General features: G+C 52.8%; 49 protein-coding genes, 4 tRNA genes, 2 rRNA genes and 1 other annotated feature (2 of these 56 running past the window's edge). Of the genes, 9 read left to right on the top strand and 46 right to left on the bottom strand.

Going from position 1 to position 57,671, the window contains the following annotated elements:
- The 6 genes from C6362_RS08275 to C6362_RS08250 all read right to left on the bottom strand — a co-directional run.
- Positions 1-1,942 carry the 5' portion of an endonuclease MutS2 gene (locus tag C6362_RS08275; RefSeq protein WP_014017115.1) on the bottom strand. Its footprint begins 422 nt before the window's first position, so the window shows 1,942 of its 2,364 coding nt (coding positions 1-1,942); the start codon lies at positions 1,940-1,942; its stop codon lies beyond the left edge, outside the window.
- Between the two features lie 20 nt (positions 1,943-1,962).
- Complete coding sequence (locus tag C6362_RS08270; protein ID WP_014017116.1) at positions 1,963-4,155, bottom strand: DUF3656 domain-containing U32 family peptidase; 2,193 nt, start codon at positions 4,153-4,155, stop codon at positions 1,963-1,965.
- A 187-nt stretch (positions 4,156-4,342) separates the two neighbouring features.
- The gene (locus tag C6362_RS08265; RefSeq protein WP_014017117.1) at positions 4,343-5,440 is read right to left on the bottom strand and encodes an iron-containing alcohol dehydrogenase family protein; all 1,098 of its coding nucleotides are present in this window, start codon (positions 5,438-5,440) and stop codon (positions 4,343-4,345) included.
- Positions 5,441-5,689: 249 nt separating this feature from the next.
- Complete coding sequence (gene rpsI, locus C6362_RS08260; RefSeq protein WP_014017119.1) at positions 5,690-6,082, bottom strand: 30S ribosomal protein S9; 393 nt, start codon at positions 6,080-6,082, stop codon at positions 5,690-5,692.
- A gap of 22 nt (positions 6,083-6,104) precedes the next feature.
- Positions 6,105-6,545, bottom strand: a complete 441-nt coding sequence (gene rplM / locus C6362_RS08255) for a 50S ribosomal protein L13 (protein ID WP_014017120.1) — start codon at positions 6,543-6,545, stop codon at positions 6,105-6,107.
- Positions 6,546-6,699: 154 nt separating this feature from the next.
- Positions 6,700-7,584: a LysR family transcriptional regulator gene (locus tag C6362_RS08250; protein ID WP_041647629.1), complete on the bottom strand. Its 885-nt coding sequence runs from the start codon at positions 7,582-7,584 to the stop codon at positions 6,700-6,702.
- Between the two features lie 117 nt (positions 7,585-7,701).
- Here C6362_RS08250 and C6362_RS08245 point away from each other — a divergent pair, with 117 nt between their 5' ends.
- Positions 7,702-8,751: a threonine aldolase family protein gene (locus C6362_RS08245; RefSeq protein ID WP_014017122.1), complete on the top strand. Its 1,050-nt coding sequence runs from the start codon at positions 7,702-7,704 to the stop codon at positions 8,749-8,751.
- A 293-nt stretch (positions 8,752-9,044) separates the two neighbouring features.
- Here the strand turns inward: C6362_RS08245 and C6362_RS08240 are convergent, their stop codons facing one another.
- Positions 9,045-9,860 carry a CRISPR-associated endonuclease Cas3'' gene (locus C6362_RS08240; protein WP_041647335.1) on the bottom strand — a complete coding sequence of 272 codons (816 nt, stop codon included), beginning with the start codon at positions 9,858-9,860 and terminating at the stop codon, positions 9,045-9,047.
- A gap of 261 nt (positions 9,861-10,121) precedes the next feature.
- Positions 10,122-10,366 (top strand) — a binding site (T-box leader).
- Positions 10,367-10,450: 84 nt separating this feature from the next.
- Here C6362_RS08240 and C6362_RS08235 point away from each other — a divergent pair.
- Together C6362_RS08235 and C6362_RS08230 are read left to right on the top strand one after the other, a co-directional pair.
- A complete protein-coding gene (locus tag C6362_RS08235; RefSeq protein ID WP_014017124.1) occupies positions 10,451-11,737 on the top strand; it encodes an O-acetylhomoserine aminocarboxypropyltransferase/cysteine synthase family protein in 1,287 nt (428 codons plus the stop codon).
- Positions 11,738-11,762: 25 nt separating this feature from the next.
- Complete coding sequence (locus C6362_RS08230) at positions 11,763-12,698, top strand: homoserine O-succinyltransferase (RefSeq protein WP_014017125.1); 936 nt, start codon at positions 11,763-11,765, stop codon at positions 12,696-12,698.
- Positions 12,699-12,804: 106 nt separating this feature from the next.
- Here the strand turns inward: C6362_RS08230 and upp are convergent, their stop codons facing one another.
- The 19 genes from upp to C6362_RS08140 all read right to left on the bottom strand — a co-directional run bounded on the left by upp (position 12,805) and on the right by C6362_RS08140 (position 31,187).
- On the bottom strand, positions 12,805-13,428 hold the full coding sequence (gene upp, locus C6362_RS08225; RefSeq protein WP_014017126.1) for a uracil phosphoribosyltransferase: 624 nt from the start codon (positions 13,426-13,428) through the stop codon (positions 12,805-12,807).
- Positions 13,429-13,445: 17 nt separating this feature from the next.
- Complete coding sequence (gene rpiB, locus C6362_RS08220; RefSeq protein ID WP_014017127.1) at positions 13,446-13,883, bottom strand: ribose 5-phosphate isomerase B; 438 nt, start codon at positions 13,881-13,883, stop codon at positions 13,446-13,448.
- A 70-nt stretch (positions 13,884-13,953) separates the two neighbouring features.
- Positions 13,954-15,006, bottom strand: a complete 1,053-nt coding sequence (locus C6362_RS08215; protein WP_014017128.1) for an L-threonylcarbamoyladenylate synthase — start codon at positions 15,004-15,006, stop codon at positions 13,954-13,956.
- A gap of 5 nt (positions 15,007-15,011) precedes the next feature.
- Entirely contained in the window at positions 15,012-15,869 is an 858-nt protein-coding gene (prmC, locus tag C6362_RS08210) for a peptide chain release factor N(5)-glutamine methyltransferase (protein ID WP_014017129.1), read from the bottom strand.
- On the bottom strand, positions 15,862-16,950 hold the full coding sequence (gene prfA, locus C6362_RS08205) for a peptide chain release factor 1 (protein WP_014017130.1): 1,089 nt from the start codon (positions 16,948-16,950) through the stop codon (positions 15,862-15,864). The genes prmC and prfA overlap by 8 nt, the downstream gene beginning before the upstream one ends.
- Before the next feature lie 10 nt (positions 16,951-16,960).
- On the bottom strand, positions 16,961-17,878 hold the full coding sequence (locus C6362_RS08200) for a DUF1385 domain-containing protein (RefSeq protein WP_173364617.1): 918 nt from the start codon (positions 17,876-17,878) through the stop codon (positions 16,961-16,963).
- Positions 17,879-17,926: 48 nt separating this feature from the next.
- Positions 17,927-18,136, bottom strand: a complete 210-nt coding sequence (gene rpmE, locus C6362_RS08195) for a 50S ribosomal protein L31 (RefSeq protein ID WP_014017132.1) — start codon at positions 18,134-18,136, stop codon at positions 17,927-17,929.
- 24 nt (positions 18,137-18,160) lie between these two features.
- Entirely contained in the window at positions 18,161-19,525 is a 1,365-nt protein-coding gene (locus C6362_RS08190; RefSeq protein WP_080596506.1) for an AAA family ATPase, read from the bottom strand.
- 148 nt (positions 19,526-19,673) lie between these two features.
- The gene (gene thiF / locus C6362_RS08185; RefSeq protein ID WP_014017134.1) at positions 19,674-20,471 is read right to left on the bottom strand and encodes a sulfur carrier protein ThiS adenylyltransferase ThiF; all 798 of its coding nucleotides are present in this window, start codon (positions 20,469-20,471) and stop codon (positions 19,674-19,676) included.
- A gap of 113 nt (positions 20,472-20,584) precedes the next feature.
- Positions 20,585-20,749, bottom strand: a complete 165-nt coding sequence (locus C6362_RS11915) for a hypothetical protein (RefSeq protein WP_014017135.1) — start codon at positions 20,747-20,749, stop codon at positions 20,585-20,587.
- A 331-nt stretch (positions 20,750-21,080) separates the two neighbouring features.
- Complete coding sequence (gene nrdG / locus C6362_RS08180) at positions 21,081-21,587, bottom strand: anaerobic ribonucleoside-triphosphate reductase activating protein (protein WP_014017136.1); 507 nt, start codon at positions 21,585-21,587, stop codon at positions 21,081-21,083.
- Positions 21,588-21,600: 13 nt separating this feature from the next.
- On the bottom strand, positions 21,601-23,751 hold the full coding sequence (gene nrdD / locus C6362_RS08175; protein ID WP_014017137.1) for an anaerobic ribonucleoside-triphosphate reductase: 2,151 nt from the start codon (positions 23,749-23,751) through the stop codon (positions 21,601-21,603).
- Positions 23,752-24,009: 258 nt separating this feature from the next.
- The gene (locus tag C6362_RS08170; protein WP_014017138.1) at positions 24,010-24,720 is read right to left on the bottom strand and encodes a tRNA threonylcarbamoyladenosine dehydratase; all 711 of its coding nucleotides are present in this window, start codon (positions 24,718-24,720) and stop codon (positions 24,010-24,012) included.
- A 2-nt stretch (positions 24,721-24,722) separates the two neighbouring features.
- Positions 24,723-25,085, bottom strand: a complete 363-nt coding sequence (locus C6362_RS08165) for a VOC family protein (protein WP_014017139.1) — start codon at positions 25,083-25,085, stop codon at positions 24,723-24,725.
- 15 nt (positions 25,086-25,100) lie between these two features.
- Positions 25,101-25,583, bottom strand: a complete 483-nt coding sequence (locus C6362_RS08160) for a YbaK/EbsC family protein (protein ID WP_014017140.1) — start codon at positions 25,581-25,583, stop codon at positions 25,101-25,103.
- A 52-nt stretch (positions 25,584-25,635) separates the two neighbouring features.
- Complete coding sequence (locus C6362_RS08155) at positions 25,636-28,680, bottom strand: AAA family ATPase (protein WP_014017141.1); 3,045 nt, start codon at positions 28,678-28,680, stop codon at positions 25,636-25,638.
- Positions 28,677-29,822: an exonuclease SbcCD subunit D gene (locus C6362_RS08150; RefSeq protein WP_014017142.1), complete on the bottom strand. Its 1,146-nt coding sequence runs from the start codon at positions 29,820-29,822 to the stop codon at positions 28,677-28,679. Before C6362_RS08150 ends, C6362_RS08155 begins: the two co-directional genes overlap by 4 nt.
- 20 nt (positions 29,823-29,842) lie before the next feature.
- Entirely contained in the window at positions 29,843-30,673 is an 831-nt protein-coding gene (locus tag C6362_RS08145; protein ID WP_014017143.1) for a deoxyribonuclease IV, read from the bottom strand.
- 103 nt (positions 30,674-30,776) lie between these two features.
- Positions 30,777-31,187: a Fur family transcriptional regulator gene (locus C6362_RS08140; protein ID WP_014017144.1), complete on the bottom strand. Its 411-nt coding sequence runs from the start codon at positions 31,185-31,187 to the stop codon at positions 30,777-30,779.
- 194 nt (positions 31,188-31,381) lie between these two features.
- Here C6362_RS08140 and C6362_RS08135 point away from each other — a divergent pair, with 194 nt between their 5' ends.
- Positions 31,382-33,547 (top strand): Tex family protein, encoded by a 2,166-nt coding sequence (locus tag C6362_RS08135; RefSeq protein ID WP_051014204.1) that lies wholly within the window; start codon positions 31,382-31,384, stop codon positions 33,545-33,547.
- Between the two features lie 331 nt (positions 33,548-33,878).
- Here the strand turns inward: C6362_RS08135 and C6362_RS08130 are convergent, their stop codons facing one another.
- The 6 genes from C6362_RS08130 to C6362_RS08105 form a co-directional block, all read right to left on the bottom strand.
- On the bottom strand, positions 33,879-35,192 hold the full coding sequence (locus tag C6362_RS08130; RefSeq protein WP_014017146.1) for a zinc ribbon domain-containing protein: 1,314 nt from the start codon (positions 35,190-35,192) through the stop codon (positions 33,879-33,881).
- A gap of 56 nt (positions 35,193-35,248) precedes the next feature.
- Positions 35,249-36,169 (bottom strand): alpha/beta hydrolase, encoded by a 921-nt coding sequence (locus C6362_RS08125; protein WP_014017147.1) that lies wholly within the window; start codon positions 36,167-36,169, stop codon positions 35,249-35,251.
- 137 nt (positions 36,170-36,306) lie between these two features.
- Positions 36,307-36,398, bottom strand: a tRNA-Ser gene (locus C6362_RS08120).
- Between the two features lie 54 nt (positions 36,399-36,452).
- Positions 36,453-36,529 (bottom strand) — tRNA-Pro (locus C6362_RS08115).
- 60 nt (positions 36,530-36,589) lie between these two features.
- Entirely contained in the window at positions 36,590-37,006 is a 417-nt protein-coding gene (locus tag C6362_RS08110) for a C-GCAxxG-C-C family protein (protein WP_014017148.1), read from the bottom strand.
- Positions 37,007-37,229: 223 nt separating this feature from the next.
- Positions 37,230-37,748 carry a P-type ATPase gene (locus tag C6362_RS08105; RefSeq protein WP_014017149.1) on the bottom strand — a complete coding sequence of 173 codons (519 nt, stop codon included), beginning with the start codon at positions 37,746-37,748 and terminating at the stop codon, positions 37,230-37,232.
- Positions 37,749-37,843: 95 nt separating this feature from the next.
- Between C6362_RS08105 and C6362_RS12315 the strand changes: the two genes are divergently transcribed.
- On the top strand, positions 37,844-38,071 hold the full coding sequence (locus C6362_RS12315; RefSeq protein ID WP_198407971.1) for a helix-turn-helix transcriptional regulator: 228 nt from the start codon (positions 37,844-37,846) through the stop codon (positions 38,069-38,071).
- Here C6362_RS12315 and C6362_RS08095 read toward each other — a convergent pair.
- Positions 38,068-38,862, bottom strand: coding sequence for an MBL fold metallo-hydrolase (locus C6362_RS08095; protein ID WP_014017150.1), 795 nt, complete (start codon positions 38,860-38,862; stop codon positions 38,068-38,070). The genes C6362_RS12315 and C6362_RS08095 overlap by 4 nt on opposite strands.
- Before the next feature lie 160 nt (positions 38,863-39,022).
- On the opposite strand from C6362_RS08095, the gene C6362_RS08090 reads away from it, so the two are divergent.
- Positions 39,023-39,628, top strand: a complete 606-nt coding sequence (locus tag C6362_RS08090; RefSeq protein ID WP_014017151.1) for a TetR/AcrR family transcriptional regulator — start codon at positions 39,023-39,025, stop codon at positions 39,626-39,628.
- Between the two features lie 55 nt (positions 39,629-39,683).
- Here the strand turns inward: C6362_RS08090 and C6362_RS08085 are convergent.
- The 11 genes from C6362_RS08085 to C6362_RS08035 form a co-directional block, all read right to left on the bottom strand.
- Positions 39,684-39,775, bottom strand: a tRNA-Ser gene (locus tag C6362_RS08085).
- A 70-nt stretch (positions 39,776-39,845) separates the two neighbouring features.
- Positions 39,846-39,922 (bottom strand) — tRNA-Pro (locus C6362_RS08080).
- 58 nt (positions 39,923-39,980) lie between these two features.
- A complete protein-coding gene (locus tag C6362_RS08075) occupies positions 39,981-40,679 on the bottom strand; it encodes a TerC family protein (protein ID WP_014017152.1) in 699 nt (232 codons plus the stop codon).
- Positions 40,680-40,966: 287 nt separating this feature from the next.
- Positions 40,967-41,863 carry an RNA-guided endonuclease TnpB family protein gene (locus tag C6362_RS11815; RefSeq protein ID WP_014017153.1) on the bottom strand — a complete coding sequence of 299 codons (897 nt, stop codon included), beginning with the start codon at positions 41,861-41,863 and terminating at the stop codon, positions 40,967-40,969.
- A complete protein-coding gene (locus C6362_RS12200) occupies positions 41,817-42,029 on the bottom strand; it encodes a helix-turn-helix domain-containing protein (protein WP_232501470.1) in 213 nt (70 codons plus the stop codon). The genes C6362_RS11815 and C6362_RS12200 overlap by 47 nt, the downstream gene beginning before the upstream one ends.
- Positions 42,030-42,286: 257 nt before the next feature.
- The gene (gene larA / locus C6362_RS08060) at positions 42,287-43,570 is read right to left on the bottom strand and encodes a nickel-dependent lactate racemase (protein ID WP_014017155.1); all 1,284 of its coding nucleotides are present in this window, start codon (positions 43,568-43,570) and stop codon (positions 42,287-42,289) included.
- A 147-nt stretch (positions 43,571-43,717) separates the two neighbouring features.
- On the bottom strand, positions 43,718-45,139 hold the full coding sequence (locus C6362_RS08055) for an FAD-binding oxidoreductase (protein ID WP_014017156.1): 1,422 nt from the start codon (positions 45,137-45,139) through the stop codon (positions 43,718-43,720).
- A gap of 477 nt (positions 45,140-45,616) precedes the next feature.
- Positions 45,617-47,164 carry an L-lactate permease gene (locus C6362_RS08050; protein WP_014017157.1) on the bottom strand — a complete coding sequence of 516 codons (1,548 nt, stop codon included), beginning with the start codon at positions 47,162-47,164 and terminating at the stop codon, positions 45,617-45,619.
- 495 nt (positions 47,165-47,659) lie between these two features.
- Positions 47,660-49,051 (bottom strand): group II intron reverse transcriptase/maturase, encoded by a 1,392-nt coding sequence (ltrA, locus tag C6362_RS08045; protein ID WP_198407942.1) that lies wholly within the window; start codon positions 49,049-49,051, stop codon positions 47,660-47,662.
- A 477-nt stretch (positions 49,052-49,528) separates the two neighbouring features.
- Complete coding sequence (proC, locus tag C6362_RS08040; protein WP_014017158.1) at positions 49,529-50,329, bottom strand: pyrroline-5-carboxylate reductase; 801 nt, start codon at positions 50,327-50,329, stop codon at positions 49,529-49,531.
- Positions 50,330-50,355: 26 nt separating this feature from the next.
- Positions 50,356-51,609: a pyridoxal phosphate-dependent aminotransferase gene (locus C6362_RS08035; RefSeq protein ID WP_014017159.1), complete on the bottom strand. Its 1,254-nt coding sequence runs from the start codon at positions 51,607-51,609 to the stop codon at positions 50,356-50,358.
- 259 nt (positions 51,610-51,868) lie between these two features.
- On the opposite strand from C6362_RS08035, the gene C6362_RS08030 reads away from it, so the two are divergent.
- Genes C6362_RS08030 through C6362_RS08020 form a run of 3 tightly spaced genes read left to right on the top strand, consistent with a single transcriptional unit; the run spans position 51,869 to position 54,249 of the window.
- On the top strand, positions 51,869-52,834 hold the full coding sequence (locus C6362_RS08030; protein WP_014017160.1) for an ABC transporter substrate-binding protein: 966 nt from the start codon (positions 51,869-51,871) through the stop codon (positions 52,832-52,834).
- Positions 52,824-53,510, top strand: coding sequence for an ABC transporter ATP-binding protein (locus tag C6362_RS08025; protein WP_106699293.1), 687 nt, complete (start codon positions 52,824-52,826; stop codon positions 53,508-53,510). Before C6362_RS08030 ends, C6362_RS08025 begins: the two co-directional genes overlap by 11 nt.
- Positions 53,491-54,249 carry an ABC transporter permease gene (locus C6362_RS08020; protein WP_014017162.1) on the top strand — a complete coding sequence of 253 codons (759 nt, stop codon included), beginning with the start codon at positions 53,491-53,493 and terminating at the stop codon, positions 54,247-54,249. Before C6362_RS08025 ends, C6362_RS08020 begins: the two co-directional genes overlap by 20 nt.
- A gap of 662 nt (positions 54,250-54,911) precedes the next feature.
- Here the strand turns inward: C6362_RS08020 and rrf are convergent.
- Both rrf and C6362_RS08010 read right to left on the bottom strand, forming a co-directional pair.
- A 5S ribosomal RNA gene (gene rrf / locus C6362_RS08015) occupies positions 54,912-55,028 on the bottom strand.
- A gap of 192 nt (positions 55,029-55,220) precedes the next feature.
- Positions 55,221-57,671: ribosomal RNA gene (locus C6362_RS08010) — 23S ribosomal RNA — on the bottom strand (it continues 458 nt past the right edge of the window).

Below are 57,671 nucleotides of genomic sequence, written 5' to 3'. Positions count from 1 at the left end.
CCAGGTTATTGACGAAGACCTGCTGGCCGACTTTCAGCTTCGACAGGTCGATGGGGTCGCGCTGAGGCTTTTCGGCTTCGGGCAGGGAAATCTGCTGGATCGCCCGGCGGGCCTTGTCGATAGCCTTGGCCTTTTCCCGGTCCGTCCCCTCTTTGGACTGGGCCTTCAGTTCACGGATAATCTTTTCCGCTTCGACGCGGAGGTTGCGCTTGAGGTCGACGGCATCGCGGCGGCTGGCATCGATGATATCCTGCCGCTTGGACGTGACCTTATCCTTTTCTTTGCGCAGATCGTCTTCCAGTTTCCGCGCTTCACGCAGGCGGTATTCTAGTTCAGCCTGTTCTTCATCCATCTTTTTGGCCTGTGCATTGAGCTGGGTCAGGACTTTTTCCATATCCATGTCCTGCGCCTTGCTGCGCAGGTCTTTTGCTTTTTCCAGGATGTCCTTGGGCATACCCAGGCGTTCGCTGATGCTGAAAGCATGAGAACTGCCGGCCGAACCGATGCGCAATTTATACGTCGGTTTCAGTGTTTCCATATCGAATTCGACGTGGCCGTTTTCGATGCCCGGCGTATTATAGGCATAGTTCTTGAGGTCGTTGTAATGAGTGGTGACCATGACATACGACCCTTTCTGATAAAAGGCATCGAGGATGGCAATGGCGATGGCACTGCCTTCGGCTGGATCCGTGCCGGAACCGAGTTCGTCCGCCAGGATGAGGTCGTCCGGGCCGCAGTGCTTGAGGATGTAGATGAGCTGCTTCATATGGCTGGAAAAAGTACTCAAGTTCTGGGAAATATCCTGTTCGTCGCCGATATCGGAAAATACGTCGCGGAAGACGGGCAGTTCCGACGATTCGCCGACGGGGATGAACAGGCCGGCTTGATGCATGAGGACCAAAAGGCCCAAGGTCTTCATGGAAACGGTTTTACCACCGGTGTTGGAGCCCGTAATGAGGAGGATGCGATAATCGCCGCCGATGACAATGGTATTCGGCACGACGTGTTTGGCGTCGATAAGAGGATGGCGGGCCTGGATGAGCTTGATTTCCCGCGTCTTAGAAACAGCCGGACGGCAGGCTTTCATCTTCAAGGCTAACTGGGCCTTGGCAAAGGCAAATTCCAGCTGGCCTACACATTTCGTGCTGTCATACAAATCGTTGTACTGCTGCTGTACTTTCGCTGTCAGACGGCGGAAAATGCGTTCGATTTCCTTCGTTTCGCCAATGCGTGCAGCTTGCAAGTCGTTGTTGGCATTGACGATGGCCAACGGTTCGACATAGAGCGTCGAGCCACTGGCCGACGTATCATGGACGATACCCGGAAAAGCATGGCGGTATTCCTGCTTGATAGGAATGACATAACGGTTATTGCGCACGGTGACCAGGGCATCTTGGAAATACTTCTGGTATTCCTTATTCTGCAAGACATTATTGACGTAGCGCTTGGTCTGCCGTTCCAGTTCGACGATGCGGCTGCGCAGGCGCATCAATTCCGGCGACGCATTGTCCCGTATTTGGCGATTGTTGTCGAAGACCGTCGCGAAAGAATGGGACAACTGGGAAAAATCGCCGATAACGTCTGCCTGTTCGGCCAGCTGAGGATATTCGGCGCCGCGGTCGGCAAAGAAAGACCGGATTTCCCCATAATGCTGAAGATTATTCCAGATATCGATACATTCATGCGAATCAAGGGTCACTTCGCGCTTAGCCTTTTCCAGAGACGGCCGGATATCGACGATGCCGCCGAAGGGCGTACTCGTTTCCGTCTGCATACAGCGGACGGCTTCTTCTGTATCAGTCAGATTCCGTTCAATGACTTCGCTGTCGTTCACCGGTCTCAGGCGGCGGGCGATTTCCTTGGACAAACGGGACGGTGCCAGGCGGACCAGCATGTTCTGGACCTGATAGAATCCCAAAATCCGCATACTTCTTTTATTCATAAATAGCATTACTCCTATTATTATAAAATTCCGTGGAAGAAATGGCCCCGCGTCACCGTCTGGTCTTCCTTCCCTAAGAGCATCGTTTCCGTCCCATCGCAGAGGCGGCGGTAACGGCTGACTTGCTGGCCGATCCACTGGGGATTGCGGCCGCGGCCTTCGATGCGGATGGCGGCGATGCCAGCGCGGCGAAGGTCTTTATAATACGGCGCCATATCCAGGTCACGGCTGTTGAGGATATGGTTACGGCAATACTGGTCAGTAACGACAGGGAACGTTTCATCCCGCCGGTCCCGTAAGGCATAGGCACCGCGGGCACAGACTCCAGGGCATCCTTTCTTCTGGCCCTTGCCAGCAAAGGAAGAAATGACGCACGATTCGGTGACCATCATTTCTGCCCGCCCCTGGACGACGGCTTCGATGGGACAGCCGCTCTGGCGGACCATGTCCTTCATCTGGCGCAGCGTCGCTTCGACAGACGCCGTCACGGCAGTACAGCCCAAAGCCGTATAGACCTGGGCCGCCTGGCTGTTGAAAATATTGAGGGACCAGTCCGCCCGGACCGGCAGGGTGACGTTCAAGTCTTCCAACATCGTAAAGACGGCCATGGCCCCAACATAGATACCATCGATGCCAGCGGCAATAGCCCGTTCCAGTTCATTCTGGACAGCTGCCCGGTGTTCTTCGCGGACGATGCGCGGCGTAGCCGCCCACAGGGCAGCCCCTTGTTCATGCGCTGCCTGGACAGCGGCCTGCCAAGCCTTGGTGCCAAAGGGATGGTGATGATACGATTCGCCGCCGAAGAGGATGATATCAGCGCCATGAGCTACCGCCGCGGCGACGCCGTCGACACTGTCACAGCGGACGATGAGCTCCATGGCCTGAACAGGTTCATCCGGCAAAGTCGAAGACTGCCAATCCGGAGCCGTACCAGCTGCGGGCCGCGGGTAATCCGCCAGAATACTGTCGATCAAAGCCTGTACAGCCTGACGGCGAAGGCCGTTGAGGACGCTGGCCGGAATCATCTTCGTTTCATCCCAGACGGTCACACTGGCCAGGACAAAAGGCGTGTCGCCCAAGCGGCCGACCTGTCCCTGGACATAATCGGCCGTCGCTGGCCGTTGACGGGCCGGTTCAGGCTGGAAATCGGCCACAGTCGATGCAGTATGGCCATTTTCATCCCACAAAGTCAATCGCAAATTCCCATCTTCTGCCACATCGACGTGGCCGTAGATGGAAAGCTTTCGAGTCAAGCCGCCGACTACGTCGTCGGCCGTCTGCCGGCCCGATGGATTCCGCTCAGCCAGTGTATGGCGGCTGACGCAATTTCCGAGGAAATCGGCTTGATAACTGCGATTAAAAGCGCTTTCCAAAAGGGCTGCCGCTTCCCGATGAGCTGCCTTTCGCTGCTGCGGACTCTGGTAATGGGCATCGATGACCTTTCGGTACGCTGAAACGACAGTCCGCACATAGGTGTCGCCCTTCATGCGGCCTTCGATTTTAAAAGACGTAACACCGGCATCGAGCAATTCATCAATATAATCGAGGGACTTCAAATCTTTTAAGCTGAGGACATATGCTTCGTGTTTCATGACAGGTTCGCCATCACAGAGCAGGGTATACAGCTGGCGGCAGGGCTGGGCACAGGCGCCTCGGTTGCCGCTGCGGCCACCGAGGAAACTGCTCATCAGGCACTGGCCAGAATAAGCCATGCACGACGCACCGTGGATGAAAACTTCAATGGGAATAGACGATTGCGAACAGATGAAGCGGATTTCCTGAGCCGACAACTCACGCGACAAGACAGCCTGTGTGAATCCATTGGCTTCCAAGAAACGGACGCCGTCCAAATCGGCTACCGTCATCTGCGTACTGCCGTGAAGTGGCAGGTTGGGAGCGACTTTCCGGGCCAGGGCCGCTACGGCCAGGTCCTGGACGATGATGCCATCGACGCCGAACGAGTCGAGGCGTTGCAAATACGCAGACAAAGCCTCTAATTCCGTGTCAGCCATAAGGATGTTGACGGTGACATAGACTTTGACGCCAAATAAATGAGCCGTCCGGACAGCCTGGCCGATTTCGGCATCGTCGAGATTATGAGCAAATTTGCGGGCATTGAAGCCTTTCCCGCCAAAATAAACAGCATCGGCACCGGCGTCAATGGCGGTGAGTACATTTTCTAAAGAGCCTGCCGGGGCTAATAATTCTGCCATGAAATTCCTCCTGTGATAATAATAGTGGTTCGTGGTTCGTAGGGACTGTCACATGAATGCAATATACCATCATGGCGTTCCCCTTCTCTTTTATGTTTGAGGTTTGATGTTTGACGTTTGAGGCAATGGATTGAAATTTAACCTCCTCCACATCAAACATCAAACTTTCAACTTCAAACTCGCAACGTTAACGGTTCCCTATCAATTGCTGGTAAATATGAGTGAGCAATTCCGCCGTGACCGGATACGGCGTGCGCTGGACGCCGCCAGTGGGCAAAGTCATGGTAACGAATTTCTTGATTTCTTCGTCACTCAAGTCGACCGTATCGCCCATGAGATCCTTCATGAGGGCCGTAAAATCGTCGAGACCCGCCAGGCCCAGGATAGCCCAGACCTTTTCAGCCTTATCGGCCATCGTTTCTTCCATGAGCTTCATGTATGCCGGCAGGAGCAGGCCATTGGCCCGGCCGTGGCTGATTCCTTTATAATACGTCAGCATATAGCCCATACTGTGGACCATAGTCGTTCCCGTCTGGGCAATCGTGATGCCGGCCAGGGTCGACCCATAGAGCAGGTCTTCCCGGACGACAGGCGAAACATCGCCTGTGAGGTCCGTCAAGTGGACGCCGAGGAAACGCATAGCCTCTTCCGCCCAGACATCGCTCATGGGCGTCGATGCCGTGGACATATAGCCTTCGACAGCGTGGGACAAGGCATCAATGGCCGTATCAACCGTAACCGTTTCAGGGACGCTTTCCGTAAAAGCCGGATCCACAAAGGCATACGTCGGGAAAATGAGAGGCGTGTTGATAGACTGCTTGGTCCCGGCCTTGGGATTCGTCAAGACACTGACCTTGGTCACTTCACTGCCCGTGCCAGCCGTCGTCGGTACGGCAACAATGGGCAAAGGCTTGCCATAAGGCCCAGTGAACAGCTGTTCATCATCCAGCTCATTCGTGCAGACCAAGGCGATGGCCTTAGCCGCATCCATAGGCGAACCGCCGCCAATACCGATGACGAAATCGACACCCTTTTCCGAAGCAAAGGCAGCGGCCTTGCGAATCGTCGCCACAGACGGATTATTTTCGACCTCATCAAAAAGGAACCAGGAAATCCCCAATTCATCCAGCTTTTCCACGACAGCCGCCTGAGAACCATTGACCTTGGCCGAATGACGGCCTGTGACCAACAGCGCTTTCCGTCCCAAGTCAGCCAGCACATCGCCAGACTGGGCCACGCAGGCCTTTCCAAAAAATACCTTCGTCGGCATATAATACGTAAACATGAAGATTCCCCCTTCACAGCACAAACAGTTTAGTTTCCTATCCATTTTATCATCTTTACGGCGTCGGGGCTAGTAGTAAAAAAGGACTGCCGCTTCATGCGACAGCCCTTTTCGTGGTTCGTTTGGCGTGGTTCGTTTGCCGAAGTTTCAAATTCGAACTGAAAAAAGAGGCTGCGCATAAAGGGAATATCCTTCATGCGGCAACCTCTTCTGTTTGCATAGGTTTTTCGAAAATCTCTTGAAAAAAGATTAACGTTTCGAGAACTGGGAAGCCTTACGAGCTTTCTTGAGACCGTATTTACGGCGTTCTTTTTCACGCGGGTCGCGTGTGAGGAAACCAGCTTTTTTGAGAGCCTGACGGAAATCGCCGTCGACTTCCAAAAGGGCACGGCTGATGCCGTGACGGATTGCGCCGGCCTGGCCGGACGGGCCACCGCCTTTAACGTCAGCAATGACGTCATACTGTTCGTTTACGCCAGTAAGTACGAGCGGCTGTCTAATAACCAATTCCAGTGTCTTACGACCGAAATATTCATTCAATTCTTTTTTGTTGACTGTGATGTTACCCTGACCCGGAACCAGACGAACTCTAGCAACGGATGTCTTTCTACGGCCAGTGCCGTAGTACTGTGCTACTGCCATGAAATCTTCCTCCCGGTATTAATTAGCGAATGTTTAACTTCAAAACTTCAGGTTTCTGAGCCTGATGCGGATGTTCGGCACCTGCATAAACGTTCAGTTTACGATACATCTGTTCACCCAATTTATTTTTCGGGAGCATGCCGCGAACTGCCATTTCAACAACGCGTTCCGGACGTGCTTCGAGCATATGACCGGCCTGAGTGAATTTAGCTCCACCGGGATAACCGGAATGATGGAAATAGGTTTTCTGGATTAATTTCTTACCTGTTAATTTAACCTTTGCTGCGTTTACTACGATTACATAATCGCCTGTATCAACATGCGGGGTAAAAGTAGGTTTATGTTTTCCCCGAAGAATTTTAGCTACTTCGGCAGCAAGACGGCCTAATGTCTGGCCTTCAGCATCAACAACAAACCATTTACGTTCGATGTTGCCTGCATTAGCCATAAATGTAGTTTTCATGCTGTGTAATTCCTCCCTGAATTTAACTAACTGACCAAGCTTTTGGTGCTCTTTCTCCGGGGCTAAGTGGAGTCCAAGTGAAAAGCTTACCTATTTATTTTACAGATTTAGGCATACCTTGTCAAGCTTTTTTTCTGCTATAGAGAGGAAACTCCTATTTTTCCGTCTTGCCGTTGACAATCTGCCAGACCTGGGCAACGAACTTGCTCGCCGCCGGTGACATTTCCTGAATATCCGGGACGGCCAGGCCCAGCGAAATCGACTGAGCCGGGGCCAAAGGCCGGAGTTCGACGCGGCCAGTCCACTTCTCCGTCGTCAAGCGGTTATTGATGCTGATTCCCAGGCCTTCTTCGACCATGCAGTACGCCGTGTACGGATCGGTCGTCGTGAAACGGATATCGGGCTGCACCTGCTTAGCTGCCAGGAAACGGTCGATATCCGTATCGTGATCTGGCAGAGGGATGACGAAAGGCGCGCCGTTCAACCATTCTACGGGAATCTCCTTTTCTGCCGTCCAAGGATGATCCGGCGGCAGCCAGACGACGAGCTCATCGTCTTTCAAAGGAATCCAATCATAGGCCACATCCCCTCCGGGCTTGGCGGCCAGACAGCAGTCGACGGCCTTTTCATTAATCCACTGGGCCAGCTCCTGATTCGTCCCTTCCAACAAATGAATCTCCACCTTAGGATACTGGGTCTGGAAATGGCGCAAAATCGCCGGCAGCCACGCCGCAGCGACACTATAATAACTGCCAATATTGAGGACGCCGGCCAGGACCCCCTGGATGGCCGCCCCCAAGTCGGCGGCCTTTTGCGAAGCCCGGACGACTTCCTGAAAAACCGGCACCATCTGCAGGCCATTGGCCGACGGCCGGACGCCCTGCTTATTGCGCACGAGCAGCGGGAAGCCGATTTCCTTCTCCAGCGAGCGGATCATGCGGGTCATCCCCGACTGCGTATAGCCCAGTTCCTTGCCAGCCGCTGTCAAACTGCCATATTGAATCGCCAAGAGCAAAGCCTGGCATTTCACACTATCCATATACTCATTCACCCATTTCGTCATGACATACATGCTAAATCACCGTTTGTGTCATTATCCTATTGTAGCTTATAATGAGGTCATCCGTAAAGGACTCGACAAAAAGGAGGACCCATTATGACTACTTTATTACCATTCGCCTCAGACTATATGGAAGGCACATATCCGGCTATCTTAGAAAAATTGACAGCCATGAATTTTACAGCCCAAAGCGGGTACGGCACCGATAAAATCAGTACCAGCGCCAAGGACAAAATACGACAAGCCTGCCACTGCCCCGACGGAGAAATCTATTTTCTCAACGGTGGTACCCAGACCAATGCCATCGTCATCGATGCCCTGTTACACCGCTACGAAGGTGTTCTCGCCGCCACGACGGGACATGTCAGCATCCATGAAGCCGGTGCCATCGAATACACGGGGCACAAAGTCATTCAGCTGCCGCAGACACAAGGAAAATTGCTAGCCTCCACAGTCCGACAGTTCATGGAAACCTTTAGGGCTGATGCTAACAACGAACACATGGTACAACCCGGCATGGTCTATATTTCCCATCCGACAGAATATGGCACGCTGTACACAAAACAAGAATTGTTGGCTTTAGCCGAAACCTGTCGCCAATACGACCTGCCGCTCTACGTGGACGGAGCCCGCCTGGCCTATGCCCTAGCGGCCCCGGAAAACGATATCACCCTGGCCGATTTAGCCGCATCCTGTACAGTCTTCTATATTGGCGGAACAAAATGTGGTGCCCTCATCGGAGAAGCTGTCGTCATCCCTCAAAAGGGACGGATTCCTCACTTCTTTACAACCATCAAACAACACGGCGCCTTGCTGGCTAAGGGCTGGCTGTTGGGTACACAATTCGATGTCTTGTTCAGCGACGGCCTCTACGAACGAATCGGGCGTCCAGCCATTGAAAGCGCCAATGTCATCCGCCAGGCTTTGAAAGCAGCCGGATATACTTTCTATATCCCCACCGTGACCAATCAAATTTTCGTCATCATGGACAACCAAAAAATCGAGGCGTTAAGCCATACCGTCGCCTTCAGCCGCTGGGAACCCTACGATGCCGACCATACCATTATCCGCCTGGCCACTAGCTGGGCTACGACAAAAAAAGACACAGACAGCCTCATCGCCTGCCTGCAGCCGCATGACTTGTAATATTCGGACGGCTTCCACTTTGCTCTTTCAAAAATAATTCCGTATTTCTCTACGCGGCAAAAACAGACTGTCGCATTAAGCAAACAACTGCATAATGCGGCAGCTTCTGTGAATTGTTGCCCCGCTCGTGCGGGAAAGACCAGCACGTACACAATGTCGCATCTGGATAGTCAGGATCACCCCCGCTCGTGCGGGAAAGACGCTTTAGTGTTGAAGATGGAGAATATACCCAATTTAGAGCTTATGATATATCAAATGAAAAAGAACCAATCATTGGCAGTACCTCCACGGATTCACACTCTAATGAGGTGACGCCTCCGTGGCCAGTACCAACAATTGGCTCTAATATAAGTATACGTGACTTCCTGCAAAATGTAAACGATAACCTGGGTAAACCCTATATCAATTCCGATGGCACTCCCAATTATGGTATCTATTTTGGAGATAACAAAACTGGCGGTGTCATGTACATCGGGGATCACCCCCGCTCGTGCGGGAAAGACACTTATCGGAAAATTTTCCAAGCTCCCCTCTAGGAGTTTCTTCTGCATTGCTAACCACAATCTTTGACAAGGGCCTTTTGTTTCATCCTGAAAGCAATACCGAGGATAACGTTTCATCTTAGTTACGATCTCTTCTTTATCTACAGGCTTACCGTGATGTGCCCCTATGACAGAAGCGATATCTTGTTGCACACCGAAATATTGCAACAGATATTCGCCCGTCACAGTATGATGTGAACGTTTTCTTGCAGCCATGTCCAAGTTCAATGACGAAATGCCTGTGAGTCCGGCCTGTTCCAAGCGATTCAGAAGTGCTATATCCAAATCTGGTGAATTTTGATACCCCTTCTGTGTCTGAAAGGCAGGGGTACATTTGCCAAAATCATGAATTCCTGCCAAAAAACATGCCAAACGACGAGCTATATCCATTGCCACCTCTCCGGTATCCGACAATGTACGACTAATGATTTCCCTTTGTCCCTCACTCACCCAATGATGCCACAAGAACTTCATGACCCCCATAGTATCTTTCAAATGCAGTGTGAGAGGCAACCAAAAAAACTGACCACTTTGTTCCTTTTTTTCGCCCAAAGAAAGGATAAACATTTTTCAGTCTGATTCATGCTGCGTTTCCTATCTATAATCAAATTCCGTTAACTCATAATTAGAGTATAACATTGTCAATTTGTTTTTTCAAACTCCAAAAAAGAGACTGTGCATGAAAGCATAGGCTTATTATACGCAGTTCCATCATCCGTTATGTTTCGCTGAATGATATAACGTTTAACGTATTTTTTTCTATACTTTTTTGCGAAAATCATTTGACAAAGTGCATTTTTGATGGTAGACTTACGTCAACAACTTGATAGTGTTGCAATGAAGAGAAGAGTACACGATAGGAATTGGCACAGAGAGTTCCCATTTGGTGAAAGGGAATGCAAGGGTCATCGTGGAAGATGGACTCCGAGCAGATTGGTCGAACAGTTAGGCCATCCGGGCGTGCCCGTTACAGCACTATGGTATTGAAGGCTCATCTGCCTGCGTACCTGAAGAGGCTCATCTTGTGAAGGATGGGTGAAATTGGGTGGTATCACGGTGCTTCCGTCCCTTACTTGGGACGGAAGCTTTTTTTGTTACAAGGCTTTCAAGTTTATATTACATTATATATATTTTACAATATTAGGGGGAAATGTATTATGAGCGAAAACACTAACTACAAATTTGAAACATTACAGCAGCATGCAGGTCAGGTACCGGATCCGGCAACGGGTGCCCGCGCCGTTCCTATTTATCAGACGACATCTTATGTTTTCAAAGATACCCAGCAGGCTGAAGACCGCTTTGCTTTGAAAGACGCTGGCTACATCTACAGCCGTTTGACCAACCCGACGCAAGACGTCTTGGAAAAACGTATTGCAGCCCTGGAAGGCGGCACAGCTGGCTTGGCTACGGCCAGCGGCGCATCGGCCATTGCGTACTCCATTATCAACCTTGCCGGTGCCGGTGACGAAATCATCGCTGCTCCGACGCTGTACGGCGGCACAGTCGAACTGTTCAGTGAAACATTCAAACACCTCGGCATTACGACGCACTTCGCCGATCCCGATGACCCGCAGTCCTTTGCCAAATACATCAACGACAAGACGAAAGCCATTTACCTGGAAAGCCTCGGCAACCCGGCTATCAACATTCCGGACTTCGAAGCCATCGCTGAAATCGCCCACAAGAACGGCCTTCCGGTCATCGTTGACAACACCTTCGCTACGCCGTTTCTCTTCCGTCCGCTCGAACACGGTGCTGACATCGTCGTCCATTCGGCTACGAAATTCATCGGCGGCCACGGCACGACCCTGGGCGGCCTCATCGTTGAAAACGGCAAATTCGACTGGGCTGGTTCCGGCCGCTTCAAAGAATTTGCTTCGCCTGACGAATCCTACAACGGCGTTAACTTCGCCAAGGATATCCCCGGTGCTGGCTTCGTAACTCGTATCCGCGCCAAAGCCCTCCGCGACCTCGGTGCTTGCATCAGCCCGTTCAATGCATGGCTCCTCATCCAGGGCCTCGAATCCTTGTCCCTTCGCATCGAACGCCACGTCGCTAACGCTCAGAAGATTGCAGACTTCCTTGAAAATCATCCGAAAGTCGCTAAGGTCAACTATCCGTCCCTTCCGTCTTCGCCGTACTACAAACTGGCTCAGAAATACTTCCCCAAGGGAACCGGTTCGATTTTCTCCTTTGAATTGAAAGACGGCTATGCAGCTGCCCGTAAATTCATTGACAATGCGGACATCTTCTCCGACCTGGCTAACGTCGGCGACTCCAAGTCCCTCCTCGTTCATCCGGCTTCGACGACACATCAGCAGCTTTCGGAAGAAGCACAGCGCGCCTGCGGTATCACACCGGGCACGATCCGTATCTCTGTAGGCCTGGAAAACATCGAAGACCTCCTCGCTGCTGTTGAAAAAGCACTGGCAACCATCTAAGAACTAAGATAAGGAGAAATGCACTATGCCTATTAAAATTGCTGACGGTCTTTCCGCCAAGGAAAAACTTCACGAAGAAGGTATCTTCACCATCGATAAGGGAATGGCCCTCCATCAGGATATACGGCCTTTGCGTATCCTTATCCTCAACTTGATGCCTTTGAAGAAACCGACAGAGCTGCAGCTTCTCCGCCTCCTCGGTGATTCGCCGCTCCAGGTCGAAGTGGACTTCTGCCACACAGAAACTCATGAGAGCACCCACACCGATCCGTCTTATTTAGAAGAAAACTACTACGTCTTCGATGAAATCAAGGATAATTACTATGACGGTTTCATCATTACCGGCGCCCCAGTCGAACAGATTCCTTTCGAGTCTGTCGACTACTGGCCGGAAATGAAGACATACTTTGAATGGGCCAAGACACATGCCTTCTCGACGCTCCACTTCTGCTGGGGCGCCCAGGCAGCCCTGTATTACTACTATGGCATCGAAAAGCGGCTCCTGCCGGCCAAGCTCTTCGGTATCTTTGAATACCAGCTGACCCAGAAGCACCACCCCCTCTTGCGGGGCTTCGATGACCGTTACTTCATCCCCCAGTCGCGGCATACGGCGATTAACGACATCCAAGTCTATAATACGCCGCAGCTCGACATCCTCTCACGGTCCGTCGAAAACGGTATCAACATCATCGGTACGCCGGATCACCGCCGTTTCTTCGTCCTCGGTCACTTCGAGTACGACCGGCGGACCCTGGAAGAGGAATACCTGCGGGATAAGAAAAAGGGCCTGCCCATTGCAGTGCCCAAGAACTACTATCCGAATGACAACGATACGAAGAGGCCATATTTCACGTGGTGCAGCTACGCCCACCTGTTCTATCATAACTGGCTGAATATCGTCTATCAAGAAACACCTTATGATTTACAAGCTATCGCCAAGGTTCATCCTTGTGCGCATTAAAAAAAGCCTGCCTTGCGGCAGGCTTTTTTTGTGGGTCGTTTGGCGTGATTCGTTTGGCGAAGCCGAGCAGGCCGCCGATTATGGCGGCCTCTACGTCGATGAACGATTATTTCGTGCCGAAAATGCGGTCGCCGGCATCGCCTAAGCCGGGGACGATATAGCCTTGGTCGTTGAGTTTGTCATCGAGAGCAGCGACGTAGATGCGGACGTCGGGATGGTCGGCATTGACTTTCTGGACGCCCTGGGGAGCTGCGACGAGGCACATGAGCTTGATGTTCTTGATGCCCTTTTCTTTCAGCAGCGTAATGGCAGCGGAAGCACTGCCGCCCGTAGCCAGCATGGGGTCGACGATGATGAAATCGCGGTCTTCGACATCAGGCAGCTTGCAGTAATATTCGACCGGTTCCAGCGTCTGCGGGTCGCGGTAGAGACCGATATGGCCGACTTTAGCCGTCGGGATGAGGTTGAGCATGCCCTGTACCATACCCAAGCCAGCGCGCAGAACCGGGACGATGCCCAATTTCTTGCCGCTGATCTGTTTACCCATCATTTTGGCGACAGGCGTTTCGATTTCAACATCTTCTAAAGGCAGGTCCCGTGTAATTTCGTAACCCATGAGCATGGTGATTTCTTCCAAGAGGTTGCGGAAATCTTTCGAACCTGTTTCCTTTTTCCGCATGAGCGTGACTTTGTGCTGAATGAGCGGATGGTCCATTACTTGTACGTGCATGTGTGAAATCTCCTTTCCTATTTATCCATTTCTGCAATTTTGGCGACGCGGACTGCGTGGCGGCCGCCATCAAAACCAGTGGAGAGGAAGATGCGGACGATTTCTCTGGCCAGGCCCGGACCGATGACGCGGCCGCCCATGGTCAGGATGTTAGCGTCATTATGGCGGCGGCAATATTCTGCTGAGAAGCAGTCGTGGCAGAGAGCTGCCCGGATGCCGTGGACTTTGTTGGCAGCAATGCCGATGCCGATGCCCGTGCCGCAGACGAGGATGCCCCGGTCGAAGGTACCGTCAGCGACGGCTTCAGCGACTTTCTTGGCAATGTCCGGATAATCGCAGCGTTCGCCCGTCAAAGTGCCGTAATCGGTGAATTCAATGCCTTGTTCCTTCAAATATTCTTTGATGTTTTCCTTCAGGTCAAATCCGCCGTGATCGGCGCCGAGTACTAATTTCATAATCAATTCCTCCCATGTATGCTGATAAATTCAGTTTTATTATACCCCTTTCGGAGTCGTGTGAAAAGGTTTAACCGACAATGACTACGTGACCACCGGCGGCTTTCTTCATGCGGTTCATGATAGCCAGGCCCAGGCCTTCATCATCAATGCCTTCGGCCAGGATGACGTCGACTTTGTCACTGTCAAAGGACAAGAGGCCCGTATAGAGCTGATTGGCCAAGGCTTCCTTGTCGCCATGACGGCCCCAGATATACATATCCTTATGAGGGAACGAAGCTCCTACTTCTTCGCTGACCAAAAAACCGACGGTCTTGCCTTCGCCCTTGGCCTGGTCGTATAAGGCTTGCAGTTTTTCCGTTACCTTATCGACAGGGCCGACGACAACCGTCATCGGTGCCGACGGCGCATAGTGGCGATATTTCATGCCCGGCGCCTTGGGGACGCCCTTCCCCGTGACCAGTGTCGTGTCAAGCCGGACATGAGGTACGACTTCCTGCAGCATCTCGATGGTAACACCGCCGGGACGCAGGATGGTGACACCGTCATCGCCGTTACATTCGACGATGGTCGATTCGACGCCGATATGACAAGGACCGCCATCGATGACCATATCGACGCGGCCATCCATGTCGTGCATGACTTCTTCTGCCGTCGTCGGACTGGGCCGGGTCGACAAGTTGGCACTGGGACCGGCAACGGGGACACCGGCACAGCGCAGGAAAGCCCGGCAGATATCATGATCTGGGCAGCGCAGGGCCACCGTATCGAGGCCGCCAGTCGCCGCATCGGGTACGATGGGCTTTCGCGGCAAGACGATAGTCAGCGGTCCCGGCCAAAAGCGGTCCATGAGCTTCTGTGCCGTCGGCGGGATGACAGCTGCTGCCTGGCGGGCCCCTTCTTCATCGGGCACCGTCAGGATGAGCGGATTATCGCTGGGACGGCCTTTGGCGACGTAAATGCTGCGGCAGGCGTCGGCATCGAGGCCGTTGGCACCGATACCGTAAACCGTTTCCGTCGGAAAGACGACCAGGCCGCCGTCGCGGATGATACGGCCCGCTTCTTCGAGGATGGCTTTCTGTTTCTCTATATCCGTAATTTCTACAAGCTTCGTCTGTTTCATAGTATCTACCCTTTTCTGGAAAATACGAGGACCCTGTCTATGCCGCCGTAATCCTTGACGGTCTGGTCATGCTCATAGGCACCACCTGTACAGAAAATCGCTGTCACGTCGTCTGCCTGGCCGGCGCCGATTTCGACAGCGCAGTGGCCGCCAACCTTGACATAAGCCGGGCTGTCTGCGGCAATGCGGCGATAGAAGTCCAAGCCGTCGTCGCCGCCGTACAGGGCCAGCGCCGGATCGTGGCGTACTTCCGGCTGGAGCTGTTCCATATCGCCCTGCGTCAGATAAGGCGGATTGGATACCAGCCAGTCACAGGTGCCAGGCGGAACCTGTGTGAATAAATCGCTTTCAATCCAGGTCACGCGGTCGTCGAGTCCCAGGGAACGGCCATTTCCAGTAGCTATAGCCAGGGCCTTGGTCGAGATGTCGACGCCAGTCCCCGTCGCCTGCGGCAGGTAATGGAGCAGGCTGAGGACGATGGCCCCGCTGCCCGTACCGATGTCGATGATGACCGGCGCCGTCCCTTCGGCAGCGGTGACGACGGTCTCGACGAGCATTTCCGTTTCCGGCCTGGGGATGAGGACGTCTTCACTGACCTTGAAATCGAGGCCCATGAAAGCTTTGGTGCCTAGGATATGGGCCACCGATAATCGGTCGGCCCGCTTTTTGACCATTGCCCGGTAGGCTGCCAGTTCTTCGCCGTTCAGGGGTTCGTCATAATGGGCGTACAGATAGATGCGCTCTTTATGCAGGACATGGGCCAAGAGAATTTCCGCATCGAGGCGCGGCGAATCGATGCCTTTGCCGGCAAAATACTGTTGCGTCCATTGCAGCAAGGCACCGATAGTCCAAATCTTATTCATCTTCGGCTTCTTTCATCAATTCGGCCCGGCGGGCTTCAGCCAAAGCTTGGATAAATTCGTCAATATCGCCGTTGAGGATGTTATCCAGTTTGTACAACGTCAGGTTGATGCGATGGTCCGTCACGCGGCCCTGAGGGAAGTTATACGTGCGGATGCGTTCGCTGCGGTCGCCGGTACCGACCTGGCTGCGCCGTTCTTCTGTCAATTCGGCATCGGCCTTCTGCTGGGCCTGGTCAAGGAGACGGGCTTTCAAGACGCGCAAGGCTTTGGCACGGTTTTCCAGCTGGGACCGTTCGTCCTGACATTCGACGACCATCCCCGTCGGGATATGGGTCATGCGTACGGCAGAACTCGTCTTGTTGACGTGCTGGCCGCCGGCCCCGGAGGCGCGGAAATAGTCGACGCGGACGTCGTCCATATTGAGGTCGATTTCGACGTCTTCTGCTTCCGGCAGGACGGCGACGGTTGCCGTCGACGTGTGGATACGGCCGCCGGCTTCGGTGACAGGCACGCGCTGGACGCGATGAACACCTGATTCATATTTCAATTTGCCATAGACGCCGGAACCTTCGACGGAGAAGACAACTTCCTTGAAGCCGCCCAGTTCCGGTGCATTAGAACTGATGATGCTGGTCTTCCAGCCCGGCTGTTTTTCAATATATTTCATGTACATGCGGAACAAGTCACCTGCAAAGAGGGCCGCTTCGTCGCCACCGGCACCGGCGCGGATTTCCATGATGACGTTCTTGTCATCCCGCGGGTCCTTGGGCAGCATGAGGACGTGCAACTGGTCTTCCAGGTCGGCCTGTTCCTTGGTGAGGCCGTTCATTTCTTCCTTGGCCATGGCGATGAGGTCGTTGTCGCTGTCGGGATCGTCGATGATTTCCTTGTCGCCGTCGATAGTGCTGGTAATGTCTTCGTACTTGCGGAACGTTTCTACGATTGGCATCAGCGAAGCGTGTTCCTTCGTCAGTTTCTGCCATTCGTCCTGACGGGCAATGACAGACGGGTCGCTGATCTGCTGTTCCAGGTCCATGAATTTATTTTCTACGGCCTGGACTTTATCCATAAAAGAGCTCATAAGGTCCTCCTCATTTCAATTCGCTAGATTCATCACTTTCTTCATCAGCCGGCTTGGCGGCGTTGAGGGCTTCGATAGCCACTTCGATCTGGTCGGCATAGGGTTCCCGCGTCGTCAGATACTGGAGCCACAGGCCCGGACGGAATAAGGCTTGAATGACCGGATTCTGGGTGCGGCCGGCGAGGCGTATCATTTCATAACTGATGCCGGCGACGACAGGCATGAGCAGCACGCGGGAAGCAATGCGCTCGATGAGATTCGGCCAGCCCAGGAAGGCAAAGACAAAAATCGACACGACCATGACGATGAGCAGGAAATTCGTACCGCACCGCGGATGGAGGCGGCTATGTCGTTTGACGTTCTCGACGGTCAGTTCCTCTCCCGATTCATACGTCCAGATGGTCTTGTGTTCGGCCCCATGGTATTCAAAAACGCGGCGGATGTCCGACGTCAGGGAAATCCCCCATATATATAATAGAAATATAGCGAGGCGCAGGACCCCTTCGACGACGTTCAGGCGAACGGCACTGTCGGCGACACCGGGAATGAATTTCGCCGCATACGTCGGGATGGCCAGGAAAAAGACGATAGCCAGGACGACGGAAACGGCCATGGTCAGGGCCATCTGCGTATTCGTCAGCTGTTCATCTTCCTCTCCGGCAGCCTGGGCCGAATAGGACAGGCTCTTCATGCCGTATACCAGGGACTCACACAAGGCGACGCTGCCCCGCAAAAAAGGCTTCTTCAAAATCGGATACCGTTCGGTAATGGAATGAACGGCGTCTTTTTTTACAGTAATCTCACCGGACGGCGTCCGCACTGCCGTAGCAATGCTGACAGGACCGCGCATCATAACCCCTTCGATGACGGCCTGGCCGCCGACGTACGTCTTCGGTTTCTTCAAAGAGTTGCCTCCATTTCTGTACATACAAATAGAGCAGAGCATTTCTGCTCTGCTGCCCACTTGTACTGCTGCTTATTTAGCTGTTTTACCATAACGTTTATTGAACTGTTCGATACGGCCACGAGCCTGCTGAGCACGCTGCTGACCCGTAAAGAACGGATGGCATTTGGAGCAAATTTCAACACGCAGTTCCGGTTTCGTAGAACCTGTTTCAAACGTATTGCCGCATGCGCAAGTAACTTTCGCATTCGGGTAGTACTTCGGATGAATACCTTCTTTCACCACTTACACCTCTTTCTGTATCAATCATTCAAAACCTATGCTAGAATAGTTTAGCACATTGGCCCTTGAAATGCAAGGATTTTTTTCCCGCAAAAGGCGATACCGTACTTCCATACCTGATGTATCCCCCGCTGGCGGAATTCCGAAGCGAGAAACATCTCCATCCGCACAAAAGCGGTCAAGGATTTCACTCTGAAACACATGGCGCACTTCTTCATTAGGGATCTTTAATTGGCAAAGCATCCCATTGGGAATATCCTGCCGCCAGACAGCCGTCAAATAACCGGTTGTCAACAACAACGTATATAGGGCATCTTTATCCATGCGTATATCCTGATAAATCAGCCCTTCGCGAATAACAGCCGACACAGTTTTTCCTTGCAACAAAGCTAATAATCGTTCTTCCTGTCTTTTAGAGGGGCCCTGCAGCAGGGTCGCAATGATTTCATTGGCCGACGTATTGACCCAGTAATCTCCAATACGCCTTTTAGCAAAACAGGAAATGACCGACCAGGGATTATAAATTTCATGATGTCCGAAACGATAGCCATCATACCAAGCCTTTAATCGAGGCAATAAGGCATCAGCCTGTAAATCACCGGCCATTTTTTCTACTTCTGCCGTTGTGAAACCCATGACAGAACTGTATTCCTCATCCATAACGGAATACACATCGAGATTGTTCAGACCACTAAAGATGCTCTCCTTAGCAATACGCAAGACCCCCGTTAAGATAGCAAAATTCAAAAACTCATTGCCCTTCAGGGTATTATTAAAAAACGTCCGGAAATAAGCGATGGCCTGATCATAAAACCCATGGCTATAGGCCGTCTGCAAAGGCGTATCGTATTCATCAATCAATATAATCGGTTTCACCCGATAATAACGGAATAAATATTCTGATAAATTCAACAAGCTGAGCTGATACTCTTCAGGCGTTGCCTGCTGCCAGACAATACGGTGAAAGGCATTTTTCTCCACCTCATTTAAGAGATTACCTTGCAATAAAAATTCATATTTGTTAAACTCCCGCTGAATCCAAAGCCGGAAAGATTGGAACATGCCAGGCCAAGTATTCTGCTGCATCCCTTTAAAAGACATGAAAATAACCGGATACTGGCCGCGCTGGGCCATGTAATCCGCCCCGGCCCGGTCGATAGCCAGGCCGTCAAAGAGATGGCGGCTCTGTACTTCTTTTTCAATGGAAAAAAAATACTCCAGCATACTCAGCGTCAAGGTCTTGCCGAACCGCCGGGGCCGCGTAATCAGCGTCACCGCACTGTGCCCGTCGATGAGCTGGCGGATAAAGTCCGTCTTATCGATGAAATAATAATGCTTGCTCCGTATATCCCAAAAATTATCGACACCAATCGGCATCTGCCACTTCATAGCCTCACCCGCTTTCTTTCATTTCATTATAACAAGAATTGCGAGAAACAAAAAGAGTAGCCCTCCCTATTCTATTGTTTATTCTAGCTCCGTACTACCAATAAACCTCTCCGGCCCTGCGGGCCACCTCTCCTATGAGGAGAGGCATTTACAAGACGTCGACCAGGAGCTTCAGGATCAGGTTGGCTTCGTGGCCGGCACAGATGGCGACGCGCGGGGCCATGAGGCCGCGGCCAGGCTTGGCGTTCCGCGTCTGGTCGCCGCAGATATAGAAATGGCTAGTGATTTTTTTTGTTTCGATGGCGTTGCTGTCGCCGTAGCCGGCCATGCCGGAAGCGGAGACGATGTATTTATCGGGACATTGTTCCAAGACGGTGTGGACGAGCATGGTCTTGGCATCGGGATTGTCGAAGGCTTCACAGATGACCTGGTCGTCTTTCAGGATAGTCGGTACGTTGTCTTCCGTAAGGCGGACGAAGTCCGTGCGGACATCGATGAAGGGATTGATGTCCGCAATCTGCCGGGCCAGGGCATCGGTCTTGCGCTGGCCCAGGTCGCGGACCATGTAGGACTGACGGTTCAAGTTGCTGGCATCGACCGTATCGAAGTCAATGAGGTGCAGATGGCCGACGCCGGTCCGGGCCAGGTAGACGGCGGCGTTAGAGCCCAGACCGCCAAGACCGCAGATGGCGACGCGGCCGGCGCTGACTTTCTGGTGGACTTTCGGCGTATGGCGGGAACACATCATGCCTTCCAGCGCTTCTTTCGGCGGCAGCCGGTCTTTCGGGATGAAATAGATTTCATCGCCCTCTTTCAGGGCTAAGTTCTCTGTCGTGGCAAAGCCGTTGACGACGGTGATTTCCTGTCCACTGCCATAGGCGGCTTTCAAGTCTTCCAGGTGGTCACAGGGACAAGTCATTTTCTTTCCGTTCAATAGTAACTGCATGGTATACACCCCTCGTAGCAAAATAAAAACGCACGACGTCTGACACCTTAGGTGGTGTCCCCGTCGTGCGTCTTGTTCTTATATCTTTAGTGTAGCCGTTTTTATGGGCCCTGTCAATCTTTCTTTTCGGCCTGGGCCCCTTCCTTCAAGCGTTTGAGCTGGCGTTGTTCTTCTGGCGGAAGAGATACGCCGCAGCAGCCGCCTGTAGAGTTGCTGGCGTAGCCTTTAAACACTTCCGAGACGATATTCTTAACTTTTTTTACCGATTCAACAACCATGAGAAGCCCCCCCTTTTGCGCACATTATTTACACAGCATTCAGTATAGGATATGGTACAGCGTTCGCGGCGGGTCGCCCACATGGCGACCCCTACGCTGATTTTGGGATTCCCGCATCGACTGTAGGGGCGCCCATGTGGGGCGCCCGTCTGAATAGTGCTGTACCCAGTGTTCTTCTAACTAAAGTATAGCAAAATTATCTAATTTTGTAAATAGTATTATTTGATAATTTCTATTAATTATTTTTAAGAAAAAAGCAACCCCTCCGCCTTCGGCACCTCCCCTATTATGGGAGGCTTTCAACAGAGAAGTTGCTGCAAACTACAAACTTTTATCTTCCGTCCGGCCAGAGGAGGGTTACTTCTCCCTTTTCTCTGGTGGCGTTGAGGTCGATGACGCGCTGGTTCGAGGAGCCGCGGAAATAGAGGCCCGGGTCTTTCAGGTCGTCGACGAAGGGGCCGTCGACGAGGACGTCACAGACGTCTAAGAGGGCTTTTTTCTGCGGGTCCGCCATGATTTCGTCATACGTAAAGCCCGAGTAGACCCACACTGATTTATCGGGCAGTGCCTGTTTGACTTTTTGGACGATCTGCGTCAGGCCGGCTGTATTTTCCATGGGTTCGCCGCCCAGGAGGGTCAGGCCGCCGTTAGTGGGAGCGCTGAGCCAGGACAGGAGCTGGTCCATTTCTTTATCGGTCCATTCCTGTCCGGCCTGCGGGTCCTGATATTCCGGGTTGAAACAGTTGAAGCAGTGCCGCGAACAGCCAGTGACGAAAATCGTCGAGCGGATGCCCGGGCCATTGGCAATATCGAATTGCCGCATCTGTGCATAATGCAAAACAAGTCACCTCTTAGATATGGAGGACGCGGTTCTTGATTTCCTGCGTCCGCCCTTCGTTCCAGAAATTTTCACCCAAATAGCCGCAGGTACGGCGGATAACGGTCAGTTTGTTGCGGTCTTTATTATGGCAGCGCGGACATTCCCATTCATTATCGTCGTTGAGGATGATTTCGCCGTCGAAGCCACATTCATGGCAGTAATCGAGCTTGGTATTAAATTCGCCGTACGCGATGTGGTCGTAGATGTACTGGACCATGGTCAGGACAGCCGGGATATTATGGGTCATGTTGGGGATTTCGGCGTAGCTGATGCAGCCGCCTGTCGATTTATCTTCAAAATCGGCTTCAAAGGAGAACTTATCGAAGACGTTGATCGGTTCGCGGACATCGACGTGGTAGCTGTTGGTGTAATAGCCCTTGTCGGTGACGTCGGGAATGGAGCCGAAGCGGGCCTTGTCGATCTTGCAGAAGAGGTTGGTCAGGTTTTCTGCCGGCGTGCCGTAGAGGGCGAAGCCGATATTCGTTTCTTTTCTCCACTTCTTGATGTGGGCGTTGAGGTCGTCCATGATGCGCATGGCGAATTTCCGGCCTTCCGCCGTCGTGTGCGAGCAGTGCTTGGTCAGCATCGTCGCTTCATAGATACCGATATAGCCCAGGGACAAGGTCGCATAACCGCCGTAAATAAACTTTTCAATCGTTTCGCCGGGCTTCAGGCGGGCAATGGCGCCGTACTGCCAGTGAATAGGCGATACGTCCGACGTGATGCGTTTGAGGAGGTCGACGCGCAAGAGCAAGGCCTTCTTGCAAAGTTCCAAGCGTTTGTCGAGGATCTGGAAGAATTTTTCTTCGTCGCCATCGGCGAGGATGCCAATCTGCGGCAGGTTGAGGGAGACGACGCCCATGTTGAAACGGCCGTCGAATTTATAGTTGCCCTGTTCATCTTTCCAGGGGCTGAGGAAGGACCGGCAGCCCATGGGGCTGAAGACGTTGCCTTCGTAGGATTCGCGCATCTTCTTGGCCGAAATATAGTCGGGATACATGCGTTTTGCCGTACATTCAGCCGCCAGTTTGGTCAGATAGAAGTAGGGGCTGCCTTCGCGGACGTTGTGTTCGTCCAGGACGTAGATGAGTTTCGGGAAAGCCGGCGTGACGTAGACATTGGCTTCGTTCTTGATGCCCTGGATACGCTGGCGCAGCAGTTCTTCGTCGATGAGGGCCGCTTCCTTAGCGTATTCGTAGTCCGGTTTAAAATACATGAACAGCGTGACGAACGGCGCCTGGCCGTTGGTCGTCATGAGGGTGTTGATCTGATACTGGATGGTCTGGATGCCGTCCTTGATTTCCTTCTTTGTCCGCTTCCAGGCGATTTCTTCGGCCTTTTCCATGTCCGGTTCGATACCGTAGACTTCGCGCTGTTCTTCGACGACAGCTTTCATGTACTTCTTGAAGGATTTGCGGACATAGGGCGCCAGGATGCGGTCGATGCCGTTGATGGACTGACCGCCGTACTGGCCGCTGGCGACTTGGGCGATGATCTGCGTCGTCACCGTGCAGGCGACCTGGAAGGATTTCGGCGTATCGATTTTCTTGCCGTTGATGACCGTGCCGTTGGCCAGCATGTCTTCCAAGTTGATGAGACAGCAGTTGAACATAGGCTGGATGATGTAATCCATATCGTGGAAATGGATGGCCCCGCTGTCATGGGCCTGGACGATATCGGCCGGGATGAGCTTGCGGCGGGCAATGTCCTTGGAGACTTCGCCGGCAATGAGGTCGCGCTGTGTCGACACGACGTGGCCGTTCTTATTGGAGTTTTCATCGAGAACTTCCAGGTTGGTGTTGTTCAGCAGGCCGAAGACGTCATCGTCCGTCGTGTTGGTCTGGCGCTTGAAGGCCTGGATGGTCTTGTAGTTTTCATAAGCCCGGGCCGTGGCCGGATTATTGTATTTCAACAGGCGGTAGTAGACCTGGTCTTCGATGGCATAAATGGTCAGGTCCTTCTGGATAGAAGCCGCATACGCTTCGATTTCACCAGCAATCTTGGCAGCCTGCCCTTCTTCATAAATACCGCTGCTGCTGTTCATGGCCTTTTCAATGGCGTTCGTGATCTTGTCGCGATTGAAGGGCACCCGTTCTCCGTTGCGCTTGATTACTTCTAACATATGTCTACCTCCACAGTATATAGTATACAAGATGTACCTTTTTCCGTGTCCCCCACAAGATATACGATGCAGGGACCGTTTTTCACATGCCCTATGATACTATATATAGTAGCAGCTGTCAATGTGTATATACTCCATCGTGTTGTGGACAAGTTAAGGCTAATTTTTATCAAAATGGCTGGCAAGCCTTGAAAGGACCACAAAAGAGCTGCGCCTTTTCAGGCACAGCCCTTGTGTATAACTGGCAAAAATTTTCTTTTACTCCAGACCCAGGAGGTCGCGCACGACGGCACCGGCCAGAATCATGCCGGCTGTCGACGGGACGAAGGAAATGCTGCCCGGACTGGGGCGCACTTCATCGCTGTCCGAGAACGGCTTATGCGGGACTTCCGTCGAATAAGCCACTTTGATGCGGCGGATCCGGCGCTTCTTCAATTCCCGGCGCATGATCTTGGCCAGGGGATCGACGCTGGTCTTTTCGATGTAGTCGAGCTGGAAGTATTCCGGATGGAGCTTGTTGCCGGCCCCCATGGACGAGACGACCGGGATGCCGCTGTGATAGGCTTCGTCGATGATGGCGATCTTGGCGCTCATCGTATCGACGGCGTCGACGACATAGTCGGCACCGGAATTGGCGATGAAGCCCTTATGGCTATCGGGCAGATAGAAGGTCGCATGGGTTTCGACGTCGATGTCGGGATTGATGGACAAGAGGCGTTCCTTCATGACTTCGACTTTCGGCCGGTCAATGGTCTGGACCGTCGCGCCGAGCTGACGGTTGACGTTGGACGGGTCGAAGACGTCGGCATCGACCAAGATGAGATGGCCCACGCCAGCCCGCCCCAAGGCTTCGACGACAGCCGAACCGACGCCGCCGACGCCAAAGATGAGTACTTTTTTCGTATCTAATTCGTCCACCTTATCCTGGCCGATGAGGCGGGCTGTCCGTTGCGTATACTCTTTCTTCATCGTTAGCGCTCCGGAATGATTTCCAGCCAGTAGCCGTCAGGGTCGACGATGAAATAGATACCCATGGCCGGATTCTGATAGACGACACAGCCCATATCCTTATGTTTGGCCAAGGCTGCCTTCATATCCTTGACGGCAAAGGCCGTGTGGAATTCGTTTTCCCCCAGGTTATACGGTTCCTTGCGGTCTTTGAGCCAGGTCAGTTCCAACTGGAAATCGGACACGCCGTCTCCGAGATAGACGATGGTGAAATCGGGATTTTCAATGCGGCTGACTTCGGTCAGTCCCAGGGCTTCTTTGTAGAAGTCCATGCTGCGCTGGAGATCCAGCACGTTGAAATTAGTGTGTTTAAAGGTGAATTGCATAGTACTACCCCCTTTTTATTGGTTTGCTTCCTGCCAGCCTTTCGATACGTCGACCCATTCCCTGGCATGGGAATAAGTTTCCAGTTCGGGCAGGGTCAGTTCGATGGCACTGTTGGCCGTACCACAGGCAGGAAAGACGGTCTGGAAGCGTTTAAGCGATTCATCGAGGAAGACTTCGACGTCGTCATTGACGGCAAAAGGACAGACACCGCCGACGGGATGGCCTATGAGCCGTTCTACATCGCTTGCCTTGATCATCGTCGCCTTCTTGTGGAACCGTTCTTTGAACTTATGGTTATCTACGCGGGCATCGCCGGCAAAGAGGACCAAAATCGGATGGTCGCCGACGAGGAAAGACATGGACTTGGCAATGCGCCGGCCTTCCGTATGAAGGGCGGCTGCCGCTTCTTCGACAGTCGCACTGGACTGACTGAGTTCCATGACCCGGTCTTCCATTCCCCACTTGGAAAAATAATCGCGTACTTTTTGAATAGACAAAATTCTCCCCCTCTCTATTCGTCATGACTTTATTATATACTAATCGCGACGGTCAAGCAAACTCAAAGGACGACGTACTACCCCGGTCGGTCTTGTGAACGGCCAGGCGGGCATCGATACGTTCCTTCAGTTCGGGGACGTGAGAAATGATGCCGACCAGGCGGCCGCCGTTGCGCAGGGACGCCAACGTCTTCAAGGCGTAATCCAAGGTTTCGCCGTCGAGGGTACCGAAGCCTTCATCGATGAACATCGTATCCAAGTGAATGCCGCCAGAATAGGCCTGAACGACGTCGGCCAGGCCCAGGGCCAGGGACAGGGAGGCCAGGAAGGTCTCGCCGCCGGACAAGGTGTTGGCCGGACGGGCATAGCCCGTATAATTGTCATAGACTTCGATATCCAGGCCGATCTGCTTGACCCGCTTGTCGTCCCAGGACTGGGAGCGCTGCAGGCTGTACCGCTGGCGGCTCATGCCCTGGAGGCGCCCGTTGGCGGCGGCCAGGACTTCATCGAGGAGGGCCCCGAGGACGTAGCGTTCAAAGTTGATGCCCGTCTGCTTGCCGGCAATGAGTTCATAGACGGCGCCGACGGTCTTATAGGCTTCGGTCAGGTCCTGGCCTTCCTGCTGCAAAGCGGCCAGGGCTTCCTTTTCCTGCTGCCAGCGCTGGTACCGTGCCGTCAGGCTGCCCTTGGCTTCGACCAGGGCCTGGCTGGCCTTTTCAGCGCCGTCCAGGGCCGTCCGGGCGGCGGCCACGTCGGGCCGTTCCTGTGTGCCGATGGCGGCCTCTTCCTGGGCCAGCTGGCCCTGGACCTGCTGGACCTGCTGGTCATAGTGCCGGACGGATTCTTCCAGTCCCGGTATCTGCGGCACGGCGGCCTGCATGGCCCGGCAGGCCTTGACGCTTTCAAAGCCGGCGGCCAGGACGCGGTCCCGCAGGGCCTGGACGCCCTGGCTGAAGCGGTCCCGCAGCACTTCGACCTGATGCTGCCAGTTCCGCGCTTCCTGCTGCTGCTTGGCCGCCTGCCGTTCGCCGGCGACGACGGCGTCGCGGCAGTGCTGCAAGTCCTTTTCATAGATCCTGATAGCGCGGTTCAAGGCATCCAGTCGCTGCTGCAACGCCAGCGGGTCTCGATAGGCTGCCGGCAGGTCCGCTTCCAGGCGGGCCTTCGTCTCAGCGGCTTTAGCCGCAGCGGTCCTCGCCTGTTCCACGGCCGTCCGGGCCGTTTCTTCGTCCTTTTCCCAGCGGGCCAGTCTGGCCTCGCCGGCGGCGACGGCTTGTTTCAGCTTTTCACCGTCCCGGACCTGCTGCTGCAAGCCTTCCATAGCCACTTGAGCCTGTCCGGCCTTGGCCTGCCAGTCCGCCAGGGTCCCGTCCTGGGGATACTGGCGGCGCAGGGCCTCGTACTGGGCCTGCAGGGCCTGGCAGCGGGTTTCATCGGCTTTGGCTGTCACTTCCCACTGCTGGCGCTTGCCTTCACTGGCTTCGGCCCGTTTCTGATGCTGTTCGACGTCGTGCCGTTCCGGCAGGGATTCCGGGCGCACAGCCGGCAGGGGATGGGCTTTCGAACCGCAGACCGGGCAGGGCTGGCCCTCTTCCAGTTCCGACGCCAGGACAGCTGCCTGGGCCTGCAGGAACAGGGCCCGGACGCTTTCATAGGCAATGCGTTCGTCCCGGGCTTTGGCCGCCGCTTTTTCCAGAAAGGTCCGGCTGTGCTGCCACTGTTTCTGCGCTTCTTTAGCCTTAGCTTCCAGCTCAGCCGCTTCGCCTTCGCGCTGGATCCGGTCGTTCAGGGCCTGCCAGCGGGCTTTGGCCTGTTCCGCCGCGACGGCTTGTTCGGCCAGACCGGCGACGGCTTCCCGGGCCTTGTCCAGGGCCTGCTTTTCCTTTTCTTTTTTCTTTCGGGCCTGGTTCCAGCGCTTTTCGGCGTCAGTCACGTTTTTCTGGCACTGCCCTTCTTCGAGGCAGCAGGTCCGATAGGCTCCGGCCTTGTCCTGCAGGCCTGCCAGCTGCACCTGTTCTTCACAGGCCGCCTTATAGCCCTTTTCCCGGGCCGAAAGACCTTCCAGCTGCTGCTTGGCCGCAGTTAGGTCCTGCCGGGCCTTTTCGGCCAGTTTTCCTGCTTTTTCAGCGGCTTTATGGGCCTCCCTGCCCTCTCTTTCCAGGTCGTCCAGGTGGCGGCAGGGTTCGGCCAGGATTTCGGCCTGGCGCAGGGTAGCGATGGTATCCCTCTTTTCCTGGAACTGCCGGGCCTGCGCCTGGAGCTGCGCCGCTTCCCGGCGTTTCTGGTCCCGCAGCAGCCAGTGGGCGTCCAGGGCCTGGGCGGCCTGGAAAGCGGCCTGACAGGTCTTGCGCGTCCCTTCGGCTTCCTGCCACTGTTTGTCTACGGCCACTGCCTGGTCCTGCCATTGCCGTTCCTTTGCAGGCAGTTCCTTTTCGTCGGCAATGTCCAGCGCCGCCAGGCACTGCTCCCGCCGCTGCCGCACCTGTTCGTACTGGCTGGCCAAGGCATCGTGGCGGGCTTTGGCCAGTTCCTGGAGCCGGGCATAGCGCTGGGTATGGAAGAGGGTCTGCATGATCTGCTGGCGTTCGCCGGACCCGGCCAGGAGGAGCTTGCGGAAGTCCCCCTGCGGTAAAAGGACGACCTGGCGGAACTGGTCGGCTTTAAAGCCCAGCAGCCCTTCGACGGCAGCCGTCACATTCTTGGCGGCGATGAGCTTTTCCTGGTCCCCGGCTTCATCCGTTTCGTATAAAGCGGCCTGGGCCGAAGCCTTTTTCAAGCCCGTGCCGCGTTTCTTGGCGATTTCCTGTTCCGGGCTGCGGTCGATGCGGTAATATTTCTGGCCGATGGCAAAGCGGAACGATACGGACGTCGCTTCCTGCGGCGAAGCGTACTCGCTGCGCATGTGGGCGCCGGTACGGCTGTCGCCGCTGGTGCTGCCGTAGAGGGCGTAGCACATGGCGTCGAGGATGGTCGTCTTGCCCGAGCCTGTCGGCCCGTAGATGAGGAACAGTTTGTGGTCCCCTAATTGGCGGAAATCGACGATTTCCCGGCCAGCATAGGGACCAAAAGCCTTCATGTCTAAGTAAATGGGAATCATAATAAGCTGCCCCCTTTTTCCAATTCGTCCCACAAGGCGCGGACACAGGCCCGTTCGGCCTCGGTCAAGGGCTGGTCCGGCCGCATGGCCTGGGCAAAACCGGTGAACAATTCGCGTTCCGTCACCTGCTGCAGATCAAAGTCGCGCTGGCCGGCGGCCTGGGTGTTGCGGTTGGGCATTTCCAGGGCCATGGCGTTGGGATACTTGCGCCGCAGTTTGGCCATGCCGTCGAGGATGGGCTGCGTATCGTCCAGTCGGGCCAGGATGAAATCGTCCGGCCGGTCGTCATCGGCGGCCATGATGGCCTCGAAAGAACCGCTGACGATGCGCACGTCGTGGCGCGGTGCGAAGTCCCGGAAGGTAAGATCTACCTGCCCGTCTGCTCCGATATCGGCGATGACTGCCCCTTTATGCTGTCGGGCTTCGCCAAAAGAATATTTGAGCAGGCTGCCGGCATAGCGGATGGTATCGCTCGTGACTTTCTGCGGGCCGTGGAGATGGCCCAGGGCCGTATACGTAAAAGGCGCGAAGAGGCTGCCTGCCACCTGGTCCGTCCCGCCGATGGACAAGGGCCGCTCGGAATCGCCGGCTACGCCGCCGGCGACAAAGGCATGGGCGATGCAGACCGTGCGCGCCCCTTTGGGAACGGCCTGGGCCTGCCAGGCCAGCAGGGCTTCCATAGCCTGCTGGTGGCTGCGGACCGTTTCCTGGCCAAGGACCTGCCGGACTACGGCCGGTTCGGCATAGGGAATCGTCAGGAAGGCGACGGGACCCGCTTCATCTTCTAAGACCACAGGCCCGGTGAGTCGATCCAATTCGCCGGCGATATAGAGCCCCTGCGGCGCCAGGAGGCGGCTGGCAAAGGACAGGCGGGCCGGGCTGTCGTGGTTGCCGCTGATGACCAGGAAGGGGATCTTCAAATCAGCTGTTATCTTCGTCGCGATATCATCAAAGAGTTCGACAGCCTCTGCCGGCGGCAGGCTGCGGTCGTAGACATCGCCGGCCAGGACGACGGCGTCGATGCCTTCGTCCCGGAGCAGGGGCAGGAACTGCTGTTCCAGGACATAGGCCTGGTCTTCGGTCAAGTAGTTCCCATAGAATAATTTCCCTAAATGCCAGTCCGCTGTATGTAAAATACGCATGGAATCCCTCCTTCGGACAATTACTGCTGCAAAGACCGCAACAAGGCGATTTCCCGGGCATACCCGTCGAGGTCGTTCGGTGTTTCCAAGTAAAAAGGCAGGTTCCGCAGGGCCGGATGGTTGACGATGGCCTGGAAGGCTTCGAGGCCGATATGGCCGTCGCCGATTTTTTCGTGGCGGTCCTTATGGCTGGCCAGCTCGTTCTTGCTGTCGTTGATATGGACGGCTTTCAGTCGTTCCAGGCCGATGACCTTGTCGAAAGCCGTCAATACGTCGTCCAGGTGGTGGACGATGTCGTAGCCGCCATCGAAGCCGTGGCACGTATCGAGGCAGACGCCGAGCTTCTCGTTCATGGCGACTTTGTCGATGATGGCTGCCAGTTCCTCAAAGGTCCGGCCCACTTCCGTCCCCTTGCCGGCCATGGTTTCTAAGAGGACCGTCGTCTTCTGGCCCGGGAACATGCAGGTGTTGAGCAGGTCGGCAATGAGGGCGATCCCCGTTTCAGCGCCCTGGCCGACGTGGCTGCCGGGATGGAAGTTATACCGGCAGTTGTCGACGTATTCCAGACGGCGCAGGTCATCGGCCATGGCCTGGCGGGCGAAATCCCGCGTCTTGGCCGTCTTTGAACAGCCGTTCAACGTATACGGCGCATGGGCCAGGATAGGCGCGAAATGATGGTCCGCCATGAGCTGGTTCAGGGCCTGTATGTCGTCGACGTCCAGTTTGCGGACGCCGCTGCCTCGGGGATTGCGGGAGAAAAACTGGAACGTATCTGCCCCTATAGATAAAGCTTCGCCACCCATGTGCAAAAATCCTTGTGAAACCGATAAATGACATCCAATATGCAACATATTTTTTCCTCCTGCGCGACGGATAACAAAAAAGGCTGCCGCACAAAGCCCGTCCGGCCTCATGCAGCAGCCCCTATCCCTAGACTATATGAAAATCAAATACTTACGATTTTTCCCGACATTCCGGGCAAATCCCGACAAACGAAATACTGACGCCGTTGACGACGAAGCCGCTCTGTTCAGCCGCCTGCTGACGCAATCCCTCCTGGTCCATGTCGATATCGATGACGCGGTTGCATTTTTCGCAACGAATATGGGCATGGGGAGTTGTATTATAATCATAGCGATGGGCATCTTCTGCGCACTGCAAGACCTGGACAACGCCAATTTTGGCAAAGATTTCCATCGTCTTGTAGACCGTAGCCAGACTCATAGACGGATAATTGGGCTGTAATATCTTGTAAATCGCCTCGGCATTGGGATGCGTCGGATTGTGATTGATGGCTTCGTACACAGCCAGGCGCTGCGGAGTTACTTTATAGCCGTTTTTTCGCAAAACTTCAGCAATTTCCATTTTTATCCCCCTTTCTTGGAAAACTATGGTATAATAAGATATTCTAGCTTTATTTCAGCTTGGAATCGTACAGAATACTGGGGAGTATCCTGTATTATATTGTAACGGTTATCAAGAAAAATTTCAACGCTTTATGGGAAATTTTTCTTACACAATAAGTAATATTAATTATTCAGTTAGGAAGGAAGGTAATCATGACAGAGGAAACGATGATCGCTGAAATCGCCAGGACCCTGGGTATACAGCCATCCCAAGTCCAATCTGCCCTTTCCCTCTTTGCACAGGGCAATACACTTCCCTTTATCGCCCGATACCGGAAAGAAGCGACGGGGAGCCTCGATGAAGTCCAACTCCGCTGCATCCAGGAGCAATATGACTATGAACAGGCCCTGGCCAGCCGCAAGGAAACGGTCCGCCAGTCCATCATCGACCAGGGCTGCTGGAACAACGAACTGGCCGAGGAACTGGAAGCGGCCCGGCAGCTCCAGGACGTAGAAGACCTCTATTTGCCGTATAAGCCGAAAAAACGGACGAAAGCCTCCATGGCCCGCGAAGCCGGCCTGGAACCCCTGGCCGACCTGTTCCTGTCGCAAAAAGCCAATGGCCCGGCGCCGGAAAAAGCCGCTCAGGCCTACCTCACCGACGAAGTGCCTTCCGTCGAAGACGCCATCCAGGGCGCTGCCAATATCCTGGCCGAACGCTTTTCCGAACGGGCCGATTTCCGCCGCATCCTGCGCCGCGACCTGTGGCACCAGGCCCGCCTGACCTGCAGCCTGCAAGTCGAAGAGAGCGAAGCCGGCCCCATGCTGACCTACGCCGATTTCAGCGAACGCATCGCCCGCATCCCGAGCTACCGCATCCTGGCCATCAACCGCGGCGAAAATGAGAAAAAACTGAAAGTGACCCTAAAAGAGCCGGCCGATGAACACATCGACAGGCTCTGCCGCTTAGTCATCCAGCGTCACTCGCCGTATGAAGTGATTCTCTGCGACGCCGCCGCCGACAGCTACAAGCGCCTCATTTCGCCGCAGATGGAACGGGAAATCCGCAACGAACTGACGGCGCAGGCCGAAAAGCAGGCCATCGACGTCTTTGCGGAAAATCTCCGCCACGTCCTGCTGCAGCCGCCCTTCGCCGGCCAGACCATCCTGGGCCTCGACCCGGGCTTCCGCACGGGCTGCAAAGCAGCCATCATCGACGCCACGGGGCGCGTCCTCGCCTATGGGACCTATTACCTGACGAAATCGGCCTACCAGAAGGAACAGAGCGCCAAGACCCTGGCCCGGATGATCCAGAAATACGGCGTCACCCTCATTTCCATCGGCAACGGGACGGCTTCGTATGAAACGGAACAATTCGTCTCGTCCCTCATCGCCGATTACCAGTTATCCTGCCGCTACGTCATCGCCAACGAAGCCGGCGCATCCGTCTATTCCGCCTCGGACCTGGCCCGGGAAGAACTGCCGGACCTGGACGTCACCATCCGCGGCGCCGTCTCCATTGCCCGCCGCATCCAGGACCCCCTGGCCGAATCGGTCAAGATCGACCCGCGGGCCATCGGCGTCGGCCAGTATCAGCACGACGTCAACCAGAAAGCCTTGTCGGCCGCCCTGGACCAGGTCGTCACGTCGGTCGTCAACTATGTCGGTGTCGACCTCAATACGGCATCGGCCGCCTTATTGCAGCACATTTCCGGCCTGACGGCGGCAACGGCTGCGAACATCGTCGCCTACCGCGATGAAAACGGTCCCTTCCAGAACCGGCAGGACCTGCTCAACGTCCCCCGCCTGGGCCCGGCGACCTTCACGCAGTGCGCCGGTTTCCTGCGCATCAAAGACGGCATCGAGCCCCTGGATAATACGTCGGTCCATCCCGAATCGTACGGACTGGCCGAAAAAATCGCCAGCCATTACGGCCTGTCCCATGAAGACCTGAAGGACCCGGACAAGCTGGCCGGCCTGCGCGATAAGATACAGATGAACGCGGCACCGAAACTGGCCGCCGTCCTCGATGCCGGCGAACCGACGATCAAGGACATCTTGGAAGAACTGCGAAAACCGGGGCGCGACGTCCGCAGCGAATTTCCGAAACCGCTGACGCGCCGCCACGTCATGAGCCTGGACGACCTGCAGATTGGCACCGTCGTCCGCGGCACCGTCCAGAACGTCGTCGACTTCGGCGCCTTCGTCGACTTTGGCCTAAAGACACCGGGCCTGGTGCACCGCTCCCAGCTGAGCCGTCACCCCTTCCGCCATCCGACAGACGTCGTCCACGCCGGCGACATCGTAGAAGCCGAAATCATCAGCGTCGATGCCGCCCGCGGCCGCATCGGCCTGTCCATGAAAAAAGTGAAGAAATGAGTGTGAAAAAGGGCTTGTCGCACGACGACAAGCCCTTTAAAGTTGTTAGTGGATGGTTTTAAATTAAAATTTTTTCTGTAAGGGCGACCACGCGGGGCGCCCGCCCCGGGATATGGGTGATTCATCATTCAGTCGTAGGGGCCGCCCAGAGGGCGGCCCGCTGTGAATCATGGGGATGATTATTCTGGTATATGGGTGGATGTTTTCACACATCACCGGTCATGTAGGACGTATACAATACCCTTGCAGGCGGGCCGCCCTTTGGGACGGCCCCTACTAGCCACTAGCCACTAGCCACTAGCCACTAGCCACTAGCCACTAGCCACTAACATTATAACCTATTCCATTCATCATTCAATTTATCGTAGCGGTTCGAGGCGGCCTGGCCACGCTGGAAGCCGGGGCGGTAGTCCTGGCCGCGCTGGCTGGCGCTGACGCCGTCATAGAGGCCGCGGATGCGGTCTTGTTCGGCCTGGAACAGGGCATCGAGTTTGTATTTCATGGCCGTATTGTCGATGGACGTATCGTTTTCCAGCTGATTGCGGGTCTTGGACATCTGGATGTAGAGCGTATTGGCCCGGCTCGTAAATTCGCGGGTCCCTTTGAAATCGGGGTGATTGCTCAAGTAGGCGTTGATGTCGCCGGCCAGTTTGCCGATATCGTCGTTGAACAAATCTTTGCTGCTGGCATAGGATGACAGGACCTGCTTATCCGGGTCGGCCTTCACCTCGGGCTGAGGCGTTTCGTCGGGCTTGGTCTGGACGCTGACGTATTTTTCCAGATAGCTGACCAGGTTATCGCCATCGACGGCTCCCGTAAAATCAGCACCAGGCACCTTAATGGTCCGCGCCGTCTTCTTGGCTTTCTGGACTTCATCGCGCAGGTCATCGAGCTTTTCGCTGATGGCATCGTCTTTGGGATTTTCAGCAATGGCTATGGCCGTATCGTACATGGCCATCTGGTCGCGCATGACTTCGCGGATGGCCTGGTCATCGGATGCATACTGGTCGGGAATGTTCTTGGGCTGGTAATTCTTGGCCATCTTTTCCACGTTCTTGCGGCTCTTGCCCAGATCCTTGACCAGGGAATCGACGTCGTCGCCTTTGCTCTTCTGGCTCAGGCGCTTAGCCGTATCGGTGACGGACTCATTTTCCGAAGACAACTGCTGTGATAAGGAAACGGCATCCTTGACGTAATCCCCGCTGCTGCGGCTGCCATAGAAGTGGAAAGCCACAGCGGCAGCTACAGCCAAGATGAGGACGACGACGGCAGTGATGATACCTTTCCGATAGCGCACGTAAAAAGGCGGTTCCTGAAAAGGCGGCGGCGTTGGCCGGCCCGTCATGACCGGCCGTTCCATCGGCTGCGGTGAACGAGGCGGTTCTTCGTCGCGGACGGGTTCCCGATGCTTATGGACAAAGGTTTCCGTCCCCGTCGCTTCATCGATGACCGGTTCATCGTCATCCATTTCCGGCAATTCGGATCCACAGAAGGGGCAGAATTTCCCATCTGCCTGAATCCACTTTCCACATTCCGGACAAATCCGTTTCTTCGACTCCTCTTCAGGTAGTTGTTCAGCGCCACAGGCCTGGCAGAATCGGTCGCCATCCTGTAAAGGTGCCCCGCAATGTTGGCATTTCTTCATAAAAAAGCACATCCTTTACCCAGCATAATACCTGTCTTTAGTATACGCTATTTTCCTTACAGTTGCAAAAAATCAGCCATGCGCCGGTAGGTATCGCAGATTTCATCGTAGCATATTTTTTCAAAATTGAGGTATGAATGGACCATATTGTCGTAATTATACGTTTCGGCCCGGACGCCTTTTGCAGTCAGCCGACGGACATACTCGCGGCCTTCGTCGCGGAAGGGGCAGAACTGCGTCGTCAAGACCAGCGTTGCCGGCATAGCTGCCGACAATTCCCCAAAGAGGGGTGAAGCGGCCCGGCGGTCGTCACCGTTGCGGAAGAATTGGTTGAAATACCAGACCATCTTAGCCGGCGTGAAGCCCGTTTTGACATTGCAGTTTTCCCGGACCGACGGGAAGGAATGGGTCATATCCAGGCAGGGATAGACCAGGACCTGATGAGTCAGCGGAATAGATGTGTCGTGCTGCAGGGCCTGGCTCGTATAAGCTGCCATACAGCCGCCGGCGCTGTCACCGCACAAGGTCAAATCGGCTTCATAGGGAATCTGCAGTTCATCCAGCTTGGGCAGCGCCTTCCGGGCCACGGCCAGGGCATCTTCATAGGCTGCAGGATAGGGATTTTCCGGAGCCAGTCGGTATTCCGGCGAAATGACGATATGCTGCGTCGCCTGAGCAATGCGGCGGCAGACCGGGTCGTAGACAGCGACCGTGTCGATGGCAAACCCGCCGCCATGATAGTAAATCAAGACCGGCAGGGGCCGACTCGTGTCAGGAATATAAATCCGGACCGGCACATCATAGACATCGCAGCCTTCCAGCACCGTATCGACGACGTCCGCCATCGCTACTTTAGGCAGTTCCTGGTCCCACGCCGTATGCAGCGACGCCTCGCGCATGGTAATCGGTGTCATGACAAAATCATCACTCGTATGGGCAGCAATAAAAGCTGCCAGTTCTTCTTTAATCGCACTCATCGTAAACCCCTCTTTCCCCTTCTTATTATAGTTTTTAATTGTAGCACAAAATACTCCAGATGAATAGGAGAAATACAAAAAAGGGACTGCCCATGAAGGTAAACCCTTCATGGGACAGTCCCTTTGAAAGTCCTGTGTGGCGGAGAGCGTGGGATTTGAACCCACGATAGAGCGTTCGCCCTATACATGATTTCCAATCATGCTCCTTCAGCCGCTCGGACAGCTCTCCGCGTCTTACATATCTTTGCTGACATCTTCGGGATAAATGCCGATATGTAAAGTATGGTCGGGGCGACAGGATTTGAACCTGCGACCTCTTAGTCCCGAACCAAGCGCGCTACCAAACTGCGCTACGCCCCGTAGACCTGACTTATACATAATACCATATCCACGAAAAAAGTCAAGAGAAAAAGCGTAAAATCAAGCCAGTTTCTTTTCCCGAATGAAATCGAGGAGCATAACCGACGTGTCGGCCATGAGGTCACCGCACGATACGGGACCGCCATTGGCCGGACTCTTGAGGACGCGGCAGCACGTCGCTTTAAAGCGGTCGAGCCAGATTTTCTGAAATTCCCGTACAGGCTGATTGATTTCGGCTTTCGTCTTTTCTTCTGGCGTCGTCCGGCCGGCAAGACAGCCCAGGACCAGGCAGGCCCCATTCAAGGCCCCGCAAATACAGCCCGAACCAGCCACCCCGCCGCCGAGGACGGATACCATGCGCAGCGTTTCCGGCGGCAGCTTCAAATCCAGACAATCATTGCAGACCTTGACCACCGTTTCAGCACAATTATTCCCAGCCTGCTGGTATTGTGCCGCCAGTTCTTTTACCTTTTCCATCGTAAGACCTCCTTGAAAACATATTATATAATCTATTATACATTATTTTATTCACTTTGTGGTTGCAAAACCATTTTCCTGCTATCCTTTTTAATGGATACTGATGGGGCATAAAGGGCCCGGATAGCATTGAGAATAGCCAGGATCATGACGCCAACGTCAGCAAAAATGGCAAACCACATATTAGCAATGCCGACAGCCCCTAATCCCAGGCAAAGGAATTTTATCCCCAGTGCAAAAACGATATTTTCATAAACAATACGCAGACATTTCCGCGATAAAAGGATAGCATTGGCAATCTGCAAGGGATCATCATCCATGAGTACGACGTCGGCTGCTTCAATAGCTGCATCAGAGCCCATGGCTCTTCGGATTCCTTCGTGGTCTTCACGTAAAGGACGCCAGTCATATTGATACAGCCACTAATGACTTCATCCCCTTGCTGCACATCTCTGGGCAGGCTTTCTCCTGTCAGGGCACTCGTATTAAGGCTCGATGTCCCACGAAGGACCACGCCATCCAAGGGCACCCGTTCACCGGGCTGGACGACTATCGTCGTACCTAAAGCTACATCATCCGGGTCGACTTTTTCCAGTTTACCATCCCGTTCTATATTCGCATAATCAGGACGGATATCCATGAGGGCACCGATATTCTTCCGGCTGCGGCTAACAGCATAGCTTTGGAACCATTCGCCGATTTGGTAGAACAACATAACAGCAATACCTTCCAAGTAATCCATCGGAACAAGTGGCCTTAGTACAAAAAATCCACTACGATTTATTACAAAAATTGGACCAGCGCATCACAATTGACACACTGGCCCAATAATATCTCATAAATCAGACGACTTTAAAAAACGTATTTAAAGCAGTCTATGGTACTTCTCTGGCAGCCCATATCAAAGAGCACCGGCTGCTGCAAGCTGCGGAACTTCTCTGCCATAGTCAAGATTCAATGGCAGAAATCGCAGCCAAAGTCGGTTATGAAAGCCAGAGCCGATTTTCTGCAGCTTTCAAAAAACGTTTCGGTGAATTACCTACGCAATATCGGAAAACACATTAGAAAGAAACCCATTCTCCATCATCGGGCATAATATAATGGTCCACCCCACGGGCCATGAGCCGGCTGCGCAGAGTATATCTCGTCAAAGAGGCATGGGCTACATTATCCAGATGAGTAAGAAGAAGCTGAGACTGCGGAACAGTCTTTGCTACACAAGCTACATCTTCATCGCCCATGATGAGCCGGCCATTTTCTACAGTTTCAGCCGCACAAGCATTTAATGCGACGACATCAGGGCGATACGTTTTCAGCGTATTTTCCACTTCAGGATACCATACGGTATCACCAGCGACATAAAGGGTAGGTTCGTCTGCGCTCTGGAAGAGGACCCCCATAGCGTCACCGCAAGGAACGATGGTACCATGGCGTGCCGGCATATGTTGAAGGGTAAGGCCATCGAGAGTCAACGGAGACTTAGACAAAACCTGTACATCTTGAAATCCGGACTTTTCAAAAATGGCTGCGTCCTGTTCATTCTGCACAAAGACAGGGATGGACTTATCCAAAGGCTGGCCTACGGTCCCATCAGCAGCTATATCAATATGGTCTGGATGGATGTGCGTTACGATGTAATAATCGACACCATCCAGAATTTCCTGCGGCGTCCTAGGCAGTCCATAAATCGGCATGGCAATTTCCATTTTAACCGGGTCCGGAATCATGTATGGCTTCCCCGGAATATCTTCGAAACTACCAAGGCTTCCTTTTCCACAAAGCCAGGGGTCAATTAAAAAGGTCTTCCCTTGATATACAATTTTAAGTGTAGCATTGCGAATCTGCTGAATATCCATTATTTTCTCTCCTTTATTCTTTACAATAAATATTTTTATTGACACTATGTTCAATATTTATTATATTAAACGCAAGAAAACATTCAACAGTCACCTTCGAGGAAGTGTCTGATAATGGACACATCTCCCAAATTGTCTAGAAAGTAAGGAGGTATCCTTCATGACGCAAAAGTTAGATCGTCGCACCCGCTATACGCGTTCTGTTATCAAGCAATCTTTTTTGGAACTGCTCCAAAAGTATCCCTTTCCGAAAGTCACAGTCACGGCTATCTGCAAAAAGGCGGAAATTACACGGGCTACGTTCTACTTGCATTATATGGATATCTATGCCTTGTTAGACGCCATCCTTGAGGAAGCGCTGCATTTATCCGAAAATACAAATCCTGATAAATCCTTGGCCGATCTTCTTTACCAAGCCAGTCAATCAAATGAAGGGGACTCTTTCATCAAGAATAACTATACTATGCTGCCCGTCTGTCAACGCATCGCAGATTCCCCTTGTTACCAAGCACTCTTTTCAGATAAGACCTTAGGGCCTTACATCTTAGAATATATTTTCACACATGAAAAAGCTCAAATGATTTCATTTTTACAAAATCAACTTCAGATTGATGCAACATTAGCGGAAAATCTCTACTTATTCCTGGTCAGCGGGGCTTTTACCATCAACCAGCATCATAAATGGAAAAAAGACGAATCATGGTTCCAGATTCAGGCTATGCTGCTGCGTCTCATTTACCATGGCATCCAGGGGTTGAAAAAATAAAAAAGGACTATCTCATGATGGCAGATGCCTTCATGAGATAGTCCTTTTTACAGTATGGCGGAGAGCGTGGGATTTGAACCCACGATAGAGCGTTCGCCCTATACATGATTTCCAATCATGCTCCTTCAGCCACTCGGACAGCTCTCCATGGCTTACACATTGTTTGATTATGCAGTTGTTTGATGTCCTCGGGATCGACATCCAATGTGTAAAAATATGGTCGGGGCGACAGGATTTGAACCTGCGACCTCTTAGTCCCGAACCAAGCGCGCTACCAAACTGCGCTACGCCCCGTTACCTGACTTGTATATAATACCATATTGGAGAAAAAAGTCAAGCTTTTTTTCTCGTGTCAGGCCACAACTTCTTTATTTTTATGGATATGTTTCCACAAAAAGCCGCCGGCAATAGTGATGACCAGCAGGATGACCTTCAGTTCCGTCGGATTTTCCGCGGCCAGGCTGACGTACTGAGCCAGGTAATGGTCCGTCGCCATCATGCCGCCCGAAGCCCAGCCGAGGATGGCCCCGCCGATATAGATGAGGATGGGAAAGCGGTTCATGACTTTGACGACGATCGTGCTGCCAAAGACGATGATCGGCACGGAAATGAACATGCCGAACATGAGCAGGCCCCAATGATTATTGGTGACGCCGACGATGCCCAGGACGTTGTCCAGACTCATAAGGGCGTCAGCCATGATGATAGTCCGCACCGCTGCCCACAGGGAATCCTTGGCTTCGACATGGACATCTTCTTCCTGGTCATCGGCGCCGATGAGCTTGATGCCGATGAGGACCAGCAAGATGGCCCCGACAGTCTTCAAGAAAGGAATCTGGAACAACCAGGATACGATGAAGGCCATGATGAAACGCAAACAGATAGCCCCGGCCGTCCCGTACAAAATAGCCCGCTTCTGCAAATGCTTGGGCAAATTCTTGGCTGCCATACCGATGACAATGGAATTATCCCCACCCAAAGCCAAGTCGATGAGCACGACCTGCAAAATCATAGTAACATCAAAGACAAGCGTCGATTCTAACCCTTCCAAGGTAAGTCCTCCTTATGCGTTAAGACAAATTTACATCTCCCCTATTATAGGATAATTATGGAGGGATAGCAAGAAAAATAGGGCACCGCAAGCGGTACCCTATTTTTTCTGTTTGATGTATGACGTTTGATGTATGATGTTCTTTATGTGAACGTACTCCCGCCTATAGAGGCGGGAGCTTCCTGCTTCAACGAGAACAGCGCCACTGACTCCAAAGAGTTGCGGCGTCTTACACTCTCTCCACAGGCGTAGATTCCCGTGCGACCCACGGTATTTTATGGATTACGTCAGGCTGATATTCGCCTGGCTTCTTCTCGGATATTTATGGCTGCGTTTTTATCCCTGTCATGATGACTGCCACATTTGGGATAATTCCATTCCCGTACAGACAAATCTTTAGTTTCACTAGTTCGGTAGCCACATACGTGACACAGCTGGCTGCTCGGATACCACTTGTCTATCTTGATAAGCTGTTTGCCTTGCCAAGCCAACTTATATTCCAGCATGTTCGTGAACAGATTCCAGCCATTGTCCGCTACGGATTTGCCAAAACTGAACTTACCACCCTTTTTCCGCTTTGCCATCGCTTTGACGCTGATATCCTCAATGCCAATGGCATCATAGCGGTCTGCAAGGTAGCGGGACTTTTTGTGCAGGAAATCCCGGCGTTGATTGGCCACTTTCTCATGGAGAATAGCTACGCGCAGTCTTTGTTTCTCTCTGTTGTGACTTCCTTTTTGTTTCTTGGATAGCTTCTGTTGCGCCTTAGCCAGTCTTTTCTCTGCCTTTCGCAGGAAATCGGGATATTTAGCATCCTCCTCATCGGAAGCCACATACAAGCCGTGCATCGCAAAATCCAAGCCAAGGAAGGTCTTCGGTATGACAGGGAGTACTTGGTTTTCATACTCCACCAGCATACTGATATAGTACTTTCCTGATGGCGTCTTGCTGATGGTTACGGTCTTTATGATACTGTTCTCTGGCAAGGGGCGATGCTGGCATAATTTCACCCAGCCGACTTTTGGCAGTTTCACCTTATGGCCCTCGATTCGGACAGAACCCTTCTGGTTGTTCGTGGAATACGAAGCGCGACTATTTTTCTTTGACTTGAAGCGCGGCTTGCCGAAATGCTGGCTGTCATTCCAAAAGTGGCTGTATGCCTTGTTCAGATTCAGTTTGGGCATTGGCAAGGGCTAAACTATCGACTTCCTTTAGCCAAGGGAAGTCTTCCTTGTACTGCGCAGGCGTGTTATTCAGCTTTTGGCCGGTTTCCTTATAATAGTCAATGCGGTCACTCAGCATCTTGTTGTAGATGAATCGGACACACCCAAAGGTCTTGGCAAACATCATTTTCTGTGCTGTTGTCGGATAGATTCTGTATCGGTATGCCTTATTCACTATCATCACCTGCCTTGACTTTCTATATACTTTCACTCTTACTACTGATTATACTGCAAATCAACTTGTGAAGCTATTGTTTTTCTGATGGCATCGAGCCCTCAGAAAAACCTGCAATTCATCTCACCGCCTAAAGAGGCGGGAGACTTCTTGCAGAATCAGGTTAAATTTTTTTACATCAAACATCAAACATTTCACATCAAACCCAACTATTTCACGATGACCGATACGCCGTCGGGGATGACTGTGATTTTCGGGTCGGTAATGCCCTTTTTCGCCAGGACTTCTTTGGCCATGGCCAGAGCGTCGTCGACGGAAGCAGCGTATTTCATGTGCATGTCTTCGACCATCTGCTGCGGGGCTTCAGTGACCATGATGATGGTGAATTTCAAGAGCATCCGCATGAGGATCTGAGCTTCCCACTGGTCGAAGACGGTTTCATTGCGGCCACGGGCCAGGATTTCGTCCATGGCTTTCTGGATGGATTCGGCATTTTTCAGGTTGTTGTAGAAATCTTCACCGCCGTGACCGTCAGAGCAGGACGAGACGTCGATGATGACGCCGCCTTCTTTGCAGGTCGCTTCAGCAGCAGTCATGCCTTTGACGGACTGGTAAATGTTCTGGTCCAACGGGTAGCCGCCATTGGTCGTGATGACGATGTCTGCCGGTACCGGTTTGACGCCGGCCAGTTTCATTTCAAAATCAGCCCCTGCATAATGGGCTTTTTCACGGTCGCCGGCGAAGGCAGCGATGACTTTCTTGTCGGCGTCGATGACGACGTTGCAGATGAAGGCCAATTTAGCTGCTTTGGCAGCATAGAGCATGTCTTCATGGATGGGGTTGCCCTGCAGAATCCCCGTGCGGGCATGAGGGCTGTTGATAAATTCCGAGCAATGGTTGGCCAGGACTGTGACCTTGCTGGCAATGCCAGGCAGGACGGATTTACGGCCGCCAGACATGCCGGCGAAGAAATGCGGTTCAATGAAGCCTTCGGAAATGAGCAGGTCTGCATTGGCTGCGAGCTTGTTGATGCGGCAGTCGCCACCGGACGGCAGGGTGCCGATGCTGACCATGTCTTCGTCGTTGCGGCTGACATGGATGACGAATTTTTCATGTTCGGCGATTTCCTTACCGTATTTAGCGATCAATTCTTCTTTCGTCGTCGCCCGGTGCATACCCGTTGCGATGAGGATGGTAATGTCGATATCCGGGTTCCCTTTGCGCAGTTCTGCCAGGAGCTGAGGCATGATGACATGGCTCGGTACCGGGCGGGTATGGTCACTGGAAATGATGACGCAATTCTTCTTCCCCTTGGCCAAATCACTCAGTTTCGGGCTGCCAATCGGATTGGCCAGGGCATCGGCGACGAGTTCCGCTTCTGATTTCGGCGCTTTATATTCATGAGCGTGGGAAACGAGGACGCCGGCAACCTGTTCTTCCGGCAGTTCGAGTTTAATTTTTTCTTTGCCAAAGGGTAAATTAAATGTATGCATGATGCACATCCTTTCTTGGTTCACTGCTATTTATATGATTTTTCGAGAATAGCTTGAGGTTATAGAAACATCTCGTTTTAGAATGGTAAAAAGAAGAAAGGGCAAAGCCTTGCGCCTTGCCCTTTTCCTTTAGTATGTAACTGTGAATTATTCTTCGACAGGAACTTCGTCGTTGATGCTGACAACTTTGCCCGGATTCATGATGTTCTTCGGATCCAGTGCTTTCTTGACAGCTTTCATCATCTTGAGTTCAACCGGATCGGTGTATTTTTCAAGAAGGGCTTCACGTTTGTAGCCAATGCCGTGTTCGCCGGAGAGGCGGCCGCCGAGCTGGTAAACGAGAGCGTAGATTTCGCCCTGGATCTTCGGAAGCATTTCTTCCCATTCTTCCTGAGTACGGTCATCTTTCAAGATATCGATATGGACGTTGCCGTCACCGCAGTGGCCAGCGCAGTGCATAGCGACGTTGTATTTTTCGGAGAGGCGGGAAATCTGCTGTACAGCACCCGGGATTTCCGTCATCGGTACAACGATATCTTCCATGGAGAAGACTAAGCTGCGAGCGCGGTCAGCTTCGAGGTAAGCTTTACGGGATTTCCAAATAACAGCCGGGTCAGCGACCAAGGAGTCGATAGCGTTGTTTTCTTCAGCGAGTTCAACGATTTTTTCGCACTGATCCATGAGGACGTCTTCGTTGTCGCCAGCGATCTGGATGATGATGTAGTTACCAACATCAGATTTCGGCAGTTTTTCATCGAGGAAGATTTCGACCTGTTTGATGGAAGCGTTATCCATAAATTCTACGCAGACCGGAGTGATACCGGCGTTCATGACTTTCGGTGTCAAAGCGATAGCGTCGTCGAGGTTGTCGAATACGACCAGGAGGTCCTGCTGGTATTTCGGAAGAGCAACCAATTTGAGGTAAACTTTAGTGATGATACCGAGGGTACCTTCAGAACCGATGAAGAGGTGCATCAGCATGTAGCCCGTAGCGTTCTTACGGAATTTACCGCCGAGGGTTACGACTTCGCCAGTCGGAGTAACGACTTCCATGCCCATGACCTGGTCACGAGTTACACCATATTTAACAGCGCGGTTACCACCAGCGTTGGTTGCAACGTTACCACTGATGAAGCAGGAGTCCCCACTGCAGGGGTCGCCGCCGTAGAAGAGGCCTTCCTTCTGGACTGCTTCCTGGAGGACAGACGTCGTAACGCCAGCTTCGGAAACACAAACCATGTTGTCTTTATCGATTTCGAGGATTTTGTTCATACGTTCAATGGAGATGATGACGCCGCCGAAAGTAGCAACAGCACCAGCTGCCAAGCCCGTACCAGCTGCACGAGGAACCATTACCGTATCGTTTTCATAGCAGAGCTTAACGACTTTGGAAACTTCTTCAGTAGTAGCCGGAAGAACAACGACCTGCGGTTCTTTCATGTAATGGGGGTCCGTTACTTCGTCATGGGAATACGGTTCGAGTTTATCTTTGTCCGTATAAACATACTTTTCGCCGACGATCTGTTTGAACTGTTCAATCAACTCCGGGGAAACTTTACCTTTTGCCATAATACATACCTCCAAATAGTTTAAATTATAAGCCTAACACTTATTTCTGCATCCAGTCATGAGGACCGGATTTAAGACCGAATATAACGGAAGTATAAACTAATATATTTCTTTTACCTTCCGTTTATCTCTTACAGGTATTATTATACTCTACTTCCTCATGCATGTAAATTACATTTGAACATTTTACGCATATCATTTTTCGATTGATTCATCGTATCCTATGACAACTTATCATAAGAACTGCTGATTTTTAAATAATTCAAAATAAAACGTAAAAATTTAAGTAACAGTTATTTCTGCTCCTTTTTGCTCATGCTTTTAGGTAATATCGTATTATTCCTGTAAGGAAATGTTTCGTATCAAGAACATTTCACATCCGATTATATCACATTGTTTATTACAGAAAAAGGTATGCTACATGGTGATGTAGCATACCTTTTTATTCTTCTCTGCTATATAGTGTTTTCTATACGCTTAGTTTACCAAGAAGGGAACGACGCTCGGAGCGATGATGGTAATGATACCTGCAATGATGAGCAGGAACAGGCAGTAACCAACAGTACCGCGCATGATTTCGCCTTCCTTGCCATCAGCAACGGCACCGACAGCGCCGACGCCAAGAGCGATACTCTGCGGCGAAAGCATCTTGCCGATACAACCACCGAGGGAGCTGGCACCAGCGAGCCACGGCTGGCTCATGCCCAGGCTGGATGCAACGGATGTCTGCAACGGCCCGAAGAGGACGTTGGCGTTCGTGCAAGACCCGGTAATGAAAGCACCTAAGCCGCCAACGAACGGAGCAACGATAGGATATGCATTGCCTGTTGCGAATACGAGAGCATCAGCGATTTCCTTGGTCATGCCGGAGTAGGTCATGATCTTAGCGACGACGACGACGGCGATGATGGTCAAGTACGTGAAGCGCAGGCCGACGAAGTTATCTTTGAAGACCTGAGCGATCTTACCAACGGAAGCACCCTGATAGAGGCCGCCGAGGATGGTAGCGATGAAAATCATGACGCCAGGAACAGCGACCCAGGTAAAGGTATAAGGTTTAGCCCCCGGGCCAGCATAGATAGGAACAGTCGTCTTAATCGAAGCCAGCGGACCGTTGATGAACGGGAACAGTTTCGACGTGCCGACGAGGAATACGAAGATGAGGATGAAGATCATAGCTGCTTTGACGCCTTCACCGAAGGAAACAGCTTTCTGGTTTTCCGCATCGATATCGAACTTGTATTCCGGGTTGCTCGTGGATTTGCAAGCGCGGGAATAAAGGACGATGACAGCCATGATGATGATGGACGAAACCATAACCGGCAGTTCAGCACCGATAGTCATGGAAATGAACAGTTCCGGAATAGCCAGGGCCAGGCCGGAGAGCAGAGTTACGATACCGACGCCTTTGATGGCTTTGATACCGCCGCCGATGCAGATGACGATCAGGAACGGAGCGATGAGGTCAGGAATAAAGGATACGATCGAAACTTTCGTAGCCAGGACGCTGGAATCCAAACCGGTGACAGCAGCCATGGTCGTCGTCGGGATACCGATGGACCCGAAGGACGGTGCTACGGCGTTGGAAATCAAGCAGGCAACGATGGTCTTGATCGGCGGATAGCCGAGGGCAACCAGCATAGCAGCCGGGATAGCAACAGCAGTACCAAAACCTGCCATGCCTTCCATGAACGTCCCGAAGCCCCAAGCGATGAGCAGGAATACGACACGTTTATCTTCACTAACCGTGGTCAGCATCTGTTTGATGACTTCCAGGCTGCCTGTGGCTACAGTCAATTTGTAAGCGAACAGGGCCATGATGATGACCAGCAAGATCGGCCAGCATGCCAGGGCTACGCCTTCGAGGGCTGCCGAAATGGCAATGGGAACTGACATATTATAACAGAATACAGCGACAACAAATGCGATAATAGCCGCGATTGGACACGCTTTCCAACCGGCCATCTTCAAGAACCCCAATGCTACAATCAGGAATAGGATTGGGAGCAAGGCCAATATAACCATTACATACCACCCTTTCATAGAAAAAATACGTTTCACGCCTCTAACAGGCACAGGGCTTATTCATGAACGAACCACGAATAACGCCATTTCTCTTTTAGATTGCATCCGGATACATGCTCTATGCTGTTATTATATACCCCAATGTCATATTTGTAAATTACATTTAGACATGAGCGTATACCTATTTTCGATATAATGCACACCAATGTTTACTATTTTGCATATTACTACACTAAAATGTGGAGTTTATAAGCCAAAAATAATCATTTATCAATTTATGAATGACTTTATGTAATTCTATATATCATGTACAAAGCGCATAGCCCTTTTAAGTGGCTAGTGGCTAGCAGTTAGTGGTTAGCAGCGGGATTTTAATTTAAAGCCATCCGCTAACTGCTAACAGCTAGCCGCTGACTGATCGAGTAGGAGGGATTTCTGAGTAGAAATCCCGACCTCTCACACCACCGTGCGTACCGTTCGGTACACGGCGGTTTCCTAGTTTTCGCATACTTGCTTGTAATAGCTCGTCATGGTTATGTAGCCAAGGCGGGCTATTTCTTTATTCGTAAGAACTGAGTTCAGCATTGCCGCTGCTCGCCACGGACCTTTTCGGCAGTTAGCCATTTCCAACACTACCCACTTGGGCGCGCCGTATTGGCTTATCATCCGGTGTTTCGTCCGTACCTTCTTCCATTGTTTCCAGTATATGGTTCGTATTTTGCGTCGAATCCATCTGTCAATTTGAATTAGCAGTTCCTTCATATTCGCTAGTTTAAAGTAATTCACCCATCCCTTTATGAATCGTTTCAATAGAAGGGCTCTCACTTCGTTTCCTTTTCCATTGCTTCGTTTCAATATAAACCGCAAACGGTCTTTCATCTTAGTAATGGATTTCGGATGCACCCGGAGTCGGCATTTTCCATTCTTTCGGTAGAAGCCATATCCCAGATATTTAACATAGCGGATGTGGGCTACGTGCGTCTTATTTCGATTCACCTTGAGAAATAATTTCTTCTCAATATATCGAGTGATGCTTTCCAAGGTCCTTTCGGCACTTCTTCTGCTTTTGCAGAGTATCATGCAGTCATCTGCATAGCGGACAAATTTATGTCCGCGCCGTTCCAGCTCCTTATCCAGCTCATTCAGCATGATGTTACTCAAGAGCGGACTCAATGGCCCTCCTTGGGGAACCCCCTGTTCACTTCGTTCGAACATCCCATGCCGGATAACACCAGCATGGAGATATTGGTGTATCAGCGAGATGACCCGGCCGTCTTTTACGCTCCTTGACAGAACTTCTATCAATTTGCTTTGGCAGACATTGTCGAAAAATTTCTCCAAGTCCATGTCTACGACGTAGACATAGCCCTCATCTGCATAGGCCTGGCATTGTTTCAACGCATCGTGGGCGCCCCGTTTGGGACGGAACCCGAAACTGCTATCTGAAAACTGTGGCTCGTAGATAGGCACAAGAACCTGCGTAATCGCCTGTTGTATCATGCGGTCTACGACCGTAGGGATTCCTAATTTCCGGAATTTCCCTTTTTCCTCTTTGGGTATTTCAACCCGACGGACTGGCTGGGGCTTATATTTCCCATTCCGTATTTGCTGAAGGAGGTCCAGGCGATGTTCCCGCAGGTAGGGTAGAAGTTCATCTACACTCATCCTGTCGACCCCGCCGGTTCCTCGATTAGACTTTACCTTCTTATAGGCACCATTTAAGTTGTCTCGTGATAAAATCTGCTTCAACAGACTGTCCGCTGGCAAGCTTGCAATGATGTCGTTGTGTTCAGCAATCCTCGCATGGGCAGACGCTTCCACATATCCCGGTTGTTCCGCAACCTCTTTTTGTGGACAGCCTTCTTGATGAAGTTTTCTGTCTTTCATTCCATGATTGGTTACTTTCATTAACTAACATCTCCTAGGATTCGGCCCTTTCCTCATGGTCTATAGCCCATAAGGTACTATGGCCTCGGCTGACTCCTCATGATAAATCTTATTTCAACCATGATGTCCAATCTATATGGCACCATCATGTCCATGAGGCCTCCCCGGGTAAGAACGCACTCTTTCTCTCCATGTGTCTGCCACATCTACTATTCATGGTTCCGTGTAGCTATGGGACTTCAACCTGTTAGGCGGCCTTATCCCCATGACTAGCCTTATGTGATTTCTGTTCGTCAGACCAGAGATTTGCCTCGACCTTCCTTCAGATTCCATCTCACGATGGACACCCTTGGTTCTGGCTATAGCCTTCCCGCTACCGGGCGGCTTAGGGACTTTCACCCATTAGAGTGCGCCCATGCCGGGCGCACCTAAAAAAGGCGCTGTCTTCATGGGACAGCGCCTTTTTTTAAGTGTAAACTATAAACTTTTATTCTTTTCTGCCGATGCGATGACAGCGTTCATGGTAGCAGCACGGAAACCGCTTTCTTCCAAGGTCTTTACCGCTTCGATAGTCGTACCGCCTGGCGAGCAGACGTCATCTTTCAGGGCTCCCGGATGGCGTCCCGTTTCCAGGACCATCTTGGCCGCCCCCAAGACGGTCTGGGCCGCAAAGGTATAGGCCATCTGGCGGGGCATCCCTTCGCGGACGGCGCCGTCCGCCAGGGCTTCGATGAACATGTAGACGTAAGCCGGGCCGCTTCCGCTGAGGCCGCAGACGGCATCGATGAGTTTTTCATCGGTCACGACAGCTTTGCCGAAACTGGAAAAGATAGCCACGACATCGGCCGTTTCCGCTTCACTGACGTTGATGTTCGGCGAAACCGAAGCCATGCCTTCACCGACCATGGCCGGCGTATTGGGCATGACCCGGACGATTTTCGTTTCCGGACCGGTATAGAAGGCCAGTTTTTCCAAAGAAACACCGGCAGCGATGGAAATGAGGACGCTCTTCGTCGACAGGGTTTCCCGGACAGTTTCCAGGGCCGATTCCATGATGTTCGGTTTGACAGCCATGATCAGGCCTTGGGACCGGCGCGCCAGTTCCTCCGGTGTATCGACGACGACGGCCCCCGTTTCTTGAGCCAGGGCTTCGGCTTTTTCCCGGTGAATATTATAAAGATAGATATGATCTGCAGCGATGGCCTTGGCAGCGACCAGGCCCTTGACGATGGCCCGGCCCATATTGCCCGTCCCGCAGACACCGATTGTCTGGAACATAGGAAGACTCCCTTTCCGATACGGACTTACTGTTTAGCGCCGACGGCATCCAGCGTCGATTTGATCTTGGCAGCCAGGCCGTGGATCTTCTTCTTGGAAACCGAGCAGACAGCCAGGCGGATGCCTTTACCCAAGGGAACGAGGAAGATATTTTCTTTTTCCAGTTCGTCGCAGACTTTCTGGGACCCTTCCATGGGGATGGTGATGAAGAAGCCCGAAATGTACCGCAAATATTTCAGCCCACATTCGTCGGCTTCTTTCATGAACAAATCAGCCCGTTCCTGGATGAGGTGGAAATATTTAGCCCGTTCGGCATCGAGTTCAGCCACTTTGGCCGGGTCCTTGCAGATGTTGGCCATGACCTTCATGGCAGCGCTGTTGGAGTTCGACCAGGTAGCACGGCTGGTATACTGGTTGATGGCGACAAATTCATCGGCAATATCCTTGTTCGGCGTGACGCAAATCATGGCGCCCATACGCTGGCCGTACATGGTGAAGCCTTTACTGCAGGTGTAGGCGACGACGATGAGGACGTTGTCCGGCATGTTGCCGAATTTTTTGAAGAATTTGCGACATTCGTGTTTTTCACCGCTGTAATCGAGGTAAGCGACGTCGGAAACGAAGATGATGTTCTTGTCTTTGCCTTTGACGACATCTTTCAAGAAGGCCAGGACTTCGTCCCATTCCGAATCAGAGAGGCCGTAACCGGTCGGGTTGTTGGCCGGCGAATTCATGATGATAACGGTGTTGTACTGTTTGGCAACCATATCGCTGACGTTGGCTTTGAAGCTTTCCATATTGAAATGGCCATCCGGCGTGAGCAGTTCAAATTCGCGGAGTTTGCGGCCATTGTCGTTGCACATGGAACCGTAAGCTCCCCAATGCCAGTCACTGGTCAGGACTTCATCGCCCCATTCGGAATAGTTGTGGATGACGTGATGAAGAACACCGGAGCCACCAGACGTAGCACAGGCACGGATATAGCCTTCCGGACGGGATTCACCGAAGCACTGGTCGATAGCCGCTTCCAGATAATCAGGATAGCCCTGGATCGGCGCATAAGCGACGATTTCTTTCGGCGTCAAGGCTTTATAGGCTTTCTGGACGACGTCGAGCATGATGAGATTCCCATCTTCATCGAGCATGGAACCGACAGTCCCATTAATAACTTTATCTGCCCCCAATTTTTCGCTCAAAGCCACGGCACGGTTGTTAGCACCAAAAATCTTATCTTCAGCACTCTTCCCTTTTGCCTGCGGTGCGGCAACACTTTTTACCATATGAATCAACTCCCCTTTCTTATGTACATATACATTTATACCACATTCAAAATCGAAAGACAATAAACAGTCTGCATATATCTGTCATGTATTCAAAATACAAAAGGAATAACCGCCCTTGGACAATCAAAGTTAAGCCCATTTGCCATCTCAGCATAAAACGGTTGAAATTATATCATGGCTCCCCTATAATAGGGAGTATATAACATATTTCGTGTTACTTTTATACATTTTGATTTTATGAAAAGAGGTCTTTCCCATGAATCGTGTATTACGTTTCGTATTAGCCGCCTTGCTGGCCTGCTCGGCCCTCGTGTTATCAGCCTGCCAGAACAGTCCGTCTGGCTCGAACGACAAGAAGACGTACAAAATCGGCGTCCTGCGCATCGACGACAGCCTGCCCCTCTATACGGCAGAATCAGAAAAACTCTTTGCCAAACACGGCGTCGACGTCCAGGTCATCGAATTTAGCTCGGCTGCAGACCAGCAAAAAGCCATGGAAGCCGGCGAACTCGATGGCATGATGACCGATATGATCGTCACGGGCCTGCTGAAAAAAGCCGGTACCGACGTCCGCGTCGTCGCCATGGCCCTCGGTGCCGTTCCCCAAGAAGGCCGGTTCCTCGTCGTATCGTCGCCGAACAGCAGCCTTACGACGCCGCAGCAGCTGGCCGGAGCCGCCGTGGCTATCTCGGAAAATACCATGATGGACTATTTGATGAACCAGTATGAACAAGAACTGGGGATTCCTGCAGCCGAAGTCCATACCGTCCAGATGCCGAACCTGGCCCTGCGCACAGAAGCCGTCCTGGCCGGCAAAGACATCCAGGCGGCCATCCTGCCGGATCCGCTGGCAGCCTATGCCGTCCAGCAGGGAGCCCATGTCGTCATCGACGATACGAAACTCCAGAAAAATTATTCCCAGTCCGTCGTCGTCCTGACCCAGGACATGATCGAAAAACACCACGACGATGCCGTCCACTTCCTCGATGCCTATAACGAAGCCATTGAAAAACTGGACAACCAGCCCGATGCCTACCGCGACATGGCCATGAAGAAAGCCAATATCCCGGCAGCTGTCGCCGGTTCGTACCGCACGCCGTCTTACACGGCCCATGCCCTGCCGACCGAAGAAGAAGTCAGCCGTATCATGAACTGGATGGTCCAGAAAGGCCTGTTGCCCAAGGCTTACAGCTACGATGAAATGGTCGCCCATGTCCAGTAACGGCAAGGGAAGGGAAGCGCTGCTGCAATTGGACGACGTGGGCCTCGTCTATCAGGGCAGCCACGGCCCCCAGCGCGTCTTGCAGCATATCAGCCTCAGCCTGGACGAAGGCCAGCACCTGACCGTCGTCGGGCCATCGGGCTGCGGGAAATCTTCCCTCTTGCGGCTCATCGCCGGCCTGCAGGCGCCGACGGAAGGACAAATCTGCTTTGCCGGCCAAAAAATGACCGGTCCCCGGCCGGATCTGGCCATCGTCTTCCAGGATTATGGGCTCTTCCCCTGGAAGACTGTCGAAGAAAACATCCGCTTGCCGGGACAGCTCCACCACCATTCCCTGAACAAGGACCAGTTAGAAAAACTCTTGCAATCGCTGGACCTGACGGCCGTCCGCAAACATTACCCAGGAGAACTTTCAGGCGGTCAGAAACAGCGGACCGCCCTGGGCCGGGCTATGGCCATGCAGCCCAAGCTGCTGCTCATGGACGAACCTTTCTCGGCCCTGGATCTGGCTATGCGCCATCAATGCTATGACCTGTTCCGGAAATACATAGGAACCAGCTCCATGGCGACGATCATCGTCACCCACAGTCCGGAAGAAGCAGCCGCCCTGGGCGATAAGACCGTCGTCTTTGCCAAGACAGGAGGTGTCATCGAAGATGTCCGGAAAAACGAGTAATCCCATCGATGTACCCCATCTCCTGCTGGCCTTCTTCCTCATCGGTGCCATATGGCAGACTGCCAGTATGGCTTTGAACAAACCGTTATTGCCGGCACCGTACCGCGTCTGCCAGACCTGGTACACCCTGATGACGACAGGCGTTCTCTGGCCGCACATCGCCTCCAGCCTGTACCGCATGATCTGCGGCCTGGCCCTGGCCCTGGTGACAGCCGTCCCCGTCGGCATGGCTGCCGGTCGCAGCCGCCGCTGGGACGCCTTGTTGTCGCCATTCCTCTATATCTTCTACTCCATTCCCAAAGTCGTCTTCCTTCCGGTCATCATCGTCGTCCTGGGACTCGGTGATTTCCCGAAGATCTTCATCATAGCCATTACCGTCTTTTTCCAAATCGCCATCATGGTCCGCGATGCCGCCAAGGCCATCCCGGAAGAACAGGTCATGACCATGCGTTCCCTGTGCGGGACAAAATGGCAGGATTTCCGCCACCTCATCTGGCCGGCCTGCCTACCGGGTATCCTGACAGCGCTGAGAACATCCCTGGGCATCGCCCTGGCCCTGCTGTTCATTACCGAAACGTTCGCCGCCTTTTCCGGCCTGGGGTATTTCATCATGAACCGCATGGAAGTCCGCAACTACGAAGAAATGTACGCCGCCATTTTGACCCTGGCCGCCATCGGCATCATCACCTACATGGCCCTCGATATGGCCGAACGGAAACTCTGCCCGTGGAAGAAGTAGCAGTTAGGGGGTAGATGTCGCTGTAGGGGACGCCCAAAGGGCGTCCCGCTGTGAATCGTGGGTATGACCCTTCTGGGATATGGGGCTTTTATGCATCATCCGTCATGTATGTCGTGTACATCATATTTCAGGCGGGCCGCCTTACCAGGTCGGCCCCTACGCAGGCCCCAGTTGGGGCGTTTTTTACGAGCTGAGGGTTGCTCGAAGCGATGTTGTCAGTTTGAGTCTGTCGCGGCGGAACGCCGCATCTGAATCCGCGAAAAAGCCGTGGCTCGTGGCTCGTGGTTCGTGGCTCGTAAAAGCTCACCATCATTCCAAATGGGCTGTGGTCAAATATCACAGCGGGCCGCCCTTCGGGACGGCCCCTACGAGCCACGAGCCACGAACTACGAACAACAAAAAAAGCACTAGCCGTCGTCCCACCTCTCCTGCCGAATCTAGGACATCTCTGTCTGGCTGTATACCTTCACATCATCAGGTCACGAGATTCGGCATAAGCGACTCACACGGTTTTGCGCGTCGCAAAGCTCCTTCAAAACCGGTTCCCTGCTTATCCCAGGGAACCCTGGTCGGATAGGAAGCCGCTCATTCCCCACGAGCCACGAATCACGAATCACGAACCACAAAAAAGCACTAGCATAAGCTAGTGCTTTTTTTATAAGAATCAGCGGCTTCCTATCCTCCCAGGGGGCCTCCCCCCAAGTACTTTCGGCGTTTGCGGGCTTAACTGCTGTGTTCGGCATGGGAACAGGTGGATCCCCGCAGCTATCGCCACTGAATTATATTGTTCAGGATGTTCGTATCCTGACAACTGCATAAAAATGTTTTTCTTAACAAACTCTCTGCTCGTCTCCGAATCGTCGTTCTCTCTGTGTATCTGTTTCCAGTTTCACAGTTTCCTGAGATTCGGAGTAAGCGATTCACTCAGTTTTGCGCGTCGTCTCCGACTCCTTCAAAACTGGTTCTCTGCTTAAGTCAAGTCCTCGGTCTATTAGTACCGGTCCGCTCCGTACATCGCTGTACTTCCACTCCCGGCCTATCAACCACATCGTCTTTGTGGGACCTTACTTGTTAAAACAATGAGAAACCTCATCTCTAGGCTGGTTTCACGCTTAGATGCTTTCAGCGTTTATCCGTCCCCGACGTAGCTACCCAGCTGCACGGCTGGCGCCATGACTGGTACACCATTGGTCGGTCCACTCCGGTCCTCTCGTACTAGGAGCAGCCCCTTTCAAGTTTCTTACGCCCGCGATGGATAGGGACCGAACTGTCTCACGACGTTCTGAACCCAGCTCGCGTACCACTTTAATGGGCGAACAGCCCAACCCTTGGGACCTACTTCAGCCCCAGGATGTGATGAGCCGACATCGAGGTGCCAAACCTCCCCGTCGATATGGACTCTTGGGAGAGATAAGCCTGTTATCCCCAGGGTAGCTTTTATCCGTTGAGCGATGGCAATTCCACTCTCTACCACCGGATCACTAAGCCCGACTTTCGTCCCTGCTCGACCTGTCCGTCTCGCAGTCAAGCTCCCTTCTGCCTTTGCACTCTTCGCGCGGTTTCCGTCCGCGCTGAGGGAACCTTTGGGCGCCTCCGTTACTCTTTCGGAGGCGACCGCCCCAGTCAAACTGCCCGCCTGAGACTGTCCGCAAGCTCGTTACGCTTCTCGTTAGAATTCCAATAAAACAAGGTTGGTATCCCACCAATGGCTCCGCAAATACTGGCGTACTTGCATCTAAGCCTCCCAACTATCCTGTACATCTCTTACCGGAATCCAATCTCAGGTTACAGTAAAGCTCCATGGGGTCTTTCTGTCCAGTCGCGGGTAACCTGCATCTTCACAGGTACTTCAATTTCACCGGGTCCCTCGTTGAGACAGTGCCCAAATCGTTACACCTTTCGTGCGGGTCGGAACTTACCCGACAAGGAATTTCGCTACCTTAGGACCGTTATAGTTACGGCCGCCGTTTACTGGGGCTTCAATTCACTGCTTCGCTTGCGCTAACACTTCCTCTTAACCTTCCAGCACCGGGCAGGTGTCAGCATCTATACATCAGCTTTCGCTTTAGCAGACGCCTGTGTTTGTGGTAAACAGTCGCTTGGGCCTCTCTTCTGCCACCCATCTCCGCTCCGTGCGTTTCTGCACTTCACGTACGCTGGGTTATCCTTTTCCCGAAGTTACGGATATATTTTGCCGAGTTCCTTAACGAGGGTTTTCCCGCGCACCTTAGAATTCTCATCCTGCCTACCTGTGTCGGTTTCGGTACGGGTGCCTGAGTCCTCACTAGAAGCTTTTCTCGACAGTTTAGTGCCAGCCCCTTCGCTTCTGTCTCCAGAAGCTCCCCATCGCATCTCGGCCTCATGGGAAACGGATTTGCCTGTCTCCCAACCTACCTGCTTGGACGTGCTCTTCCAATCGCACGCGCGCCTTCCTTCCTGTGTCACTCCTTCGCTCAAACGGCCTCAGCCAGTACAGGAATTTCAACCTGTTGTCCATCTCCTACGCGTCTCCGCCTCGGATTAGGTCCCGACTTACCCTGGGACGACGATCGTTGCCCAGGAACCCTTAGGCTTTCGGTGGAAGGGATTCTCACCCTTCTTTTCGCTACTCATACCGGCATTCTCTCTTCCTGCCTGTCCACCTGTCCTTCCGGTCAGGCTTCTCCCATGCAGGAACGCTCCCCTACCCAATTGACTAACGTCAATTGCCAAAGCTTCGGTTCCGTACTTTAGCCCCGGACATCTTCGGCGCAGAGTCTCTCGACCAGTGAGCTATTACGCACTCTTTTAATGGTGGCTGCTTCTGAGCCAACATCCTGGTTGTTTTCGAAATTCCACATCCTTCGCCACTTAGTACGGCATTGGGGACCTTAGCTGTTGGTCTGGGCTGTTTCCCTCTTGACTATGGGCCTTATTACTCACAGTCTGACTCCCATGGATAAGTACAGCCATTCGCAGTTTGATTAGGTTCAGTAGCCGGATAGGCCCTACCCCGTTCAGTGCTCTACCGCCTGTACTCTCGCCATGAGGCTAGCCCTAAAGCTATTTCGGGGAGAACCAGCTATCTCCACGTTCGATTGGCATTTCACCCCTACCCACATCTCATCCAAAAGCTTTTCAACGCTCACTGGTTCGGTCCTCCACACATTTTTACCTGTGCTTCAACCTGGACATGGGTAGATCACTGTGGTTTCGGGTCTACTCCAACTAACTATACGCCCTGTTCAGACTCGCTTTCGCTTCGGCTCCACGTTTTCCGCTTAACCTCGCTAGCTGAAGTACTCGCCGGTTCATTCTTCAATAGGCACGCCGTCGCACCTATAAAGTGCTTCGACTGCTTGTAGACATACGGTTTCAGGTTCTCTTTCATTCCCCTCCCGGGGTTCTTTTCACCTTTCCCTCACGGTACTATGCGCTATCGG

Origin of the sequence: Megasphaera elsdenii DSM 20460, from assembly GCF_003010495.1 — a bacterium.
GTDB classification, from domain to species: Bacteria; Bacillota; Negativicutes; order Veillonellales; family Megasphaeraceae; genus Megasphaera; species Megasphaera elsdenii.
This window is presented reverse-complemented; position numbering and strand designations above follow the sequence as displayed.

What these genes read in the sequence shown, in the direction of transcription:
- C6362_RS08270 (WP_014017116.1), bottom strand. Translation starts at nt 4,155, where the DNA reads ATGGCAGAATTATTAGCCCCGGCAGGCTCTTTAGAAAATGTACTCACC.
- C6362_RS08265 (WP_014017117.1), bottom strand. Translation starts at nt 5,440, where the DNA reads ATGTTTACGTATTATATGCCGACGAAGGTATTTTTTGGAAAGGCCTGC.
- rpsI (WP_014017119.1), bottom strand. Translation starts at nt 6,082, where the DNA reads ATGGCAGTAGCACAGTACTACGGCACTGGCCGTAGAAAGACATCCGTT.
- rplM (WP_014017120.1), bottom strand. Translation starts at nt 6,545, where the DNA reads ATGAAAACTACATTTATGGCTAATGCAGGCAACATCGAACGTAAATGG.
- C6362_RS08250 (WP_041647629.1), bottom strand. Translation starts at nt 7,584, where the DNA reads ATGGATAGTGTGAAATGCCAGGCTTTGCTCTTGGCGATTCAATATGGC.
- C6362_RS08245 (WP_014017122.1), top strand. Translation starts at nt 7,702, where the DNA reads ATGACTACTTTATTACCATTCGCCTCAGACTATATGGAAGGCACATAT.
- C6362_RS08240 (WP_041647335.1), bottom strand. Translation starts at nt 9,860, where the DNA reads ATGTTTATCCTTTCTTTGGGCGAAAAAAAGGAACAAAGTGGTCAGTTT.
- C6362_RS08235 (WP_014017124.1), top strand. Translation starts at nt 10,451, where the DNA reads ATGAGCGAAAACACTAACTACAAATTTGAAACATTACAGCAGCATGCA.
- C6362_RS08230 (WP_014017125.1), top strand. Translation starts at nt 11,763, where the DNA reads ATGCCTATTAAAATTGCTGACGGTCTTTCCGCCAAGGAAAAACTTCAC.
- upp (WP_014017126.1), bottom strand. Translation starts at nt 13,428, where the DNA reads ATGCACGTACAAGTAATGGACCATCCGCTCATTCAGCACAAAGTCACG.
- rpiB (WP_014017127.1), bottom strand. Translation starts at nt 13,883, where the DNA reads ATGAAATTAGTACTCGGCGCCGATCACGGCGGATTTGACCTGAAGGAA.
- C6362_RS08215 (WP_014017128.1), bottom strand. Translation starts at nt 15,006, where the DNA reads ATGAAACAGACGAAGCTTGTAGAAATTACGGATATAGAGAAACAGAAA.
- prmC (WP_014017129.1), bottom strand. Translation starts at nt 15,869, where the DNA reads ATGAATAAGATTTGGACTATCGGTGCCTTGCTGCAATGGACGCAACAG.
- prfA (WP_014017130.1), bottom strand. Translation starts at nt 16,950, where the DNA reads ATGAGCTCTTTTATGGATAAAGTCCAGGCCGTAGAAAATAAATTCATG.
- C6362_RS08200 (WP_173364617.1), bottom strand. Translation starts at nt 17,878, where the DNA reads ATGTACAGAAATGGAGGCAACTCTTTGAAGAAACCGAAGACGTACGTC.
- C6362_RS08190 (WP_080596506.1), bottom strand. Translation starts at nt 19,525, where the DNA reads ATGAAGTGGCAGATGCCGATTGGTGTCGATAATTTTTGGGATATACGG.
- thiF (WP_014017134.1), bottom strand. Translation starts at nt 20,471, where the DNA reads ATGCAGTTACTATTGAACGGAAAGAAAATGACTTGTCCCTGTGACCAC.
- C6362_RS11915 (WP_014017135.1), bottom strand. Translation starts at nt 20,749, where the DNA reads ATGGTTGTTGAATCGGTAAAAAAAGTTAAGAATATCGTCTCGGAAGTG.
- nrdD (WP_014017137.1), bottom strand. Translation starts at nt 23,751, where the DNA reads ATGTTAGAAGTAATCAAGCGCAACGGAGAACGGGTGCCCTTCAATCGC.
- C6362_RS08170 (WP_014017138.1), bottom strand. Translation starts at nt 24,720, where the DNA reads ATGAAGAAAGAGTATACGCAACGGACAGCCCGCCTCATCGGCCAGGAT.
- C6362_RS08165 (WP_014017139.1), bottom strand. Translation starts at nt 25,085, where the DNA reads ATGCAATTCACCTTTAAACACACTAATTTCAACGTGCTGGATCTCCAG.
- C6362_RS08155 (WP_014017141.1), bottom strand. Translation starts at nt 28,680, where the DNA reads ATGATTCCCATTTACTTAGACATGAAGGCTTTTGGTCCCTATGCTGGC.
- C6362_RS08150 (WP_014017142.1), bottom strand. Translation starts at nt 29,822, where the DNA reads ATGCGTATTTTACATACAGCGGACTGGCATTTAGGGAAATTATTCTAT.
- C6362_RS08145 (WP_014017143.1), bottom strand. Translation starts at nt 30,673, where the DNA reads ATGTTGCATATTGGATGTCATTTATCGGTTTCACAAGGATTTTTGCAC.
- C6362_RS08140 (WP_014017144.1), bottom strand. Translation starts at nt 31,187, where the DNA reads ATGGAAATTGCTGAAGTTTTGCGAAAAAACGGCTATAAAGTAACTCCG.
- C6362_RS08135 (WP_051014204.1), top strand. Translation starts at nt 31,382, where the DNA reads ATGACAGAGGAAACGATGATCGCTGAAATCGCCAGGACCCTGGGTATA.
- C6362_RS08130 (WP_014017146.1), bottom strand. Translation starts at nt 35,192, where the DNA reads ATGAAGAAATGCCAACATTGCGGGGCACCTTTACAGGATGGCGACCGA.
- C6362_RS08125 (WP_014017147.1), bottom strand. Translation starts at nt 36,169, where the DNA reads ATGAGTGCGATTAAAGAAGAACTGGCAGCTTTTATTGCTGCCCATACG.
- C6362_RS08110 (WP_014017148.1), bottom strand. Translation starts at nt 37,006, where the DNA reads ATGGAAAAGGTAAAAGAACTGGCGGCACAATACCAGCAGGCTGGGAAT.
- C6362_RS08105 (WP_014017149.1), bottom strand. Translation starts at nt 37,748, where the DNA reads ATGGATTACTTGGAAGGTATTGCTGTTATGTTGTTCTACCAAATCGGC.
- C6362_RS08095 (WP_014017150.1), bottom strand. Translation starts at nt 38,862, where the DNA reads ATGGATATTCAGCAGATTCGCAATGCTACACTTAAAATTGTATATCAA.
- C6362_RS08090 (WP_014017151.1), top strand. Translation starts at nt 39,023, where the DNA reads ATGACGCAAAAGTTAGATCGTCGCACCCGCTATACGCGTTCTGTTATC.
- C6362_RS11815 (WP_014017153.1), bottom strand. Translation starts at nt 41,863, where the DNA reads ATGCCCAAACTGAATCTGAACAAGGCATACAGCCACTTTTGGAATGAC.
- C6362_RS12200 (WP_232501470.1), bottom strand. Translation starts at nt 42,029, where the DNA reads ATGATGTTTGCCAAGACCTTTGGGTGTGTCCGATTCATCTACAACAAG.
- larA (WP_014017155.1), bottom strand. Translation starts at nt 43,570, where the DNA reads ATGCATACATTTAATTTACCCTTTGGCAAAGAAAAAATTAAACTCGAA.
- C6362_RS08055 (WP_014017156.1), bottom strand. Translation starts at nt 45,139, where the DNA reads ATGGCAAAAGGTAAAGTTTCCCCGGAGTTGATTGAACAGTTCAAACAG.
- C6362_RS08050 (WP_014017157.1), bottom strand. Translation starts at nt 47,164, where the DNA reads ATGGTTATATTGGCCTTGCTCCCAATCCTATTCCTGATTGTAGCATTG.
- ltrA (WP_198407942.1), bottom strand. Translation starts at nt 49,051, where the DNA reads ATGAAAGACAGAAAACTTCATCAAGAAGGCTGTCCACAAAAAGAGGTT.
- proC (WP_014017158.1), bottom strand. Translation starts at nt 50,329, where the DNA reads ATGTTCCAGACAATCGGTGTCTGCGGGACGGGCAATATGGGCCGGGCC.
- C6362_RS08035 (WP_014017159.1), bottom strand. Translation starts at nt 51,609, where the DNA reads ATGGTAAAAAGTGTTGCCGCACCGCAGGCAAAAGGGAAGAGTGCTGAA.
- C6362_RS08030 (WP_014017160.1), top strand. Translation starts at nt 51,869, where the DNA reads ATGAATCGTGTATTACGTTTCGTATTAGCCGCCTTGCTGGCCTGCTCG.
- C6362_RS08025 (WP_106699293.1), top strand. Translation starts at nt 52,824, where the DNA reads ATGTCCAGTAACGGCAAGGGAAGGGAAGCGCTGCTGCAATTGGACGAC.
- C6362_RS08020 (WP_014017162.1), top strand. Translation starts at nt 53,491, where the DNA reads ATGTCCGGAAAAACGAGTAATCCCATCGATGTACCCCATCTCCTGCTG.